Genomic DNA, 52,530 nt, shown 5'->3' with positions numbered 1-52,530 from the left:
GGCAACGACGTCACCGACATGCTCAGCGGCTACCGCGTCTTCTCCCGCCGCTTCATCAAGTCCTTCCCCGCCCTGTCCCGAGAATTCGAGACAGAAACCGAGATGACCATCCACGCCATGAACCTCCGGCTGCCCATGGCCGAGGTCGGCGTCGGCTTCAAGGACCGCCCCGAAGGCAGCGAGAGCAAGCTGCGCACCTACCGCGACGGCTGGCGCATCCTGCGCGTCATCATGAACCTCGCCCGCCGCGAACGCCCCTCCCTGGTACACACCGTCGTCGCCGCCCTGCTCGCACTCATCTCCGTGATCATCGCCATCCCGGTCTTCTCCGAGTACGCCAGCACCGGCACCGTTCCCCGCTTCCCGACCGCGATCCTCGCCTCCGCCATCATGATCGTGGCGATGCTCGTCCTCCTGGTCGGCTACATCCTGGAATCCCTCGCCCACATGCGCCAGGAACAGGCACGCCTCGCACACCTCTCCTACCCGGCACCCAGCCGCGACAAGGTCCCCTCGACGCCGGCGCACCTGGTCGACGAGGTCTTGAAGGAAGAGGCGCTGAAGGCGCCCAAGGCCTGACCCAAGTGACACAGAAGGGCGGTCCCCCGGCGGGGGCCGCCCTTTTCCGTCGCCGTAACGCATGCGAAAAGGCCGGGTGGGCCGGAAAGACTTCTTCCGGCCCACCCGGCCTTCGTCGTGTACTGCGGGGTCGGCCCGTCGGCTGTTACGGCCCAGCTCAGAAGCCCAGTTTGCGCAGCTGCTTGGGGTCGCGCTGCCAGTCCTTGGCGACCTTGACGTGCAGGTCGAGGAAGACCGGGGTGCCGAGCAGTGCCTCGATCTGCTTGCGGGACTTGGTCCCGACATCCTTCAGGCGCTGGCCCTTGGGGCCGATGATGATGCCCTTCTGGCTGGGGCGCTCGATGTAGACGTTGGCGTGGATGTCCAGCAGCGGGCGGTCCTTGGGCCGGTCCTCGCGCGGGATCATCTCCTCCACGACGACCGCGATGGAGTGCGGCAGCTCGTCGCGGACGCCTTCGAGGGCGGCCTCGCGGATCAGCTCCGCGACCATCACCATCTCGGGCTCGTCGGTGAGGTCGCCCTCCGGGTACAGCGGCGGGCTCTCGGGGAGCATCGGCGCGATCAGGTCCGCGAGCAGCGACACCTGCTGGTCGCCGACGGCCGAAACGGGCACGATCTGCGCCCATTCGATGCCCAGCTCACGCCCCATCTCGTCGATCGCCAGGAGCTGCTCGCGCAGTTGCTTGCCGTCGACCAGGTCGGTCTTGGTGACGATCGCGATCTTCGGGGTCCTCTTGATCCCGGCGAGTTCCTTGGCGATGAACTTGTCGCCGGGGCCGAGCTTCTGGTCGGCGGGCACGCAGAAGCCGATCACGTCGACCTCGGCCCAGGTGGTCCGCACGACGTCGTTGAGGCGCTCGCCGAGCAGCGTGCGCGGCTTGTGGAGCCCGGGGGTGTCGACCAGGATCAGCTGGGCGTCCTCACGGTGCACGATGCCGCGCACGGTGTGCCGGGTGGTCTGCGGGCGGCTGGAGGTGATGGCCACCTTCTTGCCGACCAGAGCGTTCGTGAGGGTGGACTTGCCCGCGTTGGGGCGGCCCACGAAGCAGGCGAAGCCGGCCCGGTGGGGGGCGGGGTCGGCTGCGGGGTTTTCGGGAGTACGAGCGCTCATGGGCCCCATTCTCCCCGATGTACGCCGAAGGGCCGACCAGAGGTCGGCCCTTCGGTGATCGCATCGACGACGGATGCGACCGAATGTGATGTGCGGGGGTATTCCGCCGGGCGGGTCAGGCCAGGCCGGCCTTGGCACCACAGCCGCCCCAGGCGCCGGCGCCCTGGGCGTCGAGGACCTTCTCGGCGACGGCGATCTGCTGCGCCTGGGTCGCCTGGTGGGCGCTCGGCGCGTACGCGGTACCACCGAAGGCGGCCCAGGTCTGCTGGGTGAACTGGAGACCGCCGTAGTAGCCGTTGCCGGTGTTGGTGGCCCAGTTGCCGCCCGACTCGCACGCGGCGACCGCCGACCAGTTCGCGCTGCCGGCGGCAGAGGCGCTGCCCGAGCCGGCCAGGACGAGGCCCGCTGCGGCACCGGCCGCGACGAGGGAACCGGTGAGGCGACGGGCGGCGGTGGTGCGGATCAGGGAGGAGAACACGCGGTGACCTAACTCTGGGGGACGTGGACCGCCGGGACGGGACTTCGCTGCTGTCCCGTTCGGCGTGCCTCCACACTCCCAGCGGGGCGGGGGCGGATCCACGGACCTTCGTGAGGTGTGCGGGGGCCCAAGGTCCTGGTCGGGGGGAGGGGGGGCGCAGGGGCGAAAGGCCCGGGCCGAAGGTCCCGGCGTGGGTGTCATGCGGGCGGGCGGGGACGGGGGCGGGCGGGCCGGTCGGGGGTCGCCCGGCCCCCGTCCGGGCGGGGTGTGCCCTGTGCCACATGGGGAGGGGGCTGCGCCCCGCCGTCTCCCTCGGGACACCGGGCGGTCTACGCCTCGGTGCGTGCCCTGAGTGCCGCGTCCGGGCCCGCGACCAGGACCGGGGTGCCCGGGCCACCCAGGTCGCGTACCGCTGCGAGGTCGTCCGGAGCGGCCGCGTCGGCGGAGGTGACGACCGCTGCCGCCTCCAGGGAGGTGGCGCCGCTGGCGACGGCCATGGCGACGGCGGTCCGCAGGGCGGTCAGGTTCAGGGAGGGGAGGGCGACGCTGCCCGCGACGTACGTACGCCCGGTCTCGTCGCGCACGGCCGCGCCCTCCGGCACCCCGTTGCGGGCGCGGGTGCTGCGGGCAAGGGTGATCAGCTTCTGGTCCTCGGGGCCGAGGGGGGCTTCCTGGGGTGTGGTCATGGACCTGAGCATAGGAAGCCCCGGCTCCGTGGTCTCCGGGAGGGCGGCTTTCCGCCCTGGGTCCGCTCCGGGGCCGCCCCTGGGTCCGCCCTGGGGCCGCTCTGGGGCCGCTCTGAGTCCGCCCTGGGTCCGCCCCTGGGAAGGAGGGTGGCTTTCCCTGCCCCTCAGCCCGCGACCGGATACATCCCCTCCCGGCGTCCCTCCGGCGAGGCGAGCCAGTGCAGCTTCTCGGCGGTGCCGGTGTCCGGGCGGGGTGTGTGCAGCACGATCGCCAGGTCGGGGCGGGCCGGGATGCGCAGCTGGGTGGTCTCGAAGGAGAGGTCGCCGACCAGCGCGTGGTGCAGCTCCTTGTGCAGCTGGCCGCCCGGGGCGATGTCCCGGCGCTCCCACAGCGCGGCGAACTCCTCGCTCGCCGCCTTCGCCTGCGCGACGACCTCCCTGAACCCCTCGTCCTCACCGCGCTCCGAGCAGGTCGCCCGGAACTGGGCGACCACCTGCGGCGCCACCTCTTCCCAGCGGGCCGCCCTGGCCCGGTAGACCGGGTCGGTGAAGAAGGAGATCAGACAGTTCTGCACGATGCCGGGGCGCAGACCGAGCACGGCCGCGGCGGCGTCGTTGTAGACGATGGTGTTCCAGTACGGGTCCATGATGTGCGCCGGGAACGGCATCCAGGCGTCGATCATCCGGCGCAGCCCCGCGCACATGTCCTCGTCCGCCGGGTCCACCTCGGGCGCGGGCGGGTTGAGGTCGGCCAGCACGTACAGATGACGGCGTTCGGTGCTGGTCAGCCGCAGCACCCGGGCGACGGAGTCCAGGACCTGCGGCGAGACGGTGATGTCCCGCCCCTGCTCCAGCCACTGGTACCAGCTGACCCCCACCCCGGCGAGCACCGCGACCTCCTCGCGGCGCAGCCCCGGGGTACGGCGCCGGGCGCCGCCGTCGGGCAGTCCGGCCTCGGTGGGGCTGATGCGGGCGCGGCGGCTGCGCAGGAACTCCCGCAGCTCGCCCAGGCGGTGGGCCTTGAGGCCGGTCACCTCGCGGGCGGTCACCCTGCGGTCCGTCGCCCCGCGATCGGCACTCCGGGCGCTCGCACGTTCTGCTGCCATCTGGTGACTCCCCCTGGGTGGTGTTGCGGCCACCAGGATAAGTACCCGCTCCCCACAGGTATTCCGGGAGATCCAGAGTGTGGGACATGGCACTCGACACCTCCCCCACCGCCGCTCCGGGGCAGCCCCGGACACGGCCCGGAGCTCCCTCCAAGTCCCCTCTCACGCCGGCCCGTTCGGCGCTGGTCCTGTTCGTGCTGTGCGCGGCGCAGTTCATGGTCGCCCTCGACTTCTCGGTACTGAACGTGGCGCTGCCCGCGCTCGGCGCCGACCTCGGGATGAGCCAGTCCGCACTGCAGTGGGCGGTGACCGCGTTCGCCCTGCCGTCCGGCGGGTTCCTGCTGCTGTTCGGCCGGGTCGGCGATCTCTTCGGGCGGCGCAAACTGTTCCTGACCGGGCTGGTGGTGTTCGGGGCCGCGTCCCTGCTGGCCACGTTCGCCTGGGACCCGGGCTCGTTCCTGGTGGGCCGGGCGTTGCAGGGCATGGGCGCCGCCGCGATCGTGCCGACCGGCATGTCGCTGCTGACCACCACGTTCCCCGAGGGCCCGCAGCGCGACAGGGCGCTGGGCATCAGCGGCACCCTGCTCTCGCTGGGCTTCACCGTCGGCATGGTGCTGGGCGGTGTGATGACCGACGCCCTCGGCTGGCGCTCGACGATGGGGCTGCTCGCCCTGTTCACCCTGATCGTGCTGCCGCTGGCCCCGAGGGTGCTGACGGAATCCCGGCATCCGGAGCGGCCGCGGCTGGACGTGCCCGGTGCGGTCAGTGTCACCGGCGCGCTGCTCGCCCTGATCTACGGGCTGTCCTCGGCCGCCGAGCGCGGCTTCGGTGAGCCGGACGTGCTGATCGCGCTGGTCGTCGGGGTGGCTCTGCTGGTGGCGTTCGTGCTGGTGGAGTCCCGTTCCCCGTCCCCGCTGGTGTCGCTGCCGATGCTGCGGCGGCCGACCGTCGCCTGGGGCAACCTGGGCGGACTGCTGACCTTCTCGATGATGAGCACGATCGTCTTCGTACTGACCCTGTACCTCCAGGAGGTGCTGCACCTGTCGGCGTCGATGACCGGTCTGGTCTTCGGTGTGCAGGGTGTCCTGTCGGTGGTGGCGGGTTCGTTCGCCCCCAAGCTGATCGGCCGGATCGGTGCGCGCCGCACGCTGACGGGTGCGCTGCTCGTCCAGGGGCTGCTGACGGCGGCGCTGCTGGGCATCGGTGCGGAGTCCGGCGCCCTGCTGGCCGCCGCGGCGGTGTCGCTGGCGAGCATGGCGCATCTGGCCGCGATCATCTCGTACGGGGTGACGGTCACCTCCGGGGTGCCGGACTCCGAGCAGGGGCTGGCCACCGGGCTGGTCACCACGACCCAGCAGGTCGGCATCACCATCGGCATCCCACTGCTGGGGGTGCTGGCGACCACTCGGGGCGATCTGCTCACCGGCGTACGGACAGTGATCGGGATCGACGCGGCACTGCTGGTCGTCGCGGCGGCGCTGACCGCCTTCGGCCTGCGGCGGCGGGCCCCGCGACCGTAACTCCGGCACAGCCGCAGGTCAGGGGCGGTCCAGCGTCAGCCGGACCGCCTTCGGCATGCCCGCGACCACCAGGTCGTACGAGTCCTCGATCAGCTCGCGCACCTGCTTGTCGGGCAGGGAGCCGTCGAGGGTGACGGTGTTCCAGTGGCGCTTGTTCATGTGCCAGCCGGGGACGATCGCCGGGTGCTCGGCGCGCAGCCGCAGTGCTTCGTCGGGGTCGCACTTGAGATTGACGCTCAGCGGTACGGAGTCCAGGGCGCTCAGCGCGAACACCTTGCCCAGCACCTTGAAGACGGACGTCTCGGGGGTGAAGGGGAACTCCTCGGCACAGGCGTTGAATTCGAGGCAGAAGGCACGGAGCTGATCGGGCGTCATGGGGACCAGTATCTCCGCCCCCATGACGCCCGGCTCGCTCAAGGGCCGGTGTCCGCAGTCCGCTGTCAGGGCCGCGCAGAACCGGGCCTCAGCCGTCGTACGACTGCTTCTCCGCCGCGTCCACCGGCTCCGCGAGCACGGTCACGATCTTGTTCCGGCGGCCTGCGGGCGACTCCGCGGTCAGCCGCAGCATCCGGCCGTCCGGCAGTTCCACGGTGGCCGAGGCGCCCGCGATCGGCACCCGGCCCAGCGCCTTGGCCAGCAGACCGCCGACCGTCTCCACGTCCTCGTCGTCGAACTCGTCCAGCCCGTAGAGCTCCCCGAGGTCGTCGATGTCCAGCCGTGCGGTGACCCGGAAGCGGCCGTCGCCCAACTCGTCGACCTGGGCGACCTCACGGTCGTACTCGTCGGTGATCTCGCCGACGATCTCCTCCAGGATGTCCTCGATGGTGACGATGCCGGCCGTGCCGCCGTACTCGTCGATGACGACGGCGACGTGGTTGCGCTCCTGCTGCATCTCGCGCAGCAGGTCCCCGGCGTTCTTGGTGTCGGGTACGAAGACGGCGGGGCGCATCGCGGTGGACACCAGGTCGGACTCGGAGTCGCGGTTGATGTGCGTCTTGCGGACCAGGTCCTTGAGGTAGACGACACCGACCACGTCGTCCTCGTTCTCGCCGGTCACCGGGATGCGGGAGAAGCCGGAGCGCAGTGCCAGGGTGAGCGCCTGGCGGATCGTCTTGAAGCGCTCGATGGAGATCAGGTCGGTGCGCGGCACCATCACCTCGCGCACCAGGGTGTCGCCGAGCTCGAAGACCGAGTGGACCATGCGCCGCTCGTCGTCCTCGATGAGCGATTCCTGCTCGGCGAGGTCGACCATGGCGCGCAGTTCGGCCTCACTGGCGAAGGGCCCCTTGCGGAAGCCCTTGCCGGGGGTGAGGGCGTTGCCGATGAGGATCAGCAGCTGCGGGATCGGGCCCATGATGCGGGCCAGCGGCAGCAGGACGTACGCCGAGGCCGTGGCCGTGTTCAGCGGGTGCTGGCGGCCGATGGTGCGCGGGGAGACGCCCACCGCGACGTAACTCACCAGGACCATCACCGCGATGGCGACGAGCAGTGCCTGCCAGGTCTTGTCGAAGAGTTCCAGGAAGCCGTAGGTGACCAGGACGCCCGCCGCCATCTCGCAGGCGACGCGCACCAGGAGCGCCACGTTGAGGTAGCGGGTGGGGTCGGCGGCGACCTGGGCGAGCTTGGCGCTGCCGCGCTTGCCCGCCCGCAGGGCCTCGGCGGCGCGGAAGGTGGAGACGCGGGCGATGCCGGCCTCCGCGCAGGCCGCCAGCCAGGCGACGACGACCAGGGCTACGGCGCCGAGGATCAGTTGGGCGCTCATGAAACGGTCGGTGCCGGGGAGGGGCCGGTGATGCCCTTCTCCGCCCGCCAGCCGTCGACGATGGCGGCCTGCAGACCGAACATCTCGGTCTTCTCCTCCGGCACCTCGTGGTCGTAACCGAGGAGGTGGAGCACTCCGTGCACGGTCAGGAGCTGGAGCTCCTCGTTCATCGAGTGCTCGGTCTCGGCGTCCTTGCCCTGCTGCTCGGCGACCTCGGGGCAGAGCACGATGTCACCGAGGAGCCCCTGCGGGGGCTCCTCGTCGTCCTTGTTCGGCGGACGCAGTTCGTCCATCGGGAAGGACATGACATCGGTCGGACCGGGGAGGTCCATCCACTGGATGTGCAGCTGCTCCATGGCGTCGGCGTCCACGACGATCACCGAGAGCTCGGAGAGCGGGTGGATGCGCATCCGCGTGAGGGCGTAGCGGGCGATGTCGAGGATCGCCTGCTCGTCGACCTCGGTTCCGGACTCGTTGTTGACGTCGATCGACATGGTGCGCTTCTGCTCTACTTCCCGGTCGCGCCGCCCCGGCCCTGCTGCTCGTTGCGGCTTTGCTCGATGCGGCTGTCGTACTGCTCGTACGCGTCGACGATACGGCCGACGAGCTTGTGCCGGACGACATCCTCGGACGTGAGCCGCGAGAAGTGAATGTCCGGGACGTCCCCGAGGATGTCCTGGACCTGGCGCAGACCGCTCTTGGTGCCGTTCGGCAGGTCGACCTGGGTGACGTCACCGGTGATGACGATCTTCGAGTCGAAGCCGAGCCGGGTGAGGAACATCTTCATCTGCTCGGTGCTGGTGTTCTGCGCCTCGTCGAGGACGACGAACGCGGAATTCAGGGTCCGGCCGCGCATGTACGCCAGCGGGGCCACCTCGATGGTCCCGGCCGCCATCAGCCGGGGGATGGTCTCGGGGTCCAGCATGTCGTGCAGCGCGTCGTAGAGCGGACGAAGATACGGGTCGATCTTGTCGAAGAGGGTTCCCGGGAGGAAGCCCAGACGCTCACCGGCCTCGACCGCGGGACGGGTCAGGATGATCCGGTCGACCTGCTTGGACTGGAGCGCCTGGACCGCCTTCGCCATGGCGAGGTAGGTCTTGCCCGTACCGGCGGGGCCGATGCCGAAGACGACGGTGTTCTTGTCGATGGCGTCGACGTACCGCTTCTGGTTGAGCGTCTTGGGGCGGATGGTGCGGCCGCGGTTGGAGAGGATGTTCTGGGTGAGGACATCGGCGGGGGTCTCGGTGACCGCTTCACCGTTGGCGCCCTTGCCGTTGCCGTTCGCCCTGAGCATGGCGATCGAGCGTTCCACTGCGTCCTCCGTCATCGGCTGTCCGGTGCGAAGCACCAGCATCATCTGGTCGAACAGCCGCTGGATCAGGGCGACTTCCGCCCGCTCCCCGGTAGCGCTGATCTGATTGCCCCGGACGTGGATGTCGGCCGCCGGGAAGGCCTCTTCGATCACGCGCAGCAGGGCGTCGCCGGATCCGAGCACCATCACCATGGGGTGAGAGGCCGGGATCTTGAACTCGGCGCGGGCCTGCGGCTGCTGTGTGGGTGTCTGAGTCATGGGCCGGCACTGTGGCCTGCACATACCTCCCGTTGCAGGGTTCTCGCTGCTCGACAACCTCTGGATTCCCAAGCGTACGACTCACCGCTGACAACACCGAGGGGTTTTACCTTCGAAGTGGTACGGGAGTTCGACGGTCGGCTCTACGCCCGAAAGCCGATGGTGGGTACGGCCCTGCGCAGCGGCCACGGCCTGACGTCCGCCGGAAGGAGGCCCTCCAGGAACGCGTACCTGCTCAGCGCTTCCTGGTCCTGGGCGTCGTACCCCTGCACCTGCTGCCACCAGGCGGCGATCTCCGACCAGCCGGGGGCGGACAGCGAGCCGCCGAACTCCTGTACGGAGAGGGCGGCGGTGAGCCCGGCGAAGGCGAGCCTGTCGGCGAGCGGCCAGCCGGCGAGGGTGCCGGTGACGAAGCCGGCCACGAAGACATCGCCCGCACCGGTCGGGTCGAGGGCCTCGACGGCGATGGCGGGGACCTCGGCGCTCTCGCCGGTCCGCCCGTCGACCGCGTACGCGCCCTCCGCGCCCAGGGTGACCACGGCGAGCGGGACCTTCTCGGCGAGGCGGTGGGCGGCCCGACGGGGGCAGTCGGTGCGGGTGTAGCGCATGGCCTCCTCGGCGTTGGGGAGGAAGGCCTCGCAGTGCTCCAGGTCGCCGAGGCCCGCCAGGTCCCAGCGTCCGGTGTCGTCCCAGCCGACGTCGGCGAAGATCAGGGCGTTGTTGCGGGCGGCGGTCTCCACCCAGTCCTGCCGGTGCCCGGGGACCAGGGACGCGATGGCGGCGCGGGCGCGCGGCGGGCAGGTGGGGAAGGGGGCGGAACCGCCGGGCGGCGGGGCCTCGTGGCCGTGCGAGACCATGGTGCGCTCGCCCTCGTAGGCCATCGAGACGGTCACCGGGGAGTGCCAGCCGGGGACGGTGCGCGACATGCCGAGGTCGATGCCTTCGCCGTCGGCGAGCGCGTCCCAGCAGTACTCGCCGTAGTGGTCGTCGCCGAACGCCGCGGCGAGGGCGGTGCGCAGGCCGAGACGGGCCAGCGCGGTGGCCATGTTCGCGACACCGCCGGGGCTGGAGCCCATGCCGCGGGCCCAGGTCTCGGTGCCGCGCACGGGGGTGCTGTCCAGGCCGGTGAAGATGATGTCCAGGAAGACCGTGCCGGTGAGGAACACGTCGCAGCAGGGGCCGCCGGGGGTGCGCAGGCCGTCGAGCGGGTCGAGTCTCTCGGTGGCGCGGGTGCCGTGCACGCGCTCGCCGGCGGGTGCCTGTTCGCCGTGGTGGTCGCCGTAGTGGTGGTACGTGCTCACTTGCGCTCCCCGAGGTGCGATGCGTGTGGTGCCCCGGCCGTGCTGCCCGGCGCTGCCCGGTCCTGCGGCCGGCGTCTTGACGACAGGTGCCCCGACGACAGGTGCCACAGCCTTGCGTACTGCTGTTTCGCGGCCAGTGTGCACGATCCGCCGGGCGCCGGGGGCGCTTGTGAACGGGACGTGACGGGCGCGTCACGCGAGCCCCCGAGCCAAGGAGAGCGATTCCACTACCCGCCTGACCCCACCCCAAACTGAATGTGTCGCAGGTCACTACCCGTTCTCTCTTTTCCTGCCCTCTGCGCGCTTGATAAGAATTGGGCCGCGTTCCTGTCCCTCGACGGTCGCTCAACCTCTCCCCTCCATGGCCGTCATGACGTCCTGTCATCACGCACGTCTTCTCCAGGAATGCCCGTGTTCTCGCGCTCCCGCGCCCTGCCCGTGCGCCCTCGCGCCCTGTGGCCGCTCGTCGCCGTCTTCACCTCCGGCTATCTCGCCTCGTATCTGCTGCCGACGCTGGTCGGACGGCTCGGTTCCGGCCTCCGTCTGTCCGCCGCAGGGGCGGGTCTGGTCGGCAGCGCACTGCTGCTCTGTTCGGCCGCGGCGGGCTTCACCCTCGCCTCCCGGGTCCAGCACATCGGTCCGCGCCGTGCCGCCAGGGCCGGTCTGCTGCTGATGCTGCTGGGGTACGGGTGCGCGGCGCTGACCTCCTCGGTGCCGGCCGTGGTGGCGGGCGCCGCCCTCGGCGGATTCGGTTCCGGTACGGCGACGGCGGTGGCCGCAGCGGGCATCGCCGCCGCCTCGGACCCCCACCGGGCCTCGGTGCTCGGGCTGCTGAGCGTGTCGGCGACGGCGGGTGCGCTCTATCTGACGGTGCCGCACCTGGACGGCGGCCACCGTCCGCCGTTCGTGGCGCTCACCCTGATCGCGGCCCTGGTATGGCCCGCCGCCGGGCGGCTCGACACCGCCGAATCCGCCCGTTCCGCCGACTCGGCCCCGGTACCGCGGGCTCCGCTTGAGGTCCTCGGGGCCGCGGCCGCGCACCCGTCGCAGCTGCCGCACCTGAGGTCCGGGCTGGTGCTGGCCGCCGCGCTGCTCTGCTGGTCGCTCGCCCAGAACGCCCTGTGGGGGGTCAGCAACCGCATCGGCACCGAGCAGGCGGGCCTCTCCGAGGTGACCGTCGGCGCCGTCTTCGCGGCCGGGCTCGGGGCCGGGCTGGTCGGGGTGAGTTCGGCGGGTGCGCTCGGGTCCCGGCTGGGCCGGGCGATCCCGGTCGGCGGCGGCACGGTCGCCATCGCACTGTGCATCGCGGCGAGTTCGTCGGCCACCTCCCTGGTCTCCTTCGCCGTGGGGGAGATCCTGTGGAACACCGTCTACCCGGTGGTCCTCTCCTACCTGATCGGTCTCGCCGCCTCGATGGACCCGCGCGGCCGCTGGGCGGTGTTCGCCGGGTCGGCGTCCTCGCTCGGGGTGGCGTGCGGTCCGGTGGTGGGCAGCGTGCTGTCCGCGTGGGCGGGCTTCCCCACGATGGGGGCGGTGCTGGGCGCCGTACTGCTGCTGACGGCTCTGCCGATGACGGCGGTCGCCCTGCACACGGGCGGACGTCCGCTGGTCGCTGGTGCGGTGCGTCGTCGGGGCGGCGCGGCGGCTGCGGTGCTCGCGGGAACCACGGGTGCACCGGCGGGCCAGGTACCGCAGGTGGGCGCGGCCGAACAGGAGGTCGCGGAGATTTCGCTGCGCCCGCTCACCCGCCGGGTCAGGTCACCGTTCGCACGCGGTGCGGCGGCTCCGCGGGTACGGATGGGGGCACGCGAGGACGATCACCTCGTGGGGTGAGGGGGTCGTGGACGGGGGAGATCGTGGACGGGGGGGAATCGTTCACGGCGAGGATCGTGGACGGGAGGAATCGTTCACGGCAAGGATCGTCACCTGAGGGAATCGTTCACGACGGGACACGTTGGACGCGCGGATCGTGGGACGCGCGGATCGTGGGACGCGGGGATCGTTGAGCGGGGGGATCGTTCAACGATCCCCCCACCCCACGCTTCACACCCGTTTCGGTACCGACACCCTCATCAGGTCGTCCGCGACCGACAGTTCACCCTCGAACCCGGCGGCGCGGGCCTGCCGCTCGAACTCCTCCGGTTCGCTGTAGCGCTGCGAGAAGTGCGTCAGCACCAGGTGTCGTACGCCCGCGTCGCGCGCCACCCGGGCCGCCTGGCCGGCGGTGAGGTGGCCGTGGTCGGTGGCGAGCCGGACGTCCTCGTCCAGGAAGGTCGACTCGATGACGAGCATGTCGCAGCCCTCGGCGAGTACGTGCACCCCGTCGCACAGCCGGGTGTCCATGACGAACGCGAAGCGCTGTCCGCGCCGTTCCTCACTGACGTCCGCGAGGGTGACCCCGCCCAGCACGCCCTCCCGCTGGAGCCGGCCCACGTCAGGGCCCCCGATGCCGTACGCGGCCAGCTTCTCCGGCAGTATCCGCCGCCCGTCCGGTTCGACCAGCCGGTAGCCGTAACTCTCCACCGGGTGCGAGAGCTTGTGGGCTTCGAGGGTGTAGGCCGCCGTCGTGGCGAGTACCCCGTCGGCGGCGACCGGTGCCTCGGTCACCCCCACCGTCTCCCGGTAGGCCGTCGAGTAGCGCAGCCGGTCGAAGAAGCGCTGGCCGCTCGCCGGGTAGTGGGCGGTGACCGGGTGCGGGACCTGGTCGAGATTGATGCGCTGGATCACTCCGGCGAGGCCCAGGGAGTGGTCGCCGTGGAAGTGGGTGACGCAGATCCGGTTGAGGTCGTGGGCGGCGACGCCCGCGCGCAGCATCTGGCGCTGGGTGCCCTCGCCGGGGTCGAAGAGGAGGCCCTCGGCGTCCCAGCGCAGGAGGTAGCCGTTGTGGTTGCGGCGGCGGGTGGGGACCTGGCTGGCGGTGCCGAGGACGACGAGTTCGCGAGCGGACACGAGGGCTGCCGGGACTATCCGGGCGGCCAGTTGAGGCCGCGGCCGCCCAGCACGTGGGCATGTGCGTGGAAAACGGTCTGGCCGGCGCCCGCGCCCGTGTTGAACACGACCCGGTAGCCGGTCTCCGCGATGCCCTCCTCGAAGGCGACCTCCCCGGCCTCGCGCAGCACATCGGCCGCGATCAGCGGCTCGGCGGCGGCCAGCGAGGCACCGTCCGGGTGGTGCACCCTGGGGATGACCAGGACGTGGGTGGGCGCCTGCGGGTTGATGTCGCGGAAGGCGAGCGTGGTCTCGCTCTCGCGAACGACCGTCGCCGGAATCTCCTTGGCGACGATCTTGCAGAACAGGCAGTCCGCCTGCGCTTCACCTGCCATGTCGGCCTCCTCGTGGCTGCGTTGAATCGGACTCGACCGGAGTTGATCGGATACCGCGCATGCTATCGGCCGAACGGCATCCAGGGCCGGGGGGCGGCCCTGAAGCACTCCGAGCCCCCGGCCCTCATCTCCCGGCACCGAGCCTCAAGCCCCACGCCTCAGCTCCCGGCCCCCGCCCCCTAAGCCTTCTTCGCACCCCTGAGCCGCTGCTCCCGCACCGCCGACCGCTCGAACCACACCGTCAGCAACGTCGGCACCAACGCCACCCAGAACAACGTCCGCGGCACCACGAGATCCCCCCACGGCACCGCCACCACCAGCACCGCGCACACCATGCACCACACGGCCTGCCCCAGTGCCACCCGCGCCCAGAAACTCGTCGACAGCAGCGCCCGCACCGACATCCGGGCCCCCGCCCGCATCCCCCGGTACCGCCGCCAGGCGCCGAACACCCAGATCGCGGCCATCATGGCCAGCGCGTACACCCGCGTCCCCGGATGCACCGCACCCACCGGATCGTTCTCGTCCGGGAAGATCCGCCCGGTCACCCCCGCGATGGCCAGACACACCAGCGCCAGCCACCGCGTCCCGCGCAGCATCCGGTAGACCGTGCTCTCCAGGGCCGACCGCAGCCCCTCGCTGGACGGCGACACCGCCAGCGCGTCCGCGTAGGCGTCCGCGACGGACGGCAGGCCGGCGCCCGGTGTCACGGAGGCCGTGTGGGCGCGCATGGTGTGCGCCCACGAGCACTGCGGGTCGATCCTCAGCGCCTCGGTGATCGCCTGCGCGGCCACGTCCTTCCGGCCGGAGAAGTACGCCGCCTTCCAGAGCGCCTCGTGCGCCCCGGTCTCCTCGGGTCCCAGCCGTACCGCCCGCACCGCGGCCTCGTACGCCTCCGGCATCTTCCCCGGCTGGGTCTGCAGCGTGGTGGCCAGCGAGACGTGGGCCACCCAGTGGTCCGGGTGGGTGTGCACGAGCAGCCGGGCCGTCTCCTGCGCCTCGGCCTGGCGCCCCGTGGTGGACAGCAGGCGCTGCCGCATCAGCAGCGCACCGAACATCCCCGGTTCCAGCGCGAGCGCCTGGCCGAGCGCGTACTCGCAGTCCTTGAGTGCCTGCGATGTCACCTCGCCGATGAGGTCGCAGCGGGCCAGGTGCAGCCAGGCGTTGGCGTCCGTCGGGTCCTCGGCCAGCCGTGCGGTGAGCAACGGCCTGGCCTCCTCCTGACGTTCGAGGTCGATCAGAGCACCGGCCCGCTCCGTCATGTCGTGGTACGCACTCACAGCTTTTTCTTCTTCTTCAGGTAGGCGAGCAGATCGTCGTAGGTTCCGCCGTCGTTGGCGAACATCGCCACATTGCGTGCGGACGCGAACCAGGGATCGGTGGACGGTCTGATCTGGCGTACGGCGCCCAGCAGATCCTTGGTATTGATCATCCGGATGTTCCCGGTGCGCGCGGAGTCCAGGAGCGCCGCCTCGGAGGCGCTCTCGCAGAGGTGCGCGAGGTCGGCGCCGGAGAACCCGTCGGTGGCCTTGACGAGTTTGCCCAGGTCGACGGATTCGATCGGCCGGTCCTTGAGGTGGTGGCGCAGGATCTCCGCACGGGCCGGCTCGTCGGGCGGCAGCACCAGGATCGTGCGGTCCAGGCGGCCGGGACGGCGCAGCGCGAGGTCCACGTCCCAGGGGGCGTTGGTGGCGGCCAGCACGAAGACGCCCTCGTTGTTGTTCTCGACGCCGTCGAGTTCGACGAGAAGTTGATTGACGGCGTTGCGCAGTCCGCTGTGGTGCGAGCGGCTGCGTTTGGCGCCGAGCGCGTCGAGTTCGTCGAGAAAGACCACACACGGTGCTTTGCGGCGGGCGGTGCTGAAAACTTCGTGAAGGTTCTTCTCGGACTGTCCGATGTACATGTCGAGTACGTCGCTCAGCGAGATCGACATGAAGGAGGCGCCCAGCTCACCGGCGACCGCCCGCGCGATGAACGTCTTGCCGCAGCCGGGCGGCCCGTACAGCAGCAGCCCTCCGCGCAGACTCTTCCCGAACAGTTTGCGCAGCTCCGGATTGCGCATCGGCGCCAGAAAAGCCGCCTCCAGCCGCTCTTTTACGTCGTTCATCCCGCCAACGTCCGCCAGCCGGATCCCCCCGGGCGCCTCCACGTCGAACGCGTCCGCGTCCCCGGCGTCCCCACTGCCGTCGGCCGTCAGCGGCACCGGGGCGTCCGCCGCGCCGCCCGAGGCCGCGAACCGCGGCGGCAGCACGTCCTCGACCTCGTGCGCGGCAGCCTGCCAGTCGAACTCCCCGGCAACAGGAGGCACTTGTCGCGCAACGGACGGAACAGCGGCCACCGGCGCACCACAAGAGTCCGGGACCGCGGAAGAAACCGGATCCGCAAGAGACTCCGGCTCCGGAAGAGAAACCGGATCCGCAGGAGGAGCCGGCACCACCGGCCCCACTGCCCCCATAGCCCGCACCATCAACTCCCGCGCCCGCACGTCCCCCGGCGCATGGGTCAACGCCACCGCCGCCTCCGCGACCGCCGCATCCCCCATCCCCGCCTCCAGCAGCAGCTGCGCCACATGCAGCCGCAGGGGTACGTCGTCGGGAGCGGCCGCCACGGCGGCGCGCAAGCTGCGCAGGAGAGGTGACTCGTCGGACATGCCAACACCCTACGAAGGAGCCACACCCGCCCCTGCGGCCACCCCTCCCCCGAGCCCCTCTACGGCCGCCCCAACCCCTCCAGCAACAACTGCCCGTACTCCCGGTGCGCCAGCGGCAGCCGGTACGTACCGTCGCCCTCCGCCAGCACCACCGACGCCTCGATCAGCGCGGCCAGTTCCCCGTCGCCCGCGAAGACCGTCCGCACCTGCTCGGCGGTGAAGTTCCCGGTGAACGCGGACAGCCGGGCCCACAGCAGCCGTTCCGCCCGTCCGCACAGGTCGTGGCTCCAGGCGATGGCCCGCAACAGCGTGCTGTGCCGGGCGGGCTGCTTGGGACCGTGTATCAACACCCCGAACCTCGCACCCGGTTCGCACAGACTGCCGTACAACTGCTGCGGGGTGGCGGACCTGCCGAGCGAACGGGCGGCGAGCAACACGCTCAGCGGGTCGCCGTCGAGCCGCTCGGCGAGCAGCCTGGTCCAGAAGACCGGCAGGTCGACGCCCTGCATCGCCGCCTTCTCGCGGAGCAGTTCGACGGTGCGCTCGCGGGAGAGGGGGCGCAGCGGGACCCGCTGCTCGCCGGGCACACCGATCGGGGTTCGACTGGTGACCAGGATCTGCAGGCCGGGGCAGGCGTCGTGCAGCCGGCCCACCAGATAGGCGCAGCCCGCCCGGACCCGCTCACAGGTGTCCAGCACGAGCAGTCCGCGCCGTCCCGCGAGGAGTTGCAGCACCGCTTCCATCGGGTCGGTGCCGCTGCCGGGGGCGGTGGCGGCGTGGAGGGCGGCGGCCACGGTCTGCGGCACCAGGGCCGCGTCCGCGCAGTCGGAGAGGTCGCAGCGGTGCACGGGAAGATCCGTGACGGCCTCGGCGAGATGGGCGGCAAGGTGCGACTTGCCGACTCCGGCGGGCCCGGTGAGGGTGACCAGGCGGGTCTCGGCGAGCAGTTCGAGGAGCTCACCGAGGGCCGGTTCGTGGGGGGTACGGGGGACGGAGTAGCCGTATGCGGGAGGCATACGACCACTCTGGCCGGGCACCGGCTCCCCGCGCGCCCTCGTGGGCCGGAGATCCGTACACCTAATTCCCCAGGTGAGGGCTACGTAGGTATGCGCGCCGCCGGGCCCCCGCACACCACCCGGCTCACTTCTCCGGGCGACAACTACACGTGGGTGCGGGCACGGTGGGGTCCGGCGAGGGCTGCGGCGGGGGCGGGTCGGCGGTCACCGTGACGGTGACGGTGGGCCGGGGTTCGGGGGCGCGGGTGGGGGGCGGGGGCTCCCAGGTGGAGCGGGTGGGGGGCGGGGACGGGACGTACGGTGGGGCGCCCCGTGGGCTGTGAAGTGGGCTGCGAAGTGGGCCGTGAAGTAGGTGCGGCTGTACGGGAGTTGCAGTCGCCCAGCACATTGGCCCGGAACACCGTGCGCCCGGCCACCTTGGCGGTCAGGTCGCCCCGTACGCACCGCCCGTCACGCTCGTCGGTGACCTTCCCTTCGATACGGATCTCCCGGCCTTCGTTGGTCTGGCCCTCGCAGGAGACGGTGGCGATATTGCGTACCGAAGGGGCGGAAGTGGCCACCGAGGGGCGGGTGTGGGGACGGGTGTTGATCCGTGGGCCGTCGCCGACCGTGGACGTACAGGTCATCCAGTTGACGTCGATGCCGACCCGTTCCAGGGCGCGGGTGCCGGTCCGGTCGGTGGTCAGTGCCACCGCGAACGAGCTCAGCCCGCCGGCGCCGCCGCTCGGTTCGCACGCCACGACTCCCACGACCGCCGCACCCACGGCACCGATCACCGCGAGGGTGCGCCGGCGCCGTATCCGCCTCGTAGCCCCCATGGCAGGCAGCCTCCCACCGCCCGCCCACGCCGAACAGTCGGGTTGCGGCCACTGAGCGCCCGGCCGTTCCACCGCCCCTCGCCCGGGCGCCCCTCCCGCAAGCCGCCCCTCGCTCAACCCCCGAGCAGCAGCCACTCCTGGAGCTCCACCAGATTCCCCTCGGGGTCCTTGAGGTGGGCGACCCGCATCCGCTCGGTCATCGGGGCGGGCCCGTGCACCAGGTGCGCACCCCGCCCGGTGATCTCCGCGCAGTACCCGTCCAGGTCATCGACCCTCAGCACCACGAACGACCGGTGCCCGGCGGGCTCCTCGGCCAGTTCCCCCAGCAGGCCGGCCATCACGGTCCGGTCCTGGAGGGCGATCCCGGCCGACCCGACGGAGGCCGAGAACTTCTCGTAAGGGCCGTCCGCGAAGCCCGACTGCGGCTTGAGCCCGAGCACTTCCCCGTAGAACCGGTAGCAGGCCGCGAAGTCGGTGACCAGCAGCCGCACCTGTGCGAGTTCCATGACGTACTCCCCTCTCTCGTCGATACCGCGGGTGGTTTCAGGACCAGCGTCCGGTGCGCCCCAGCAGCAGCGCGGTGGCCGCGGTGCCCGCCGTGGAGGTACGGAGCACACTGCGGCCCAGTCTGTACGGTTTCGCCCCGGCCGCCGCGAACACCGCCAGCTCCTCGGGCGAAACCCCGCCCTCGGGCCCGACCACCAGCACGATGCTTCCCTGCTCCGGCAGCTCGGCGAGGGCCAGCGCGCCGCTGTCCGCGTCCCGGTCCTCGTGGAGTACGGCGGCGAAGTCGGCGGTGGCCAGAAGTGCCCCCACCTGCTTGGTGCTCATCGCCTCGGCGACCTCGGGGAACCGGAGCCTCCGCGACTGCTTCCCGGCCTCCCGCGCGGTGGCCCGCCATTTCGCGAGGGACTTCGCCCCCCGCTCGCCCTTCCACTGGGTGATGCACCGCGCCGCCTGCCACGGCACCACCGCGTCCACACCCGTCTCGGTCATCGTCTCGACGGCCAGCTCGCCCCGGTCACCCTTGGGCAGCGCCTGTACGACGGTGATGCGCGGCCGGGGCTCGTCCTCGACGAGGGTCCCGGTCACCTTCACCACCAAGCGGTCCTTGCCCTCTGCGGCGATCACCACGCCCTGTGCGCCGTTGCCGAGGCCGTCCGCGAGCACCAGTTCCTCGCCCGCCCGCAGCCTCCGTACCGACACCGCGTGACGCCCCTCGGCGCCGTCCAGCAGATACTCGCCGCTCTGCGGCACGTTCTCCACCACGAACACCGGCGCCGTCATGACGTCGACCTCCTCAAAGCCATTTCCGTCCACGCCGAGTCCGCCTCGGAGTGCAGCACCTGCACCAGCCGCCCGGCGGGCAGGTCCCGGGCCAGCCGGTGGCCCTGCCCCGCCCACAGCGCCATGCCCTGTGCGTCGCCCACCCTCGCCGCCGCCTTGCGCAGGCCGACCGTCATGTAGTGCACCTCCGGGTAGGCGGAGGGGGCGTAGGGGCCGTGCTCGCGCATGAAGCGGTTGACGAGGCCGCGTGCGGGGCGGCCGGAGAACGCCCGGGTGAGTTCCGTCCGTACGAACAAGGGGTTCTTCAGCGCCTGCTTGTGCATCACGTGCGCCCCGGACTCCGGGCACGCCAGGAACGCCGTACCGAGCTGTGCGGCATCCGCCCCGGCCGCCCGTACGGCGGCGATCTGCGCCCCGCGCATCAGCCCGCCCGCCGCGATCACCGGCAACTGCACGGTCTCGCGGACCTGCGTCACCAGCGACAGCAGCCCGAGCCCGCTGCTGCCGTCGGTCTGCGGGTCGTCGCGGTGGGTGCCCTGGTGGCCGCCCGCCTCGATGCCCTGCACACACACCGCGTCCGCCCCGGCCCACTCGGCGGCCTGCGCCTCCTCGGGGGTGGTGACGGTGACGACGGTGAACGTACCGGCCAGCGCGAGGGCGTCGAGTTCGTCGCGGGAGGGGCAGCCGAAGGTGAAGGACACCACCGGGACCGGGTCGTCGACGAGCAGGGCCAGCTTGGCCTCGTAGCCGTCGTCGGTGGGGTGGCGCTCCTCGGAGCGTTCGTCGATCGGGGTCTCGTACCAGGCGCTCTCGCTGGTGAGCTGCTGCCGGTACAGATCCAGGGTGGCCTGGTCCGCGGACGGCTGCGGCATGAAGAGGTTGACCCCGAAAGGCTTGGCGGTCAGCGCCCGCAGCTGCTTGATCTCCTCGTACATCCCGTCGGCGGTCTTGTACCCCGCCGCGAGAAACCCGAGCCCACCGGCGTCGGACACGGCACCGGCCAGCTCGGGACGCGACACCCCGCCGGCCATCGGCGCGGCGACGATCCCACGCCGGCACAGCTCCCCCAGCGCGGGAATCCCCCGGGACTCAACAGACATGCCCGCATCGTTTCACGATGCGCCCGCCGGGCCGAATCCAAACAGGACGGGGCCGGACCTGGTGGTCCGGCCCCGTCCTTCGTGCTTGTGCGACGCCGGCCGTGGTTGCGCGGTGCCGGCGCAGGTCCCGCTACGGACTCAGCGCCCGTTGCACACGTACCGGCGCCACAGCGACTCGCCGCTATCGCCCGTTGAACGCGTCCTTCAGCCGCGAGAACAGCCCCTGCTGACCGGGCTGGAACTGCCCGGTGGGCCGCTCCTCCCCGCGCAGCTTCGCCAGCTGCCGCAGCAGATCCTCCTGCTGCTGGTCCAGCTTGGTCGGGGTGAGCACCTCGACATGCACGATCAGGTCGCCCCGGCCGCCACCGCGCAGGTGCGTGACGCCCCGCCCGTGCAGCGGAACCGACTGCCCGGACTGGGTACCCGGACGGATGTCGATCTCCTCGACCCCGTCCAGCGTCTCCAGCGGCACCTTGGTGCCGAGCGAGCCCGCCGTCATCGGGATGGTGACCGTGCAGTGCAGGTCGTCACCCCGCCGCTGGAAGGTGGAGTGCGGCTTCTCGTGGATCTCCACGTACAGGTCACCGGCGGGCCCGCCACCGGGGCCGACCTCGCCCTCGCCCGCGAGCTGGATCCGCGTCCCGTTGTCGACACCGGCCGGGATCTTCACCGTGAGCGTGCGACGGGACCGGACCCGGCCGTCCCCCGCGCACTCCGGGCACGGCGTCGGCACGACCGTACCGAAGCCCTGACACTGCGGACACGGCCGCGACGTCATGACCTGGCCCAGGAAGGACCGCGTCACCTGAGAGACCTCGCCCCGGCCGCGACACATGTCACAGGTCTGGGCGGACGTCCCGGGAGCAGCGCCCTCGCCACTACAGGTCGTACACACCACAGCGGTGTCGACCTGGATCTCCTTGGTCGTACCGAAGGCCGCCTCGTTGAGGTCGATCTCCAGCCGGATCATGGCGTCCTGGCCCCGGCGGGTCCGCGAGCGCGGGCCGCGCTGGGATGCCGTACCGAAGAAGGCGTCCATGATGTCGGAGAAGTTTCCGAAGCCGCCCTGGCCGAAGCCACCGGCCCCACCACCGCCCGAAGCGGACAGCGGGTCGCCGCCGAGGTCGTAGACCTGCTTCTTCTGCGGGTCCGACAACACCTCGTAGGCGGCGTTGATCTCCTTGAAGCGCTCCTGAGTCTTCGGATCCGGGTTCACATCCGGGTGAAGTTCACGAGCGAGGCGCCTGAACGCCTTCTTGATTTCGTCCTGGGAAGCGTCGCGGCGCACGCCGAGTACGGCGTAGTAGTCCGTGGCCACTTACGACTCCGCCAGGATCTGTCCGACGTAACGTGCCACTGCGCGTACCGCTCCCATCGTTCCGGGGTAGTCCATGCGGGTCGGTCCGACCACGCCTAGTTTGGCGACTGCCTCGTCGCCAGAACCGTAGCCGACTGCGACCACGGACGTAGAACTGAGTCCTTCATGGGCGTTCTCGTGCCCGATACGTACGGTCATGCCGGACTCGGTCGCCTCACCGAGCAGCTTCAGCAGAACGACCTGCTCCTCCAGCGCCTCCAGTACGGGGCGGATGGTGAGCGGGAAGTCGTGCCCGAAGCGCGTGAGATTGGCAGTTCCGCCAATCATCAGCCGCTCCTCGGTCTCCTCCACGAGCGTCTCCAGCAGAGTCGCCAGGACCGTCGAAACGGTTCCCCTGTCCTCCGGATCGAAGGACTCGGGAAGTTCCTGCACCAACTGCGGTACGTCGGCGAACCGGCGGCCCACCACTCGGCTGTTGAGCCGCGCCCGCAGATCCGCGAGCGAGGTCTCGCCGAACGGCGCCGGGCAGTCGATCATCCGCTGCTCGACCCGGCCGGTGTCGGTGATGAGCACCAGCATCAGCCGGGCGGGAGCCAGCGAGAGCAGTTCCACGTGCCGCACCGTCGACCGCGTCAGGGACGGGTACTGGACGACGGCGACCTGCCGGGTCAGCTGCGCCAGCAGCCGCACCGTACGGGCGACGACGTCGTCCAGGTCCAGCGAGGCGTCCAGGAAGTTCTGAATGGCCCGCCGCTCCGGCGTCGACAGGGGCTTGACCCCCGCCAGCCGGTCGACGAAAAGCCGGTAGCCCTTGTCGGTGGGGATGCGCCCGGCGCTGGTGTGCGGCTGGGCGATGAATCCCTCGTCCTCCAGGGCGGCCATGTCGTTACGGACCGTGGCCGGCGAGACACCGAGCTGGTGCCGCTCGGTGAGCGCCTTGGAGCCGACCGGCTCCTCGGTCCCGACATAGTCCTGGACGATGGCGCGCAGCACTTCAAGTCTGCGTTCACTGAGCATCGCGCACACCTCCAAGCCGTGATGTTCCCTGCTGCCCTGCCTGGCACTCCCCCTGCGCGAGTGCCAGCGATTATCCGGGCCAGTGTACGGCTGTGGGGTGCCACCCGGACAAGGGTGGCAGCTCACGCTAGCGTCACGGTATGGACTTGCGAGGGGAAGAGACAGCTGCGGAATTCGGCTGGGAACGTCTCGCACCGGGCATCGCCAGACGTCGGCTGCCCGGCTGGGATGCCACTGTGGGCCTGGTCGCAGGCGCCCACGGGGCACTCCTGTTCGACACCGGATCCACCCTTCGCGAGGGCGTCGAGATCCGCCGCCAGGCCGAGGCACTGCTGGGCCGCAGAGTGACGCACATCGCGCTCAGCCATCCCCACTTCGACCACGTCCTGGGCACCGGGGTCTTCGCAAACGTCGAGGTGTACGCCGCGACCGGCATGGACACCGCCCTCCTCCAGCACGAGGTGCTCGCGGCGGATGCGGTACGTCACGGAGTGGCGCCCTCCGCCGCCGTGGAAGCAGCCGAACTCCTCACCGCCCCCCACCACCTCGTGCCCGCCGGCCGTCCCCGCACCGTCGACCTGGGCGGCGGCCGCACTGTTCTCCTCGCCACCCTGGGCCCCGCCCACAGCCCCCACGACCTGGTGGCCCTGGTCCCGGACGCCGGCCTCGTCCTCTGCGGCGACCTGGTCGAAGAGTCCGGCGCCCCCCAGGCGGGTCCCGACGCCACCCCCACCCGCTGGCCCGAATCCCTCGACCACCTCCTCACCCTGGCCGGCGACTCCGCCCACTACGTCCCCGGCCACGGAGCAGTGGTGAACGCCGCCTTCGTCCGCGCCCAACGCGACGCCCTGACCCAGCGCTTCCCCGCCTGACCACCACCGGCCGGCGCCCTGAAGCGCCCGCCCCCCACCCCGCCCGCACCTTCCCGCCCACCTCTGGAGGACCCGCCACCTGGGGGTTCTGAGGGCCCGCCCCCAGTTTCGGGAAGGGGCGGGGCGGGGAGAAATCCCCGCCCCCACCTAGTAACTTTGACCAAATGCGCAGCTACAGCCCGGACTTCACACCCCCGTGGAAAACCCCCACCCCCACCCCCGAACTCCCCGCCGAGCTCGACCTGGTGGTCGAAGAGGCCTCCACCGGCTTCTGCGGCGCAGTGATCCGCACCGAGAAAACCGCCGAAGGCCCCACCGTCACCCTCGAAGACCGCTTCGGCAAACACCGCGTCTTCCCCATGACCCCGGCCGGCTTCCTCCTCGAAGGAAAGCCCGTCACCCTCGTCCGGCCCTCCACCGGCACCGCCCAGCAACGCCCCGCCCGCACCGCCTCCGGCTCCCTCGCCGTCCGCGACACCCGCGCCCGCGTGGCCCGCGCCGGCCGCATCTACGTGGAGGGCCGCCACGACGCCGAACTCGTCGAACGCGTCTGGGGCGACGACCTCCGCATCGAAGGCGTGGTCGTCGAATACCTGCAAGGAATCGACGACCTCCCCGCCATCGTCGCCGACTTCTCCCCCGCCCCCGACGCCAAACTCGGTGTCCTGGTCGACCACCTGGTCCCCGGCTCCAAGGAATCCCGCATCGCCGCCTCGGTGTCCCACGCCGACGTCCTGGTCGTCGGCCACCCCTACATCGACGTATGGGAAGCCGTGAAGCCGTCCGCCGTGGGCATCCCCGCCTGGCCCACCGTCCCCCGCGGCCAGGACTGGAAGACCGGCGTCTGCCGCTCCCTCGGCTGGCCGGAGAACACCGGCGCCGCCTGGCAGCACATCCTCGGCAAGGTCCACTCCTACCGGGACCTCCAGCCCGAACTTCTCGGCCGAGTGGAAGAGTTGATCGACTTCGTCACGGCCCCACAGGACTGAATGCCCCAGGGCCCTGGATGCCCCACCCCACGGCCCTTGATGCCCCACAGGACCGAATTCCCCACGGGACTGAAACCCTGACGGTCGCGGACCCCGGACCCCGGACCCCGCGCCCGTACCCCGGCCCCAGCCCCAGCCCCCCTCAGTCCACCAGATCCCGCACCACCGCATCCGCCAGCAACCGCCCCCGCAACGTCAGCACCGCCCGCCCCTCCCCGAAGGGCCCCTCCTCCAGCAGGCCGTCCCGCACCGCCTTCTCCGCCGCCGCCAGCCCCGCCGGCTTCAGCAACGACAGCTCACATCCCTCCACCAGCCGCAGCTCAAGCAGCACCCGCTCGACCCGCCGGTCCTCCTCGGACAGCACCTCACGCCCGGCCCCGGGGGAGCGCCCGTCGCCCAGTGCCTGCGCATAGGCGCCCGGATGCTTCACGTTCCACCACCGCACGCCCCCCACGTGACTGTGCGCGCCGGGTCCCGCCCCCCACCAGTCGGCGCCCCGCCAGTACAGCTCGTTGTGCAGACACCGCCCGGCGTCCGAGGTGGCCCAGTTCGACACCTCGTACCAGGAGAAACCGGCCCCCGACAGCGCCTGCTCCGTCATCAGATAGCGGTCCGCGTGCACATCGTCGTCGGTCATCGGGACCTCGCCGCGCCTGATCCGCCGTGCCAGCTGCGTCCCCTCCTCCACGATCAGCGCATACGCGCTCACATGGTCGGGACCGGCCCCGATCGCCGCGTCCAGCGACGCCTGCCAGTCCGCGTCGGACTCCCCCGGGGTCCCGTAGATCAGATCCAGGTTTACGTGGTCGAAGCCGGCGGCCCGCGCCTCCGCGACACACTCCTGCGGCCGTCCGGGCGTGTGCGTACGGTCCAGGATCTTCAGTACGTGCGGCCTGGCGCTCTGCATACCGAACGACACCCGGTTGAAGCCGCCCGCCCGCAGCTCCTGAAGATAGGCCGGGTTCACCGACTCCGGATTGGCCTCCGTGGTGATCTCGCAGTCGTCCGCGAGGCCGAACTCGTCCCGGATCGACGCCAGCATCCGTACCAGATCGCCTGCGGGAAGCAGCGTCGGCGTACCCCCGCCGACGAAGACCGTGCGGACCGGCCGGGGGTCGTCGCCCAGCACCTTGCGGGCCAGGCGCACCTCCTCCACCAGCGTCGCCGCGTAGTTGTCGCGGGAGGCCAGGGCGCCGCCGGAGCCGCGCAGCTCGGTCGCCGTGTAGGTGTTGAAGTCGCAGTAGCCGCAGCGCGTCGCGCAGTAGGGAACGTGCAGGTAGAACCCGAGGGGCCGCTCCGCCGCCCCCCGCAAGGCATCGGGAGGCAGCGCCCCGTCCTCGGGCATGGGCTCACCATCAGGCAGTACAGAAGGCATGCCCCCATTGTCCGCCCTCGGGCCGAGGACTCCGCCCACCCGCCGCCTGCTCGCTACTCCGCCCGCAGCACCAGCAGCGCCAGATCGTCGTCCGGCGGCTCCATCGCGAAGGCGTGCACGGCGCGGGTGATCCGCTCCGCCACTCCCTGCGCGGACATCCCCGCGCACCCGGTCAGGACCTTCGCCAGCCCGTCCCCGTCGTCGAACATGACCCGCCCGTTGCGCCGCTCGGTCACCCCGTCGGTGACGCTGAGCAGCGCCTCCCCCGGCGCCAGCACGAAGGTCTCGCTCTCGTACGCCGCGTCGTCCAGCACCCCGAGCAGCACCCCCGGTCGGCCTGCCGCCCGTACCTCGCCATCGGGACGCAGCACCAGCGGCAGCGGGTGTCCGGCGCTGGAGACGGTGCAGCGCACACCGCCGCCCTCCTCGTCCGGCAGCGGTTCCAGCTCCCCGTACAGCATCGACAGGAAACGCGCCTGCGGGCCGTCGGGAAGTTCCTGGCCGCCGGCCGCGGCGACCAGCCGGGCCGCAGCGTCCGCGGACTCGGTGGCGTCGTCGAGGAGCAGGCGGTTGAGGCGGTCGAGCACCTCGGAGACCTGGTAGCCCTCGCGGGCGAGCAGCCGCAGCCAGGGCCTCACCAGCCCGGTGAACACCGCCGCCTCGGGACCGTTTCCCTGGACGTCGCCGAGTGCGAAGCACCAGCGGCCGTCGGAGGCGTGGAAGATGTCGTAGAAGTCGCCGCCGGCCAGTCCCTCGCCCCGGGGCTGGTAGACGAGGGCGCTGGTCATCCCGGGGATCTCGGCGACCCGGCTGGGCAGCAGGGCCCGCTGCAGGACGGACGAGATGGTCGCCTGCTGGGTGTAGCGGCGGGCGGCCCCGACGGCGAGGGCGACGCGGCGTACGAAGTCCTCGATCAGTCCGGTGACCTCGTCGGGGATGCGGACCATCCCGGCCCGCCCCATCATCAGTACGCCGACCCGGCGCCCGCCCACCACCATCCGGCAGGCGAGCACCGCGCCGGCCCCGCCGAAGCTCTCCCCGGCGGCCGGCCAGGGCAGCGGAACGGGGCCGCCGCGGGCGGATTCCGGCAGCCGGGGCGGTTCCTTCTCCAGCAGGGCGCGCAGTTCCTCCATGCACGCCTCGCGGGCGTGCCAGACCCGGGCGAGCCGCGGTTCCGCTGCCGGACCGGCGCCCTCCGGATCGAGCCATACGGCACACCAGTCGGCGAGCCTGGGCACCAGGAGCTGGGCCGCGAGCGCGACCACCATGTCCTGGTCGAACTGCCCGGCCAGCAGGTCGGAGGCCTCGGCGAGGAACGACAGCGCGCCCCGGTTGATCCAGTCCGGGTCCTCGTCGCGGACCGGCCGCCGGGGCAGCGGGGCGAGGATCTCGGCGGCCCGCAGCCCGCGCCGCAGGGCGTGCTCGCAGGCGAGGGCGGCGCCGGTGGGCGGTTCGGCGGGGCCCTCGGTGGCCTGCTGCCAGTTCTCCAGGGTGAGCGCGGCCCAGACGGTCTTGAGACCCGTGCGGTAGGTCACGCCCCAGCTCTCGGCGAGCCCGGCGACCAGGTGCAGTCCCCGCCCGTACTCGGGGGCACCGCTTCTCTCGCGGCGCTGCGGCTGGCTGTGCACGACCCGGGAGGGGTGGTGGTCGGACACCTCGACGATCAGGGCGATGGATTCCCGGGCGGCGGCGCCCGGTTCGATACGGCACAGGACCTCGACGGTGGTGCCGGCGTGCACGACCGCGTTGGTGACGAGCTCGTTGACCACCAGGGCGGCGTCGTCGGCGAGCCGCCCGGCGATCCCCTCGTCGCCTGGCAGCAGGGGCGTCCCTGACCAGTCCGCGATGGCGGCGCGGACGAACTTCCGCGCGGCGGAGGGGGCAAGCGGGTTGCCGGGCAGGCTGGTGCGGGCCTCGGGCTGGATTTCGTACCTCCCGGCGGGCGGGACACTCGCGCGGGCTCCGTTGTCCCGCTGCGTCGGAATCGATGTCACGGTGCGGCTCCTGATCGGTTGTCGCAATGCGCCGCTTACGACAACCACAGGGTGACAGACTGAGCCTGCCCATAAGCACCGAGTCACCGAAGTGGGCCTCAATGAACGAAGATCGAGCCATTCCTCGCCCTGCGGCCCGCGACCGGACCCGCACCGGGAGCCGCACTGCGGGCGGCCCCGAGGGCCCGCCCCACGAGGGCGAACACCCGGGCGACGGCTGGGTGCACGTGTCCGAGTTGCGCCCGCTGCTCGCCGCGATGACCTCGCTGCGGGACGGGGACTTCCGGGTGCGCCTGCCGGAGACCCACGCCGGGGCGCCCGGCGAACTCACCGCCGTTTTCAACCAGATCGCCGACCGCAAGGAGCACTTCGGGGCCGAACTGGCGCGCGTGCGCCGAGAGGTCGTCCGGCACGGCAGGCTCGACGAGCGGCTGACGGTGAGTCCCGGCCAGGGCGGCTGGGCCTCCAACATCAACAGTACGAACGCACTTCTGGACGCCCTGGTGGTGCCCGCCGCGAATGCCACCCGGGTGCTGGACGCGGTCGCGGGCGGCGACCTCACCCAGCGGGTCGACCTGCACGACGGCAACCGTCAGCTCCACGGTGACCTGCGCCGACTGGGCCGGGCGGTCAACAAGATGGTCGACCAGCTGTCGCTGTTCACGGGTGAGGTGACCCGGGTGGCCCGCGAGGTCGGCACCGAGGGGCGACTCGGTGGGCGTGCCAAGGTGCAGGGGCTGTCCGGCAGTTGGCGCGATGTGACGGAGGCCGTCAACACGATGGCGTCCCGGCTGACCGCCCAGGTGCGCGACATCGCGGCGGTGACCACGGCGGTGGCGCGCGGCGACCTGACCCGTACGGTCACCGTGGAGGCGACCGGCGAGCTCCTCGAACTGAAACTGACCGTCAACACGATGGTCGACCAGCTCTCCGCCTTCGCCGACGAGGTCACCCGCGTCGCCCGCGAGGTCGGCACGGTGGGCCAGCTCGGCGGTCGCGCCCAGGTCAGGGGCGTCTCCGGGGTCTGGAAGGACCTCACCGACAACGTCAACTTCATGGCGTCCAACCTGACGTCCCAGGTCCGCAACATCGCGCAAGTCACCACCGCCGTCGCCAACGGCGACCTGTCGCAGAAGATCACCGTCGACGCCCAGGGCGAGATCCTGGAACTCAAATCGACCATCAACACCATGGTCGACCAGCTCTCCGCCTTCGCCGACGAGGTCACCCGCGTCGCCCGCGAGGTCGGCACCGAAGGAAACCTCGGCGGTCGCGCCCAGGTGCGCGGCGTCAGCGGCGTCTGGAAGGACCTCACCGAAAACGTCAACTTCATGGCGGACAACCTGACGTCCCAGGTCCGCAACATCGCGCAGGTCACCACCGCCGTCGCCAACGGCGACCTCTCCAAGAAGATCACCGTGGATGCCCGCGGCGAGATCCTGGAACTCAAATCGACCATCAACACCATGGTCGACCAGCTCTCCGCCTTCGCCGACGAGGTCACCCGCGTCGCCCGCGAGGTCGGCACCGAAGGAAACCTCGGCGGCCAGGCCCAGGTGCGCGGCGTCTCCGGGGTCTGGAAGGACCTCACCGACAACGTCAACTTCATGGCGTCCAACCTGACGTCCCAGGTCCGCAATATCGCGCAGGTCACCACCGCCGTCGCCAACGGCGACCTCTCCAAGAAGATCACCGTGGATGCCCGCGGCGAGATCCTGGAGCTGAAGGACACCGTCAACACCATGGTGGAGCAGTTGCGCGCCTTCGCCGACGAGGTCACCCGGGTCGCCCGCGAGGTCGGCACCGACGGCAGGCTCGGCGGCCGCGCACAGGTCCTCGGCGTCTCCGGCGTCTGGAAGGACCTCACCGACAACGTCAACTACATGGCCGACAACCTGACCTCCCAGGTCCGCAACATCGCCCAGGTCGCCACCGCCGTCGCGCAGGGCGACCTCTCCAAGAAGATCGACGTGGATGCCCGCGGCGAGATCCTGGAGCTCAAGACCACCATCAACACCATGGTCGACACCCTGTCCTCGTTCTCGTCCGAGGTCACCCGGGTGGCCCGCGAGGTCGGCTCCGAGGGCCAACTGGGCGGTCAGGCGAGGGTCGAGGGGGTGTACGGCACCTGGAAGCGCCTCACCACCAACGTCAATGAACTCGCCCTGAACCTCACCACTCAGGTCCGCGCCATCGCCGAGGTCGCCTCCGCCGTCGCCCAGGGCGACATGTCCCGCTCGATCACCGTGGAGACCCGGGGCGAGGTCTCCGAACTCAAGGACAACATCAACCTGATGGTGTCCAACCTCCGTGAGACCACCCGCGCCAAGGACTGGCTGGAGTCCAACCTGGCCCGCCTCGCCGGGCTGATGCAGGGCCACCGCGACCTGATGGAGGTCGCCGACCTGATCCTGCGCGAGCTGACCCCGCTGGTGAACGCCCAGTTCGGGGCGTTCTTCCTGGCCGACCCGGAGACCGACGGCACTCCGTCGCACACCACCAACGCCACCCTTCCGCAGCGCGGTCTCGCCTTCATCGCCGGTTACGGCTCCGCCCAGGGCGCCACCGTCGACACCCACGGCATGCCGGGACACGGTCTGGTCCGCCAGGCGGCCCTGGAGAAGAAGCGCATCCTCGTCGAGGAGGCCCCGCCGGACTACATCAAAATCAATTCCGGGCTCGGCGAAGCGGCCCCGGCGAGCGTCGTCATCATCCCGATCCTCTTCGAGGACAAACTCCTGGGCGTCATCGAACTCGCCTCCTTCTCCCGCTTCTCCGACGTGCACCTGGCCTTCTTCGACCAGTTCGTGAACACCATCGGCGTCGCGATCAACACCATCATCGCCAACTCCCGTACGGAATCCCTGCTGAGCGAGTCCCAGCGGCTCGCCATCCAGCTCCAGGACCGCTCCAACGAACTCCAGCGGCAACAGGCCGAACTTCAGCGTTCCAACGCCGAACTGGAGGAAAAAGCGGCCCTGCTCGCCACTTCCTCCCAGTACAAGTCCGAGTTCCTGGCGAACATGTCGCACGAGCTGCGCACGCCGCTGAACTCACTCCTCATCCTGGCCCGCCTCCTCTCCGACAACCCGGACGGCCATCTCTCCGACCAGGAGGTCCAGTTCGCGACGACCATCCACCGCTCCGGCTCCGACCTGCTCCAGCTGATCAACGACATCCTCGACCTGTCCAAGATCGAGGCCGGCCGGATGGACGTACGCCCCAAGAAGCTCCCGCTGATCAAACTCCTCGACTACGTGCACGCCACGTTCCGCCCGGTCACCCTCGACAGGGGCCTGGCCTTCGACGTGGTGGTCGGCGAGGACGTACCGCGCGAAGTGTTCTCCGACGAGCAGCGGCTCCAGCAGATCCTGCGCAATCTGCTGTCCAACGCCATCAAGTTCACCTCGACCGGCCGGGTCGAACTGCACGTCAGTCGCATCGCCGACCCCGACAACGCGATCCTCAAGGGCACTCAGGAAGTCATCGCGTTCTCCGTCGCGGACACCGGCATCGGCATCGCCGCCGAGAAACTCCCGGTCATCTTCGAGGCGTTCCAGCAGGCGGACGGCACCACCAACCGCAAGTACGGCGGTACCGGCCTCGGGCTGTCCATCAGCCGCGAGATCGCCGGGCTGCTCGGCGGGCGGATCGTCGCCGAGAGCGAGCCGGGCCAGGGATCGACCTTCACCCTGTACGTCCCGGTGCGCTACCCGGGACACATCGAATCCGAGCAGGTCACCCACCAGCCGCCGCGCGCCCTGTCCATCGCCCCGCCGCCCGAGCGGCTGTCCGCCAACCACATCACCCTGCCCGATCAGGACAACGGCTGGCCCACCACCACCAAGCTGGAGGAGTGGAGTTCCGGCAGGGCCGGGATCGTGCTCCCCGGCCGCCGGGTTCTGATCGTCGACGACGACATCCGCAACGTCTTCGCCCTCACCCATGTGCTCGGTCGGGTCGGCATGCCCGTGCTCTACGCGGAGAACGGACGGGAGGGCATCGAGATGCTGGAACGCAATCCCGATGTCGAACTGGTGCTGATGGACATCATGATGCCGGAAATGGATGGTTACGAAACCATCGAGGCCATCCGCAACACCCCTCGCTGGACCGACCTGCCGATCGTCGCCCTCACCGCCAAGGCGATGCCCGGCGACCGGGAGAAGTCCATCGCCCAGGGAGCCAACGAGTACGTACCGAAGCCGGTGGACGTCGACCAGCTCCTCTCCGTGGTGTGCTCCGTGCTCGACCCGGGAGGAGAACCGGCGTATCCAGGGAACCCGGCGTGTACCGGGGAACCGGAACAGGAGAAACACGCGTCAGCAGATTGTGTAGCCCCGGCAGTTCCAGGAGTTGTGGACGATGACCACTGAGGCCCCGCGAACCACTCACCACGACCACGCCAGCATCCTGCTCGTGGACGACATGGAGGACAACCTCATCGCCCTTGAGGCCGTACTCGGCGCCCTCAACGAGCCCTTGGTCCGGGCCCGTTCGGGTGAGGAGGCGATGAAGGCACTGTTGCGGCAGAAGTTCGCGGTGATTCTGCTGGACGTCCGGATGCCGGGCATGGACGGTTTCGAGACCGCCTCCAACATCAAGCGTCTCGACCAGACCAAGGACGTCCCGATCATTTTCCTGACCGGCGCCGAGGGCGATTCCGGCTACGCCTTCAGGGGTTACGCGACGGGCGCGGCCGATTTCCTGACGAAACCTTTCGACCCCTGGGTGCTGCGCGCCAAGGTCAACGTATTTCTCGAACTGCACCGTAAGAACAGGCAACTTGAGCGCATGCTCAATCAGGAGCGGCAACAGTTCGGACTGCTCGCAGCCCAGCTCGCCGAGATCGAGGAGCAGGTCCTCAGGGAAGGTACCGCCGAGGGCTCACCGCTGCCCAGCCAGGTCGCCCGGCTACGCGAAATCCTCGCCGAAATGCGCCGCGGCCACTCCACCTGAGGGCCGCGGCGCACCGACGCGCGTACTCAGGCCTCCCTGGACCCCGCGTACATCTCCTCGATCAGGTGCTTGTACTCACGCTCAACGACCGGCCTCTTCAACTTGAGGCTGGGCGTCAGCTCGCCGTTCTCCACATCGAGGTCCCGGGGCAGCAGCCGGAACTTCTTGATGGTCTGCCAGCGCTGCAGCCCCTCGTTGAGCTCCTTCACATACCCCTCGACCAGCGCCTGCGTCTGCGGCGCCGCCACCACGTCGGCGTACGACTTCGCGGTGAGCCCCTGCTCCTGCGCCCAGGCGAGAATCGTCGGCTCGTCGAGCGAGATCAACGCCGTGCAGAAGTTCCGGTCCGCTCCGTGCACCAGGATGTTCGAGACGTAAGGGCAGACCGCCTTGAACTGGCCCTCCACCTCGGCGGGCGAGATGTACTTGCCGCCCGACGTCTTGATCAGGTCCTTCTTGCGGTCGGTGATCCTCAGATAGCCGTCCGCGGACAGCTCGCCGATGTCCCCGGTGTGGAACCAGCCGTCGGACTCCAGGACTTCGGCGGTCTTCTCCGGCAGCCCGTGGTAGCCCTCCATGATGCCCGGGCCGCGCAGCAGGATCTCGCCGTCCTCCGCGATCCTGACCTCGGTGCCGGGGAGCGGCTTGCCGACGGTCCCGGTGCGGTACGCCTCGCCGGGGTTGACGAAGCTGGCGGCGCTGGACTCGGTCAGCCCGTACCCCTCCAGAATGTGGATCCCGGCGCCCGCGAAGAAGTAGCCGATGTCCGGCGCCAGCGCGGCCGACCCCGACACGCAGGCCCGCAGCCGGCCGCCGAACGCCTCACGGATCTTCGAGAAGACCAGCGCGTCCGCCACCTTGTGCTTGGCGTTCAGCGCGAACGGCGCGGTCGCCTGCCCGGTGCGCCGGAAGTTGTCCTGGGTGACCTTCGCGTACTCGCGGCCGACCCCCGCGGCCCACTGGAAGATCTTGTACTTGGCGCCGCCGCCGGCCCGTGCCTTGGCGGCGACCCCGTTGTAGACCTTCTCGAAGATGCGCGGCACGGCGGCCATGTACGTCGGCTGCACCACCGGCAGGTTCTCGATGATCTTGTCGATGCGTCCGTCGACCGCCGTGACGTGCCCGACCTCGATCTGCCCGGAGGTGAGCACCTTGCCGAAGACGTGCGCCAGCGGCAACCACAGGTACTGCACGTCGTCCTTGGTGATCAGCCCGGTCGCCACGGTCGCCTTGGCCATGTACGACCAGCAGTCGTGCGGCAGCCGTACGCCCTTGGGGCGGCCGGTGGTGCCGGAGGTGTAGATCAGGGTGGCGAGCTGGTCGGCGGTGATCGCCGCGACCCGCTCCTTGACCGCCTCCGGGTTCTTCTCCAGGTACGCCGCTCCGCGCGCCTCCAGTTCGGCGAGCGAGAGCACCCAGCCCTCCGGGTCGCCGTCGGCCGCCTGGGCGTCCTCGGCGTTCACCACGACGACGTGGGCGAGGTGCGGCAGCTCGGCGCGCTTCTCGCGAGCCTTGGCGAGTTGGGCCGCGTCCTCGGCGATGAGCACCCGGCTCTCGGAGTCGGAGAGGATGTACGCCGACTCCTCGGCGTTCGTCGAGGGGTAGATGGTGGTGGTGGCGGCCCCCGCGCACATCACACCGAGGTCCGCGAGGATCCACTCCACCCGGGTCGCCGAGGCGAGCGCGATCCGCTCCTCGGGCCGCACCCCCAGCTCGACGAGGCCCGCCGCGATGGCGTACACCCGCTTCGCGGCCTGCCCCCAGCTCAGCGAGCGCCACTCATCGGCGCCACTGCCGCCGGCCGGCGGCACCGGGTAGCGGTAGGCCTCTCCGTCCGGCGTGGCAGCCACGCGCTCAATGAAGAGGGCAGCTACGGACGGCGGCCGGTTCTCGATCAAGGTCTGTGTGTCGCTCACGACGTCCTCCGGGCCTGCGGCATTGCTGCGCGACTGGCTGGTATTTAACTGGCGAGTAACAAACGATCAGTGATCAGACTAGAGCGCGCGGCCCTGGTACGTAAGAGCCCGAGGCCCTTCCATTTCGCCCCGTCCGCGATGCGACCTTTACCGCGCCCCCACCGCCACACGGCCGAGGCGTCCGCCGGTCCGGGCGTGGCTGCTGTCCGGACACCAGAAGAGCGGACCCGACGCATGGAACGCAGGGGGCCCGCTGGGGTGATTCCGCAGACAGTTTCCCCGTCCTCACATCAACGCAAAAGCGCCCGTCCGTGGTGCGGACGGGCGCCTGTGCGACAGCTGCACGGCAACAGAGCCTGCTGTGCTGCAACAGATTCGGCGGCTTACGCAGATTTACTTCTTTGTTTTGCCCGCAGACTCGTCGCTGGAAAGTACGGCGATGAAGGCTTCCTGCGGCACCTCGACACTGCCGACCATCTTCATGCGCTTCTTTCCTTCCTTCTGCTTCTCCAGAAGCTTCCGCTTACGCGAGATGTCGCCGCCGTAGCACTTGGCGAGGACGTCCTTGCGGATGGCTCGGATCGTCTCGCGGGAGATGACCCGGGAGCCGATGGCGGCCTGAATGGGGATCTCGAAGGCCTGGCGCGGAATGAGCTCGCGCAGCTTGGCGACGAGCCGCACGCCGTACGCGTAGGCCGCGTCCTTGTGGGTGACGGCGGAGAAGGCGTCGACCCGGTCGCCGTGCAGCAGGATGTCGACCTTGACCAGGGCCGCGGACTGCTCGCCGGTGGGCTCGTAGTCCAGGGAGGCGTAACCGCGGGTCTTGGACTTCAGCTGGTCGAAGAAGTCGAAGACGATTTCCGCCAGCGGAAGCGTGTAGCGGATCTCGACGCGGTCCTCGGAGAGGTAGTCCATGCCGAGCAGGGTGCCGCGGCGGGTCTGGCAGAGCTCCATGATCGCGCCGATGAACTCGCTGGGGGCGAGGATCGTGGCGCGTACGACGGGCTCGTAGACGTCCGAGATCTTGCCCTCGGGGAATTCGCTCGGGTTGGTGACGATGTGCTCGCTGGTGTCCTCCATGACCACGCGGTAGACCACGTTGGGCGCCGTCGCGATGAGGTCGAGGCCGAACTCGCGCTCCAGGCGCTCACGGATCACATCGAGGTGCAGCAGGCCGAGGAAGCCGACACGGAAGCCGAAGCCGAGGGCCGCGGAGGTCTCCGGCTCGTACACCAGGGCGGCGTCGTTGAGCTGGAGCTTGTCCAGGGCTTCGCGCAGGTCCGGGTACTCGGAGCCGTCGACCGGGTAGAGGCCGGAGAAAACCATCGGCTTCGGGTCCTTGTAGCCGCCGAGCGCCTCTGTCGCCCCCTTGTTGAGGGAGGTGATGGTGTCGCCGACCTTGGACTGCCGGACGTCCTTCACACCGGTGATGATGTAGCCGACCTCGCCGACACCGAGACCGTCGGAGGCGGTCATCTCGGGCGAGGAGACACCGATCTCCAGCAGTTCGTGGGTGGCGCCGGTCGACATCATCCTGATGCGCTCGCGCTTGTTGAGCTGGCCGTCGACGACTCGAACGTACGTCACGACGCCGCGGTAGGAGTCGTAGACCGAGTCGAAGATCATCGCGCGGGCGGGGGCGTCCTTGACACCGACCGGGGCCGGTACGTCACGCACCACACGGTCGAGCAGCGCGTCCACGCCGACGCCGGTCTTCGCGGAGACCTTCAGGACGTCCTCGGGCTGGCAGCCGATGAGGTTGGCCAGTTCCTCGGAGAACTTCTCCGGCTGGGCGGCCGGCAGGTCGATCTTGTTGAGGACCGGAACAATCGCCAGGTCGTTCTCCATCGCGAGATAGAGGTTGGCGAGGGTCTGCGCCTCGATGCCCTGCGCGGCGTCCACCAGCAGGACGGTGCCCTCGCAGGCGGCCAGCGAGCGGGAGACCTCGTAGGTGAAGTCCACGTGGCCCGGGGTGTCGATCATGTTGAGGACGTGGGTGGTGCCCTTGTTCTCGCCCTCGGTGGGCGCCCAAGGGAGTCGTACCGCCTGGGACTTGATGGTGATGCCGCGCTCGCGCTCGATGTCCATCCGGTCGAGGTACTGGGCACGCATCTGCCGCTGGTCGACCACTCCGGTCAGCTGGAGCATCCGGTCGGCCAGCGTCGACTTGCCGTGGTCGATGTGCGCGATGATGCAGAAGTTGCGGAGTAGTGCCGGGTCGGTACGGCTCGGCTCGGGCACGTGGAGAGGAGTCGCGGGCACGCAGGGTCCTGATTCTTGAGAAGACGGCACCACGTGCTGTGGGACGGCGTGCGTCGGGCGCGCGCGTGCCTCGTTCTCGTCTCGGTCCGGAAGTGTGAAGTCTTCCCATGGTCCCACGAACGGGGACCAGCGGCCGGTTTGGGCCGGTCGGGGGACGGCTGGTAGCCTGGGCAGCTGTGTCTGGTGACCTTCACGGTCACCGGGCGCACATCGAGATCCAAATCGAACCTGTAAAGGCTCTTTCAGTGGCGAACATCAAGTCCCAGGTCAAGCGGAACAAGACGAACGAGAAGGCGCGCCTGCGTAACAAGGCCGTCAAGTCCTCGGTCAAGACCGCGGTGCGCAAGGCCCGCGAGGCCGTCGTCGCCGGCGACGTCGAGAAGGCCACTGTGGCCGTTCGCGACGCCTCCCGCGCGCTCGACAAGGCCGCGAGCAAGGGTGTCATCCACAAGAACGCCGCCGCCAACAAGAAGTCGGCGCTGGCTGCCAAGGTCGCCACCCTTCAGGGCTGAGCATCACCTCTGAAGCACTTGTAGTGAATCGTCGGAGTCAGGATTCAGCGGACCCTCTCTACCGCTCCTGACCCGACACCCCCGCCGCGCACCGAACGCGTTCGCCACGCGGGCGCGGTGGAAAACAGTTTGAACCGGAACCCCGGTCGTCGTCCTTCCCCAGGACGGGACCGGGGTTCTGGCGTTCGTGAACGTCGACGTTCACGAGTTTTGGCGTTCACAAGTTTTGACGTCCAGGGGTTCTGGCGTTCAGGGGTTCTGGCGTTCAAGGGCTACGTTTCCGGGTGGCCGCAGGGGCCGGATCCGCCCGCTACCGCGCGTTGCGCGCCCTGGCTGCCCGGGCCACCGCGACCACGGCCTTCTCCAGGGCGTACTCCGGGTCGTCGCCGCCGCCCTTCACTCCGGCGTCCGCCTCGGCGACCGCCCGCAGCGCGACCGCGACCCCGTCCGCCGACCAGCCGCGCATCTGCTGACGGACCCGGTCGATCTTCCACGGGGGCATGCCGAGGTCGCGCGCCAGGTCGCCGGGCCGCGCTCCGCGCGGGGCGGACGCGAGCTTGCCGATGGCGCGTACGGCCTGGGCGAGGGCGCTGGTGATCAGCACGGGGGCCACTCCCGTCGAAAGCGACCACCGCAGCGCTTCGAGTGCTTCGGCGGCCCGCCCTTCGACAGCCCGGTCGGCGACGGTGAAGCTGGAGGCTTCGGCGCGGCCTGTGTAGTACCGGCCGACGATCTCCTCGTCGATGGTGCCTTCGACGTCCGCGACCAGCTGGGAGACGGCACTGGCCAGCTCGCGCAGGTCACTGCCGATGGAGTCGACCAGTGCCTGGCCCGCCTCGGGCGTGGCCGAGCGGCCGAGCGCCCGGAACTCCGACCGGACGAACGACAGACGCTCGGCAGGCTTGGTGGTCTTGGGGCAGGCGACCTCGCGGGCTCCCGCTTTGCGGGCCGCGTCGAGCAGGCCCTTGCCCTTGGCTCCGCCGGCGTGCAGCAGGACAAGGGTGATCTCCTCGGCGGGGGCGCCGAGGTATTCCTTGACGTCTTTGATCGTGTCGGCGGTGAGGTCCTGTGCGTTGCGCACGACGACGACCTTGCGCTCGGAGAAGAGCGAGGGGCTGGTCAGCTCGGCGAGGGTGCCGGGCTCCAGCTTGTCGGGCGTGAGGTCGCGTACGTCGGTGTCGGCGTCGGCGGCGCGGGCAGCCGCCACGACCTGCTGCACCGCGCGGTCGAGGAGGAGGTCCTCCTGCCCCACGGCGAGGGTGACGGGGGCGAGCGGATCGTCGGTCGAATTCTTCCTGGTGGCCATCGCGGTCAAGCATCCCACGGGGCACTGACAGCGCCGTTACGGTGCCTCCAGCCACCCCTCGTACTCGGCGGCCAGCGCGTCCAGCGCCGAGGGGTCGAAGCGGCCGTCGGGGTCCTCGACCACCACCAGCCACTGCGCGTCCTCGGCGTCGTCCTCGCCCGCCAGCGCGTCCCTGACGAGCTGGGGTTCTTCCGCCGCCCCGAACCGGTCCGGCAACTCGCGCGCCACTTCCTCGGCGGCGTCCCGGTCCGGCAGCACCAACACATGTCGTACGTCGTTCACAGGACCATTGTCCGGTACGCGCATCAGGACGCCGGGGCGCCCATCACCTTGGGGATGATCTGGATGTCCAGCTCGACGGCGATGGAGGAACCGACGGCGGCGATGCCGTGGCCGAGCATGGTCTGCCAGGTGAGGGTGAAGTCCTCACGGTGCAGTTCGGCGGTGGAGTGGACGGCGGCGCGGGTTTCGCCCTGGAGGCCGTTGCCCATGCCGAGGTACTGGCTGTCCAGCGTGACGGTGCGGCTGACGCCGTGCAGGGTGAGCGCGCCACTGATCGCCCAGCGGCTGCCGCCGCGGTGCACGAAGCGGTCGCTGTAGAACTCCATCGTCGGGTAGTTCGCGACGTCGAAGAAGTCCTTGGAGCGCAGGTGGTCGTCGCGCATCTTGACGTTGGTGTCGATGGAGGCGGCGTCGATGATGACGTGCATGGCCGACTGGTCCATGCGCTCACCGATCCGCACGGCGCCCGCGAAGCTGTTGAACCGACCGCGGATGCGGGCCAGTCCGATGTGCCGGGCGGAGAAGCTGATCTGGGAGTGCATCAGGTCGATCTCCCACTCGCCGGGCTCGGGGAGCTGCGGCGGGGCGGCGATCTGGAGGGAGATGTCGCCGAGCCCCGCGTGGCCGCTCTCGGTGACGGTGGCGCTGCCGCGGTACGGGGTGAAGCCCTCGGCGGTGACGGCGAGCCGGTAGTCACCCGCGGGGACCGCTGCGACGAGGGTGCCGTACGGGTCGGTCTCACCGCCGACGATCTTGCGGCCCGCACCATCGGTGACGACGAACTCGGCCTGCCGCACGGGCTCGTTGACCGGGTCCAGGACCCGGCAACTGAGGACCCCGGCGGAGGGCGGTACGGAGAATCCGGCGAGTGGGTTGCTGTGGCCTGCGGTGGTCGGACGTCGGCCAAGCCAGCGGGAGATCATGAGGTGGGCACCCCCGTGCGAATGGTTGCTGCAGGGGCGCGCCGTGGCACGTCGAACCGCCCGGGGGCAGCGACCCTTTGACGAAAAAGCATTCGATCACTCATGGGGTGTTCGAGGCAAACGCGTGGCTCGGTGGCGAGATGCCACCCCCTGTCCGCAGAGGTCTGAATTGAGCATTCCGCTTAATCGTCTTCGCTGGTCACTGGCCCATTACCCGCAGTAGCACGAAGTTCGTGAAGTGAGATGCGGAGACCTCGTGGAGACTGCTTGAGAAGCCAGTTCACGGGCACACGAAAGGGTTGACCCGCGATCCGTGCCGTTCCGGGCACGGCTTGAATCAGCCCCCGCAAGTTCCCGTCCCCCTCCCCCGCCATCGCGTCATCTCCCGAGCGGCACCGCCTCCAGCCCGGCCCCGGAGCCGGTCACCGCGATCGCCCCGTCCCGGTCCGTGCGCAGCACTCTCGCGCCGAGGGAGGTGAGCGCGGCCAGGGCGGCGGGTGCGGGGTGGCCGTACGGGTTGTCGCGCCCCACAGGGACGAGAGCGAGACGGGGCGCCGTACGGCGGAGCAGGCCGGGGTCCTGGTGGGCCGAGCCGTGGTGGGCGACCTTGAGGACGTCGACCTGCGGGAGGCCGGGGAAGTTCCGTAACAGGGCCTGCTGGGCCGGTGGTTCGAGGTCGCCGGGCAGCAGGAGAGTCAGACCCGCCCCGCTGTCCCCCTGACCCGGAACCGGCTCCCCCGACGCACCGGCGGCGGACCCCTGGCCGGGTTCGGCGATCCGTACGAGCAGAGTCGTGCTCGCGTCGTTGGCCTCCTCGGGCGTGGGAACCGGGGGCGGGGGCGGCCAGATCACCTGCCAGTCGAGTGGTCCGATCCGGCGGCGCTCGCCCGGCCGGGAGACGGTCACCGCCACCCCTGCCGCTGCCGCGGTCCGGCGGACGAACGCAGCCTGTTCCCGGGGCTCCTGGAGCGAAGTGGTCCCGATGGCGCCGACCGCACGACCACGCAGCACCCCGGGCAGGCCGGACACGTGGTCAGCGTGAAAGTGGGTGAGGACCACCAGCGGAATGCGGGTGATGCCCAGTCGGCGCAGGCACCGGTCGGCCAGGGCGGGGTCAGGGCCCGCGTCCACGACGACCGCGGTGCCCGCCTCCCCGGTCGCGAGGACCGTCGTATCGCCCTGTCCGACGTCGCACAGCACCACTTTCCAGTCCGGCGGCGGCCAGCCGGTCAGGAACCCTGTGAGGGGCGGCGGGCGCAGGACGGCGAGCAGCAGGAGCAGTACGCCGCCGAGCACCGCCCAGGGGTGGCGGCGCGCCCGGTACAGGGCGAGCACCACCATCAGGGTCACGGCGGCCAGCAACAGCCCTCCCCGCCAGCCGCCGGGCCAGCCGATCTCCGCGCCGGGCAGTGCCGCCCCCGTCCTGGCGACCTCGGCGATCCAGTTGGTGGGCCACCCCGCCACCCGGGCGAGCAGTTCGGCGACGGGCATCGCCATCTGTGCCGTGGCCAGTGCGGCGAAGCCGAGGACGGTGGCCGGGGCGACGGCCAGTTCGGCGAGGAGGTTGCAGGGGATCGCCACCAGGCTGACCCGGGCCGCCATCACCGCGACCACCGGTGCGCACACCGCCTGTGCCGCGCATGCCGCGGCCAGCACCTCGGCGAGCCGGGGCGGCATCCCGCGCCGCTGCAGTGCGGCGCTCCAGACGGGGCCGAGAGTGAGCAGGGCGCCGGTGGCCAGTACGGACAGCAGAAATCCGTAACTCCGGGCCAGCCACGGGTCGTACAGCACCAGCAGCAGTACGGCGGCGGCCAGCGCCGGGATCAGCGACCTGCGCCGTCCGGTGCCGATGGCGAGCAGGGTGATCAGACCGCAGGCGGCGGCCCGCAGCACGCTGGGTTCCGGCCGGCACACGATCACGAAGGCGAGGGTGAGAGCCCCGCCGATCAGTGCGGTCATGCGGAGCGAGATCCCGAGCCGTGGTGCGAGGCCGCGCCGCTCCGCCCGCAGGGCCAGGCCTGGCGGCCCGATCAGGAGTGCCAGGACAATGGTGAGGTTGCTGCCGGAGACGGCGGTCAGATGCACCAGGTCAGTGGCGGCAAAGGCGTCGAGGAGGTCGGGTTCCATCCGGGAGGTGTCGCCGACGACCAGCCCCGGCAGCAGTGCGCGCGCATCGGACGGCAGTTCCTCGGTGGCCACCCGCAGGCCTGCCCTGAGCTCACCGGCCTTGCTCTGTACGGCAGTTGGCGGCCCGATGACGTCCGGGCCCCGGCTGCCGGGAACTCGCAGTACGGCGGCGATCCGGTCACCGTCCGGCCGCGGTGGCGCCAGCCTGGCTCCGGTCACCCGGAGCCGGGTGGAGGGCAGCAACGTCAGCCAGCGGGCGGTGGGTCCGCGCACCGGCGCGAGGACGAGGACCGGTGTCCGGGCGGCGGTGACCGCTCCGTCGGCGGTGGTGATCCTGGTGAGTTCGGCGTTCAGAACCACGGACCGGGGCGCCGTCCGGTCGCCACGCACGCGCGGCCGGGTCAGCCTGGGGTCGCCGGTGACCGTGAGCTCCACCGTCACCTGGGCGCGTTTACGGGCCAGTTCGGGCACCGGCCCACGGTGAAGATCGGCCGAGTGCAGCGCTGCCGACGCGGTGGCCGCGGCGGCGCAGAGCAGCACGGTGAGGAGAGCGGTGGCGTGCCGGGGGCGTCCACGAGGGCCGTCGGGGCGGGTGGTGGGGTCTCCGCCGGAAGGAGTGGTGGAGCGCACGCCGGATGCGGTGGTGGCCTGAGCATCGGTGACCCCGAGGGGAGGGGGGACACCTTGGCCGGCGGAGTGAGCCGCGGCTCGACTGCCGGGGCGGTCCACGGGGCGGTCCACCGGCCGGGCCGCAGGTCGGACCACCGGCCGGGCCGTGGGGCGGCGGGCCGGCACCAGCCCCACGACCAGTGCTCCTGCCAGGAGCACCGCGAGCAGTGCCACCGCCCCGTCCGCCGCCTCGCCCACGGTCAGTGCGGCCGCAGCCCAGGCCGCCAGCGCCGGAGGCACCAGACGAAGGTCGGGCGGACCCTCCTGCCGCGGATCCGAGGCCCCGAGCCGGTGCCCCGAGGCTGCGTGAACCGCCGCCCTGGCGGGGCGCGTTGCCCGCCCCAAGGGCACCGAACCGGTATCAGGGGCCGTCCGGCCCACACCCGCCGCACCGCGCCAGGACCCCTCCCCGCCCGCACCGTCCGCGCCCTTCACGGCCGTACCAACTGCTGAAGATCCGTGAAGCGACGGTCACCGATTCCGTTGACCTCGCGCAGCTCTTCCACCGAGCGGAAACCGCCGTGCTGGGTGCGGTAGTCGACGATGTGGCGGGCCAGGACCGGGCCGACGCCCGGCAGGGTGTCGAGCTGTTCCACGGTCGCGGAGTTGAGACTGACGGGTGCGGTGGGTGAGGCGCCACCTGGGCCCGCCCCGCCCCCTACGGCAGGTGCGGCGGGCGCGGGGCCGCCCACCACGACCTGTTCCCCGTCGGTGAGCACCCGGGCCCGGTTGAGCCCGCCGACGTCCTTGCCGCGTTTGACCCCGCCCGCCATGCGTAGCGCGTCGGCGACCCGGGATCCGGCGGGCAGCCGGTGCACCCCGGGCCGCCGTACCTCACCACTCACATCGACGACCACCACCGCGCCCCCCGGAGCCTGCACCGGCACCTGGGGCCCGGACGGCAGCGTCCCCGCCGCCGACGGACCGAAGGGCGGGGCCGGTACGCGCGGCACGCTCGACCGGGGTGCCACGGGTCCGGCCACTCCCACCGTCTCCGGCGGCCGTACGGACTCCGGACGTCCGGTCCAGAAGTGGTGGAGAGCGAAGCCCGCAGACACCACCAGGACGGCGGCAAGCGCCCCCACGGTCCTGGGCTCCATCCCGCACCTGACCTGCACCCACACCGGCACCCGCTCCCGCGTGGCGGTCCACGCCCGGCGCAGCCCGCCGATTCCGCGCAGCCCGCCGACGGGGATGGTGGGGATGGCGGGAGGAGCCGCAGGAGTACGTACAGGAGCCGGTGACACGGGAGTTGACGGCCTGGAGGTTGGTGACACCGGAACCGGGGCCGGTGCGGGCGCCCGGGGCACCCCGATCCGTGGCGGCGCGACCGTCGGCGCGACCACCGGTGGAACGGCAACCGGTGGCGCGGCAGCCTGAGCCGCCGGCATCGACGCTCCCGCCGCCCGCGCCAGGACGCCCGGAGTCGCCAGAACACGCGTCATCACCGCAGGCAGTACGAAGAGCGCGTCCGCCCGCCGCCGGGACACAGCCGCAGCGGCGGCCCGGGCAGCCGCCCCGCGTCTGCCGCGCCCCGTCCCCGACGAGGCGCGGGGCCCCGAACGGGAAGCGAACCCCGCCCGGGAAACCAACCCGGCCCGGGAGGCGGAAGAGAAGGTACGACCGGGCGTGCGGCCCGGTCCTGTCGTTTCGTTGCGTGATCGCAGAGTCATGCGCCTGACGGTAGGCACATCGGCCCAAGCTTGTGGATCTTGGTCAATTCCTGTGGATAAACTGCGAGTTGTGGATAACTCGGTCACTCGCGAGGGTCACTCATAAGGGGCCTTCTCCGGATGCAAAGGAGTGGCTCACCGGCAGGAACCACTCAGCGCGGCGAGACCACAGCCCCCAGCAGCCCGGGCCCGGTGTGCGCCCCGATCACCGCACCCACCTCGCTGACATGCAGATCCGCCAGCCCGGGCACTCTCTCCCGCAGCCGGTGCGCCAGCGCCTCGGCCCGCTCGGGTGCCGCCAGGTGATGGACGGCGATGTCCACCCGCCGCTCACCCGCCCGCTCGACCACGAGCTCCTCCAGCCGGGCGATCGCCTTGGAGGCCGTACGCACTTTCTCCAGCAGCTCGATCCGCCCGTCGTTGAGGGCGAGCAGCGGCTTCACCGCGAGGGCCGAGCCCAGCAGCGCCTGCGCGGCCCCGATCCGGCCGCCGCGCCGCAGATAGTCCAGGGTGTCGACGTAGAAGTACGCGGCCGTCTCCTCGGCGCGCTTCTCCGCCGCCGCCACCGCCTCGTCGACCGTTCCGCCCGCCTCGGCCACCTCCGCAGCCGACAGGGCGCAGAAGCCGAGCGCCATCGCGACCATCCCGGTGTCCACCACCCGCACCGGTACGGAAGCCTCGCGCGCGGCGAGGACGGCGGCGTCGTAGGTGCCGGAGAGTTCGGCCGGCAGGTGCAGCGAGACGATCCCGGTGGCCCCGGCCTCGGCAGCCGCCCGGTATGTCGCGGCGAACATCTCGGGGCTCGGCCGGGAAGTGGTCACCGAACGCCGCTTCTGGAGCGCCTGGGCGAGCGAACGGGCAGAGATCTCGGTGCCCTCTTCGAGCGCCTGGTCGCCGAGGACGACGGTCAGCGGCACCGCGGTGATGCCGTGCCGCTCCATCGTCGGGTGCGGCAGGTAAGCCGTTGAATCGGTGACGATCGCGACATGGCGTGACATGTAGCGGGAGGTTACCCGCAGGCGAAGCACGGCGGCAGTCCGCCCCTCCCAACCGGCCACCGCCCGGCCGGATCCGGGTCTCAGCCGGCAAACCTGCGGTCAGGCGGTACGCCCGTGATCAGGTGGTACGCCCGTGATCAGGTGGTGCTCTCGGGGCGCGGTGCCTTCTGCCACGGGTAGGGGGCCTGCCGCTGCGGGTCGCGGGCGGTGATCGCCTGCGGCCCGGAATCGGCAGCCTTCCGCTCTTCGGTACCGGAAACACCGGAGGTGCCGTTCGCGCCCGTCACCCCGTCACCCGGCTCCGCCCAGGTGCGCGACGGCCCCTGCGCAGCTGCCCCCGGGGCGTCGTCCGGATCCACCGCCGCCCAGTGCCGCAGCGCCCCGGACTCCATCCGGATCTGCTCGCTCAGCGAGGCCAGGTCGTCGTCGGCGAACTTCCGCGCCCGGTCCCGTACCGCCCAGCGCAGCGAGTCCGCGGAGTGCACGACCTGTTCCGTACGCTCCCTCAGCTCCGGGATCCGCTCGGCGGCGCGCGCCTTGTCCGGGTCCCGCTCCAGGCGCCGCAGCTCGTCGTCCAGCTGATGGCCGTACTCGCTCAGCCGCTCGAACAGGGCGACCGACTCCGACAGCGAGGCATCCACCGTCACGCCCGTCGCCAACGCCTCCTGGGTGGCTCGCATCGACGTACGCAGCGAGAGGCGCAGCTGGGCGAGCTCGCTGCCCATGCCCACCTGGCCGTAACTCTTCGCACGCAGTGTGGTGTCCTCGACGGTGCGCCTGGCCTGGGTGATCGTGCGGTCCACCCCGCGACGGGCGGCGCCGACCGCCTTCACCGTGCCGTACACCCCCAACGCAACGACCACGAAGAACAACAGCGCCATGATGATGACGACAGCTTCCATGACGCCCCTCCGTGAGAGAACCGAACAACCACCGGACGTGTGGACCGGTTCTTCCACCGTAAACGGAGAGGACAGGTTGAAGGTTCCATCGGAACCCCCAACCTGCCCGTAGGGGAAAGCCCTCAGCCACCGTCACCGCCGTCGCCTCCGGGGTGCGAATACTCCCCGATCATGCGATTCAGCCCGTTACGCCGGCCCGGCAAACACCCGTCACGTCACGCCGGAACAATGTTCACCAGCTTGGGCGCCCTGACGATCACCTTGCGGATCTCCGCACCGCTCAGCGCCGCGACGACGGCCGGGTCGGCCAGCGCCAGCTTCTCCAGCTCCTCGTCGCCGATCGACGGCGAAATCTCCAGACGCGCCTTGACCTTGCCCTTGACCTGGACCACGCAGGTCACGGTCTCGTCCACGACGTACGCCGGGTCCGCCACCGGGAAGTCCCGGTGCACCACGGTGTCGCTGTGCCCCAGCTTGCGCCACAGCTCCTCACCGATGTGCGGGGCCAGCGGCGCGACCAGCAGCACCAGCGACTCGGCGACGGAACGGGAAACCGGGGCGCCCGTCTTCGTCAGGTGGTTGTTCAGCTCGGTGATCTTCGCGATCGCCGTGTTGAAGCGCATGCCGGCCATGTCCTGGCCGACGCCGTCGATCGCCTTGTGCAGGGCACGCAGGGTTTCCTCGTCCGGCTCGGTGTCGACGACGGTGGTCTCGCCCGTCGTCTCGTCGACGACGTTGCGCCACAGCCGCTGCAGCAGCCGGTACTGGCCGACGACCGCGCGGGTGTCCCACGGGCGTGACACATCCAGCGGGCCCATCGCCATCTCGTACAGGCGCAGGGTGTCCGCGCCGTACTCGGCGGAGATCTCGTCCGGAGTGACGGCGTTCTTCAGGGACTTGCCCATCTTGCCCAGGACGCGGCTGACCTTCTCGCCCTGGTGGTAGAAGGCGCCGTCGCGCTCCTCGATCTCGGCCGCGGGCACCGCGATACCGCGGGAGTCGCGGTAGACGAAGGCCTGGATCATGCCCTGGTTGTACAGCTTGTGGAACGGCTCGGAGGAGGAGACGTGCCCCAGGTCGAACAGCACCTTCGACCAGAAACGGGCGTACAGCAGGTGCAGCACCGCGTGCTCCGCACCGCCGACGTACAGGTCGACGCCGCCGTGCGGCATACCCTCACGCGGGCCCATCCAGTACTGCTCAATGGCCGGGTCGACCAGCTTCTCGCTGTTGTGCGGGTCCAGGTAGCGCAGCTCGTACCAGCAGGAACCGGCCCAGTTGGGCATGGTGTTGGTCTCGCGGCGGTACTTCTTGGGGCCGTCACCCAGGTCCAGGGTGACGTTCACCCAGTCCTGGTTGCGCGACAGCGGCGTCTCGGGCTGTGCGGTGGCGTCCTCGGGGTCGAAGGTGCGCGGCGAGTAGTCCTCGACCTCGGGCAGCTCCAGCGGCAGCATCGACTCGGGCAGCGAGTGGGCGATGCCGTCCTCGTCGTAGACGATCGGGAAGGGCTCGCCCCAGTAGCGCTGACGGCTGAACAGCCAGTCGCGCAGTCGGAAGTTGACCGTGCCCTCGCCGATGCCCTCGGCGGCCAGCCACTCGGTGACCTTCACCTTGGCGTCGTCCACGCCCAGGCCGTCCAGCGAGATCGCGTCGTTGGCGGAGTTGACCAGCTTCGCGTCGTACGAGACGAACGCGTCGTCCCACTCCGCCGCGTCCAGCGAGCGTCCGTCGGACGGTTCGACAACACAGCGCATCGGCAGCTCGAAAGCGCGCGCAAAGGCGAAGTCGCGGCCGTCGTGCGCCGGAACGGCCATGATGGCGCCGGTTCCGTAGCCCATCAGCACATAGTCAGCGATGAAGACAGGGGCCTTCTCGCCGCTGACCGGGTTGATTGCGTAAACACCGGTGAAGACGCCTGTCTTCTCCTTGGCGTCGGCCTGCCGCTCCACATCGGACTTGGCGGCGGCCTGCTTGCGGTACGCGGCCACGGCCTCGGCCGGAGTGGCGTGTCCACCGGTCCAGACGTCGTGGGTGCCCTCGGGCCAGGCGGCCGGAACGATGTCCGGAACCAGGTCGTGCTCGGGCGCCAGCACCATGTACGTCGCGCCGAACAGAGTGTCCTGCCGGGTCGTGAAAACAGTGATGTTCCGCGCAGAACCGTCCGCGAAATCGGCGTCAACAGCGAAATCAACGCGTGCGCCTTCGCTGCGGCCGATCCAGTTGCGCTGCTGCAGCTTGATCGCCTCGGGCCAGTCCAGTCCGTCCAGATCGTCGATCAGCCGGTCCGAGTAGGCCGTGATGCGCATGTTCCACTGACGCAGCTTGGCCTTGAAGACGGGGAAGTTACCGCGCTCGGAACGGCCGTCGGACGTCACTTCCTCATTGGCCAGTACGGTGCCCAGGCCCGGCGCCCAGTTCACCGGCGCGTCCGAGGCGTACGCCAGCCGGTACTCACTCAGTACGTCGGCGCGCTCGGCAGCGTCCAGCGCGGCCCAGGAACGGCCGTCGGACAGCGCACGCGCGCCGTTCTCGAACTGTGCGACCAGTTCCGTGATCGGGCGGGCCTTCTGCGCGTCCGCGTCGTACCAGGAGTTGAAGATCTGGACGAAGATCCACTGTGTCCACTTGTAGTAGTCGGCGTCGATCGTCGCGAACGAGCGGCGCTTGTCGTGGCCCAGGCCCAGTCGGCGCAGCTGGCGCTTCATGTTGTCCATGGCGGCCTCGGTGGAGACGCGCGGGTGCGTGCCGGTGGCGACGGCGTGCTGCTCGGCGGGCAGGCCGAAGGCGTCAAAGCCCAGCGTGTGCAGCACGTTGTGGCCGGTCATCCGCTGGTGGCGGGCGTGCACATCGGTGGCGATGTAGCCCAGCGGGTGGCCGACGTGCAGACCCGAACCGGAGGGGTACGGGAACATGTCCATGATGAACTTCTTGGGCTTGGCGGCCAGCTCCGCGTCGCCCGACAGGTCTCCGTCGCCCGGGTTGGGCGCCTCGTAGGTGCCTTCGGCGTCCCAGAAGTCCTGCCAGCGTGCCTCGATGTCGGCGGCCATGGCTGCCGTGTAGCGGTGCGCTGCGGCCACCTCGGCGGCGGCAGCGGAATTCGTCTCGCTCATGATTTTTGAAGCTCCATCGATTCGTCTCTGCCCACGGAAATGAAAAAGCCCCTCGCACAGGAGGGGACGCCGCGCCGATGCCGACCAGGTGTTTTCACCGGTCGGTACTGATCAGCGCGGCTCACTAAGCAGAAGGCGTACGGCACGCATGGCGTCAGGGTACCGCACGGGCTGCGCGGGCCGCATCGAGCAGATGCCGCGACGGCGTACCCCAGACATGCCATGCCGGCGTACGGCAGACCGTTCGGCGGCCTCGCACACCTCTCCCGCCCGCGCAGCGCGGACCGTACCCGCCCCCGCCGCCCCCGTGGCGCCGAACCGCCAAACCTCCCACCACCCCGCACCACCCCGCCTAGCCTCCCGCCACGGGACCACATTCCCGCGACCCCCGGAGTCCTCCCCCATGAACTCGGCACCTCGGCACCCCGCACCCCCCGCGAAGTCCAGCAGTTCGCGCCCACTCCCCCGCATCCTGCTGACCGCGGCCTTACCCGCGCTCCCCCTCCTCGCGATACTCGGCGGAGAGGAATTGCGCACCGCTCTCGACTTCACCAGCGGTGTCCTGGCGCTGATCTCCCTCACCGCGGCCGTCGCCTGGGGCCTGCTCGCCACCGACCGGCTGCTGCTGCGCCCCCGCCACCGGCTGATCGCCCAGGCGGTGCACCGGACGACCTCGGTCGCCTCGCTCAGCTTCCTGCTGCTGCACCTCACGGTGAAGGTCGCCCTCGGCCACGTGTCGCTACTGGCGGCCCTGCTGCCGTTCGCGGGCGGTCTCTCGGGGACGGCCACACTCATCGGACTCGGCTCGCTGGCCGGGCTGCTGATGGTGGTCGCCGCCACCACGGGCGCGCTGCGCAGCGCCTTCGCCTCCCCCGGTGGCGTTCCCGGCCGCTGGCGGACACTGCACATGCTGGCCTACCCGGCCTGGTGCGCGGGCCTGCTGCACGGCCTGTTCACCGGGCGTCCCGCCGACGGCTGGGTCGTCGCGATGTACGCCCTGTGCCTGGCCGCGGTGACCGGGGCGCTCTGCCTGCGGCTGCTTCCGGCCCGCCTCAAGCGCCACATTGTCGCCGGCAGCCTGCCGCCGGCCCCGTCCGCTCGCCCCACCGGGCGTCCGTCTGCCGGCGTACCCCCGTTCCTGCCCGTTCCGCAGCAGCGCCTTCCGCTCGACGCGCGGCCGTACGCCGCCCCGTCCCCGTCCGCGCCCCGGCACGCGCACACCCGCACTGGAGACCGCCGTTGACTCCCCACAGCTCCGCCCACCAGAGCGACAGCCCCCGCAACACCCCCCTTCCCGACGTCCCCCACGTCCTCACCCTCGGCCTGCCCCACCTCACCGCGGGTTTCGACGTCGCCGCCCGCCTGGACCTTTCCGCCCATCTCAAGGTGCACGGCCCGCTCGCCCCCGTCACCGGCGACCATTTGGCCGCACTCGCCGAGGACATTCAGCTGCTGGGCAAGGGCGGTGCGGGCTTCCCTTTCGCCCGGAAGTTACGGGCGGTGTCCAAGGCCGCCGTCCGCCGGGGGGTGCTGCCGGTGGTCGTCGTCAACGCCAGTGAGGGCGAACCGGCCTGCCGCAAGGACACCGTGCTGCTCAACCGCGCCCCGCACCTCGTCCTGGACGGCGCTTTGCTCGCCGCCGAAGCACTCGGCGCCCGCACCCTGATCGTGGCCGTCACCCGCGACTCCACGGAGGCGTCGCTGCGGGACGCCTTCACCGAGCGAGGCCTGACCGATCGCCGTATCCGCAACAGGGGAATCCGCGCCCGCGTCCTGCGCACCCCCGAGCGCATGGTCTCCGGCGAAGCCTCCGCCGTGGTCCGCGCCGCCAACGGTGGCCCCGCCCTGCCCCCCGGCCGCCGCGAACGCGCCGCCGAATCCGGAGTCGCCGGCGCCCCCACCCTCCTCTCCAACGCCGAGACGTACGCCCAGCTCGCCGTCGCCGCCCGTCTCGGCCCGCACCGCTACTCCCGCACCGGGGTCCCCGACGAACCCGGCACCGTCCTGCTGACTCTGTCCGGCGCCCTCCCCCAGCCACTGGTCGTCGAGGTCCCCTCGGGTGTCCCCCTCGGCCACGTCCTCCAGGTCGCGGGCGCCCCGCCCGTCCCTCAGGGCGTGCTGACCGGCGGCTATCACGGCAGTTGGATCGACGCGAACGCCGCACACGACGCGGCCGTCTCCCGCGCCTCGCTGGCCTCCTTCGGCGGCTCGCTGGGCGCGGGTGCGCTGCTACCGATCAGCGACGACACCTGTGCGCTCGGTGAATCCCTGCGCGTCGCCAACTGGCTGGCCGCCGAGACCGCGGGCCAGTGCGGCCCTTGCAAACTGGGCCTGCCGGCCGCCGCCGGCAGCCTCTCCGACGTACTCGACGGAGGCGGCCAGGCGGCCCTGGAATCCCTGCGAGAGGTGGCGCAGGCGGCGAACGGGCGGGGCGCCTGCAAACACCCCGACGGCTCGGTCCGTTTTCTGCTCTCCACCCTGAACGCCTTTACGGACGACCTGGCCGCCCACGTCCTGGGCGGCGGCTGCGGCCGCCCCACCCTCGGCGTCCTGCCACTGCCGGGCGTCCCCCCGCGCGGCAAGGTCTCGATCGGCAACGAGAAGCTGGCCGTCGACTGGACCCTGTGCCAGGGCCACGGCCTGTGCGCGGACGTCGTCCCGGAGTTGATCCGGCTCGGCCACGACGGATATCCGGCGTTGGCGGACGCCTCCGTACCCCTGCACCTGCGTGATCGCGCCCAGCGTGCGGTACGCCGCTGCCCCGCGCTGGCACTGCGCGTCGAGCAGATTCCCGCCGGGCGCCCTGCTCCGTCCCCCCGCAAGGCCCTTGACCGGCGCCGCGGTTGAGAGACGTCAACAGTTGAGGAACGTCAGTTGTTGAGGAACGTCGGCGGTTGAGGAACGTCAACACATACAAAGAAGCGGGGGGGGGGGGGGGGGGGGGGGGGGGGGGGGGGGGGGGGGGTTGTTGGGGTTGGTTGTGAGTTGGTGTCGGGAAGCGGAGGGGGGGGGGGAACAC

The 52,530-nt window shown here is 70.7% G+C and carries 41 protein-coding genes and 1 pseudogene; 10 read left to right on the top strand and 32 right to left on the bottom strand.

From position 1 onward, the window contains the following. Positions 1–579, top strand: a pseudogene (locus ACIA73_RS17685) (glycosyl transferase); the annotation flags it as partial. Between the two features lie 157 nt (positions 580–736). On the opposite strand, the gene era reads toward ACIA73_RS17685, so the two are convergent. The 4 genes from era to ACIA73_RS17665 form a co-directional block, all read right to left on the bottom strand. Beyond that, positions 737–1,699 (bottom strand): GTPase Era, encoded by a 963-nt coding sequence (gene era, locus ACIA73_RS17680; RefSeq protein WP_399439427.1) that lies wholly within the window; start codon positions 1,697–1,699, stop codon positions 737–739. Between the two features lie 106 nt (positions 1,700–1,805). Next, positions 1,806–2,168 carry a transglycosylase family protein gene (locus ACIA73_RS17675; RefSeq protein WP_399439426.1) on the bottom strand — a complete coding sequence of 121 codons (363 nt, stop codon included), beginning with the start codon at positions 2,166–2,168 and terminating at the stop codon, positions 1,806–1,808. 329 nt (positions 2,169–2,497) lie between these two features. Then, positions 2,498–2,866 (bottom strand): cytidine deaminase, encoded by a 369-nt coding sequence (locus ACIA73_RS17670; protein WP_399439425.1) that lies wholly within the window; start codon positions 2,864–2,866, stop codon positions 2,498–2,500. 152 nt (positions 2,867–3,018) lie between these two features. Further along, a complete protein-coding gene (locus ACIA73_RS17665; RefSeq protein ID WP_399439424.1) occupies positions 3,019–3,960 on the bottom strand; it encodes a helix-turn-helix transcriptional regulator in 942 nt (313 codons plus the stop codon). A gap of 86 nt (positions 3,961–4,046) precedes the next feature. Between ACIA73_RS17665 and ACIA73_RS17660 the strand changes: the two genes are divergently transcribed. After that, a complete protein-coding gene (locus tag ACIA73_RS17660) occupies positions 4,047–5,480 on the top strand; it encodes an MFS transporter (RefSeq protein WP_399439423.1) in 1,434 nt (477 codons plus the stop codon). Positions 5,481–5,498: 18 nt separating this feature from the next. On the opposite strand, the gene ACIA73_RS17655 is transcribed toward ACIA73_RS17660, so the two are convergent. From ACIA73_RS17655 to ACIA73_RS17635, 5 genes are all read right to left on the bottom strand, one after another. After that, positions 5,499–5,855: an MmcQ/YjbR family DNA-binding protein gene (locus ACIA73_RS17655; RefSeq protein ID WP_399439422.1), complete on the bottom strand. Its 357-nt coding sequence runs from the start codon at positions 5,853–5,855 to the stop codon at positions 5,499–5,501. Positions 5,856–5,943: 88 nt separating this feature from the next. Then, positions 5,944–7,242 (bottom strand): hemolysin family protein, encoded by a 1,299-nt coding sequence (locus ACIA73_RS17650; protein ID WP_399439421.1) that lies wholly within the window; start codon positions 7,240–7,242, stop codon positions 5,944–5,946. Beyond that, positions 7,239–7,736, bottom strand: coding sequence for an rRNA maturation RNase YbeY (gene ybeY / locus ACIA73_RS17645; RefSeq protein ID WP_399439420.1), 498 nt, complete (start codon positions 7,734–7,736; stop codon positions 7,239–7,241). The genes ACIA73_RS17650 and ybeY overlap by 4 nt, the downstream gene beginning before the upstream one ends. 14 nt (positions 7,737–7,750) lie before the next feature. Then, positions 7,751–8,812, bottom strand: a complete 1,062-nt coding sequence (locus ACIA73_RS17640; RefSeq protein ID WP_399439419.1) for a PhoH family protein — start codon at positions 8,810–8,812, stop codon at positions 7,751–7,753. Positions 8,813–8,955: 143 nt separating this feature from the next. Further along, complete coding sequence (locus ACIA73_RS17635; RefSeq protein WP_399439444.1) at positions 8,956–10,053, bottom strand: carbohydrate kinase family protein; 1,098 nt, start codon at positions 10,051–10,053, stop codon at positions 8,956–8,958. 492 nt (positions 10,054–10,545) lie between these two features. Here ACIA73_RS17635 and ACIA73_RS17630 point away from each other — a divergent pair, with 492 nt between their 5' ends. After that, entirely contained in the window at positions 10,546–11,946 is a 1,401-nt protein-coding gene (locus tag ACIA73_RS17630; protein WP_399439443.1) for an MFS transporter, read from the top strand. A gap of 210 nt (positions 11,947–12,156) precedes the next feature. Here ACIA73_RS17630 and ACIA73_RS17625 read toward each other — a convergent pair whose 3' ends face one another. From ACIA73_RS17625 to hrcA, 11 genes are all read right to left on the bottom strand, one after another. Next, positions 12,157–13,062 (bottom strand): ribonuclease Z, encoded by a 906-nt coding sequence (locus ACIA73_RS17625; RefSeq protein ID WP_399439418.1) that lies wholly within the window; start codon positions 13,060–13,062, stop codon positions 12,157–12,159. A gap of 14 nt (positions 13,063–13,076) precedes the next feature. Next, positions 13,077–13,436, bottom strand: a complete 360-nt coding sequence (locus ACIA73_RS17620) for a histidine triad nucleotide-binding protein (RefSeq protein ID WP_399439417.1) — start codon at positions 13,434–13,436, stop codon at positions 13,077–13,079. Positions 13,437–13,615: 179 nt separating this feature from the next. Further along, positions 13,616–14,716 carry a translation initiation factor IF-2 gene (locus ACIA73_RS17615; protein WP_399439416.1) on the bottom strand — a complete coding sequence of 367 codons (1,101 nt, stop codon included), beginning with the start codon at positions 14,714–14,716 and terminating at the stop codon, positions 13,616–13,618. Further along, positions 14,713–16,086: an ATP-binding protein gene (locus ACIA73_RS17610; RefSeq protein WP_399439415.1), complete on the bottom strand. Its 1,374-nt coding sequence runs from the start codon at positions 16,084–16,086 to the stop codon at positions 14,713–14,715. Before ACIA73_RS17610 ends, ACIA73_RS17615 begins: the two co-directional genes overlap by 4 nt. Before the next feature lie 59 nt (positions 16,087–16,145). Further along, positions 16,146–17,102 (bottom strand): ATP-binding protein, encoded by a 957-nt coding sequence (locus tag ACIA73_RS17605; protein ID WP_399439414.1) that lies wholly within the window; start codon positions 17,100–17,102, stop codon positions 16,146–16,148. Between the two features lie 143 nt (positions 17,103–17,245). Next, positions 17,246–17,920, bottom strand: a complete 675-nt coding sequence (locus ACIA73_RS17600; RefSeq protein WP_399439413.1) for a hypothetical protein — start codon at positions 17,918–17,920, stop codon at positions 17,246–17,248. Positions 17,921–18,033: 113 nt separating this feature from the next. Continuing rightward, positions 18,034–18,426: a VOC family protein gene (locus tag ACIA73_RS17595; protein ID WP_399439412.1), complete on the bottom strand. Its 393-nt coding sequence runs from the start codon at positions 18,424–18,426 to the stop codon at positions 18,034–18,036. A 37-nt stretch (positions 18,427–18,463) separates the two neighbouring features. Next, a complete protein-coding gene (locus tag ACIA73_RS17590; protein ID WP_399439411.1) occupies positions 18,464–19,207 on the bottom strand; it encodes a 16S rRNA (uracil(1498)-N(3))-methyltransferase in 744 nt (247 codons plus the stop codon). Beyond that, the gene (locus ACIA73_RS17585) at positions 19,204–20,307 is read right to left on the bottom strand and encodes a nitronate monooxygenase (protein WP_399439410.1); all 1,104 of its coding nucleotides are present in this window, start codon (positions 20,305–20,307) and stop codon (positions 19,204–19,206) included. Before ACIA73_RS17585 ends, ACIA73_RS17590 begins: the two co-directional genes overlap by 4 nt. Positions 20,308–20,488: 181 nt before the next feature. Beyond that, positions 20,489–21,625 carry a molecular chaperone DnaJ gene (gene dnaJ, locus ACIA73_RS17580; protein WP_399439409.1) on the bottom strand — a complete coding sequence of 379 codons (1,137 nt, stop codon included), beginning with the start codon at positions 21,623–21,625 and terminating at the stop codon, positions 20,489–20,491. After that, complete coding sequence (gene hrcA / locus ACIA73_RS17575; RefSeq protein ID WP_399439408.1) at positions 21,626–22,642, bottom strand: heat-inducible transcriptional repressor HrcA; 1,017 nt, start codon at positions 22,640–22,642, stop codon at positions 21,626–21,628. A 140-nt stretch (positions 22,643–22,782) separates the two neighbouring features. On the opposite strand from hrcA, the gene ACIA73_RS17570 reads away from it, so the two are divergent. Together ACIA73_RS17570 and ACIA73_RS17565 are read left to right on the top strand one after the other, a co-directional pair. Continuing rightward, positions 22,783–23,514 carry an MBL fold metallo-hydrolase gene (locus ACIA73_RS17570; protein WP_399439407.1) on the top strand — a complete coding sequence of 244 codons (732 nt, stop codon included), beginning with the start codon at positions 22,783–22,785 and terminating at the stop codon, positions 23,512–23,514. 164 nt (positions 23,515–23,678) lie between these two features. Further along, a complete protein-coding gene (locus ACIA73_RS17565; protein WP_399439405.1) occupies positions 23,679–24,503 on the top strand; it encodes a DUF3097 domain-containing protein in 825 nt (274 codons plus the stop codon). Between the two features lie 142 nt (positions 24,504–24,645). Here the strand turns inward: ACIA73_RS17565 and hemW are convergent, their stop codons facing one another. Then, positions 24,646–25,878 carry a radical SAM family heme chaperone HemW gene (gene hemW, locus ACIA73_RS17560; protein WP_399439404.1) on the bottom strand — a complete coding sequence of 411 codons (1,233 nt, stop codon included), beginning with the start codon at positions 25,876–25,878 and terminating at the stop codon, positions 24,646–24,648. 53 nt (positions 25,879–25,931) lie between these two features. After that, positions 25,932–27,872 carry a SpoIIE family protein phosphatase gene (locus tag ACIA73_RS17555; RefSeq protein WP_399439403.1) on the bottom strand — a complete coding sequence of 647 codons (1,941 nt, stop codon included), beginning with the start codon at positions 27,870–27,872 and terminating at the stop codon, positions 25,932–25,934. Between the two features lie 257 nt (positions 27,873–28,129). Between ACIA73_RS17555 and ACIA73_RS17550 the strand changes: the two genes are divergently transcribed. Beyond that, a complete protein-coding gene (locus ACIA73_RS17550) occupies positions 28,130–32,248 on the top strand; it encodes a HAMP domain-containing protein (RefSeq protein ID WP_399439442.1) in 4,119 nt (1,372 codons plus the stop codon). Then, the gene (locus tag ACIA73_RS17545; protein ID WP_399439402.1) at positions 32,238–32,831 is read left to right on the top strand and encodes a two-component system response regulator; all 594 of its coding nucleotides are present in this window, start codon (positions 32,238–32,240) and stop codon (positions 32,829–32,831) included. Before ACIA73_RS17550 ends, ACIA73_RS17545 begins: the two co-directional genes overlap by 11 nt. A gap of 26 nt (positions 32,832–32,857) precedes the next feature. Here the strand turns inward: ACIA73_RS17545 and ACIA73_RS17540 are convergent, their stop codons facing one another. Further along, on the bottom strand, positions 32,858–34,747 hold the full coding sequence (locus tag ACIA73_RS17540) for an AMP-dependent synthetase/ligase (RefSeq protein WP_399439401.1): 1,890 nt from the start codon (positions 34,745–34,747) through the stop codon (positions 32,858–32,860). Between the two features lie 393 nt (positions 34,748–35,140). Further along, positions 35,141–37,009: a translation elongation factor 4 gene (lepA, locus tag ACIA73_RS17535; RefSeq protein WP_399439400.1), complete on the bottom strand. Its 1,869-nt coding sequence runs from the start codon at positions 37,007–37,009 to the stop codon at positions 35,141–35,143. Between the two features lie 245 nt (positions 37,010–37,254). Here lepA and rpsT point away from each other — a divergent pair, with 245 nt between their 5' ends. Then, complete coding sequence (rpsT, locus tag ACIA73_RS17530; RefSeq protein ID WP_399439399.1) at positions 37,255–37,521, top strand: 30S ribosomal protein S20; 267 nt, start codon at positions 37,255–37,257, stop codon at positions 37,519–37,521. 310 nt (positions 37,522–37,831) lie between these two features. On the opposite strand, the gene holA is transcribed toward rpsT, so the two are convergent. From holA to leuS, 8 genes are all read right to left on the bottom strand, one after another. After that, entirely contained in the window at positions 37,832–38,827 is a 996-nt protein-coding gene (holA, locus tag ACIA73_RS17525) for a DNA polymerase III subunit delta (protein ID WP_399439398.1), read from the bottom strand. Between the two features lie 36 nt (positions 38,828–38,863). After that, the gene (locus tag ACIA73_RS17520; RefSeq protein ID WP_399439397.1) at positions 38,864–39,109 is read right to left on the bottom strand and encodes a hypothetical protein; all 246 of its coding nucleotides are present in this window, start codon (positions 39,107–39,109) and stop codon (positions 38,864–38,866) included. A gap of 23 nt (positions 39,110–39,132) precedes the next feature. After that, a complete protein-coding gene (locus ACIA73_RS17515; protein WP_399439396.1) occupies positions 39,133–40,032 on the bottom strand; it encodes a YceI family protein in 900 nt (299 codons plus the stop codon). A 378-nt stretch (positions 40,033–40,410) separates the two neighbouring features. Then, entirely contained in the window at positions 40,411–43,173 is a 2,763-nt protein-coding gene (locus ACIA73_RS17510) for a ComEC/Rec2 family competence protein (protein ID WP_399439395.1), read from the bottom strand. 86 nt (positions 43,174–43,259) lie between these two features. Then, positions 43,260–44,075 (bottom strand): helix-hairpin-helix domain-containing protein, encoded by an 816-nt coding sequence (locus ACIA73_RS17505; protein ID WP_399439394.1) that lies wholly within the window; start codon positions 44,073–44,075, stop codon positions 43,260–43,262. Between the two features lie 578 nt (positions 44,076–44,653). Next, the gene (locus ACIA73_RS17500) at positions 44,654–45,499 is read right to left on the bottom strand and encodes a DegV family protein (RefSeq protein ID WP_399439393.1); all 846 of its coding nucleotides are present in this window, start codon (positions 45,497–45,499) and stop codon (positions 44,654–44,656) included. A gap of 137 nt (positions 45,500–45,636) precedes the next feature. After that, a complete protein-coding gene (locus ACIA73_RS17495) occupies positions 45,637–46,401 on the bottom strand; it encodes a hypothetical protein (RefSeq protein ID WP_399439392.1) in 765 nt (254 codons plus the stop codon). A 215-nt stretch (positions 46,402–46,616) separates the two neighbouring features. After that, the gene (gene leuS, locus ACIA73_RS17490; protein WP_399439391.1) at positions 46,617–49,511 is read right to left on the bottom strand and encodes a leucine--tRNA ligase; all 2,895 of its coding nucleotides are present in this window, start codon (positions 49,509–49,511) and stop codon (positions 46,617–46,619) included. Positions 49,512–49,914: 403 nt separating this feature from the next. Here leuS and ACIA73_RS17485 point away from each other — a divergent pair, with 403 nt between their 5' ends. Next, positions 49,915–50,754, top strand: a complete 840-nt coding sequence (locus ACIA73_RS17485; protein WP_399439390.1) for a hypothetical protein — start codon at positions 49,915–49,917, stop codon at positions 50,752–50,754. Continuing rightward, entirely contained in the window at positions 50,751–52,358 is a 1,608-nt protein-coding gene (locus ACIA73_RS17480; RefSeq protein WP_399439389.1) for an NADH-ubiquinone oxidoreductase-F iron-sulfur binding region domain-containing protein, read from the top strand. The genes ACIA73_RS17485 and ACIA73_RS17480 overlap by 4 nt, the downstream gene beginning before the upstream one ends. The last annotated feature ends 172 nt before the right edge of the window (positions 52,359–52,530 follow it).

Origin of the sequence: Streptomyces sp. NPDC051561 (genome assembly GCF_044454195.1) — a bacterium.
Taxonomy (GTDB): Bacteria; Actinomycetota; Actinomycetes; order Streptomycetales; family Streptomycetaceae; genus Streptomyces.
The sequence above is the reverse complement of the archived record's forward strand: the minus strand, read 5'-3'. Positions and strand labels throughout refer to the sequence as shown.

Coding starts and splice junctions, on each gene's coding strand:
- era (WP_399439427.1), bottom strand. CDS start 1,699: ATGGGGCCCATGAGCGCTCGTACTCCCGAAAACCCCGCAGCCGACCCC.
- ACIA73_RS17670 (WP_399439425.1), bottom strand. CDS start 2,866: ATGCTCAGGTCCATGACCACACCCCAGGAAGCCCCCCTCGGCCCCGAG.
- ACIA73_RS17665 (WP_399439424.1), bottom strand. CDS start 3,960: ATGGCAGCAGAACGTGCGAGCGCCCGGAGTGCCGATCGCGGGGCGACG.
- ACIA73_RS17660 (WP_399439423.1), top strand. CDS start 4,047: ATGGCACTCGACACCTCCCCCACCGCCGCTCCGGGGCAGCCCCGGACA.
- ACIA73_RS17655 (WP_399439422.1), bottom strand. CDS start 5,855: ATGACGCCCGATCAGCTCCGTGCCTTCTGCCTCGAATTCAACGCCTGT.
- ACIA73_RS17650 (WP_399439421.1), bottom strand. CDS start 7,242: ATGAGCGCCCAACTGATCCTCGGCGCCGTAGCCCTGGTCGTCGTCGCC.
- ybeY (WP_399439420.1), bottom strand. CDS start 7,736: ATGTCGATCGACGTCAACAACGAGTCCGGAACCGAGGTCGACGAGCAG.
- ACIA73_RS17640 (WP_399439419.1), bottom strand. CDS start 8,812: ATGACTCAGACACCCACACAGCAGCCGCAGGCCCGCGCCGAGTTCAAG.
- ACIA73_RS17620 (WP_399439417.1), bottom strand. CDS start 13,436: ATGGCAGGTGAAGCGCAGGCGGACTGCCTGTTCTGCAAGATCGTCGCC.
- ACIA73_RS17610 (WP_399439415.1), bottom strand. CDS start 16,086: ATGTCCGACGAGTCACCTCTCCTGCGCAGCTTGCGCGCCGCCGTGGCG.
- ACIA73_RS17605 (WP_399439414.1), bottom strand. CDS start 17,102: ATGCCTCCCGCATACGGCTACTCCGTCCCCCGTACCCCCCACGAACCG.
- ACIA73_RS17600 (WP_399439413.1), bottom strand. CDS start 17,920: ATGGGGGCTACGAGGCGGATACGGCGCCGGCGCACCCTCGCGGTGATC.
- ACIA73_RS17595 (WP_399439412.1), bottom strand. CDS start 18,426: ATGGAACTCGCACAGGTGCGGCTGCTGGTCACCGACTTCGCGGCCTGC.
- ACIA73_RS17590 (WP_399439411.1), bottom strand. CDS start 19,207: ATGACGGCGCCGGTGTTCGTGGTGGAGAACGTGCCGCAGAGCGGCGAG.
- ACIA73_RS17585 (WP_399439410.1), bottom strand. CDS start 20,307: ATGTCTGTTGAGTCCCGGGGGATTCCCGCGCTGGGGGAGCTGTGCCGG.
- hrcA (WP_399439408.1), bottom strand. CDS start 22,642: ATGCTCAGTGAACGCAGACTTGAAGTGCTGCGCGCCATCGTCCAGGAC.
- ACIA73_RS17570 (WP_399439407.1), top strand. CDS start 22,783: ATGGACTTGCGAGGGGAAGAGACAGCTGCGGAATTCGGCTGGGAACGT.
- ACIA73_RS17565 (WP_399439405.1), top strand. CDS start 23,679: ATGCGCAGCTACAGCCCGGACTTCACACCCCCGTGGAAAACCCCCACC.
- hemW (WP_399439404.1), bottom strand. CDS start 25,878: ATGCCTTCTGTACTGCCTGATGGTGAGCCCATGCCCGAGGACGGGGCG.
- ACIA73_RS17550 (WP_399439442.1), top strand. CDS start 28,130: ATGACCTCGCTGCGGGACGGGGACTTCCGGGTGCGCCTGCCGGAGACC.
- ACIA73_RS17545 (WP_399439402.1), top strand. CDS start 32,238: ATGACCACTGAGGCCCCGCGAACCACTCACCACGACCACGCCAGCATC.
- holA (WP_399439398.1), bottom strand. CDS start 38,827: ATGGCCACCAGGAAGAATTCGACCGACGATCCGCTCGCCCCCGTCACC.
- ACIA73_RS17515 (WP_399439396.1), bottom strand. CDS start 40,032: ATGATCTCCCGCTGGCTTGGCCGACGTCCGACCACCGCAGGCCACAGC.
- ACIA73_RS17500 (WP_399439393.1), bottom strand. CDS start 45,499: ATGTCACGCCATGTCGCGATCGTCACCGATTCAACGGCTTACCTGCCG.
- ACIA73_RS17495 (WP_399439392.1), bottom strand. CDS start 46,401: ATGGAAGCTGTCGTCATCATCATGGCGCTGTTGTTCTTCGTGGTCGTT.
- leuS (WP_399439391.1), bottom strand. CDS start 49,511: ATGAGCGAGACGAATTCCGCTGCCGCCGCCGAGGTGGCCGCAGCGCAC.
- ACIA73_RS17485 (WP_399439390.1), top strand. CDS start 49,915: ATGAACTCGGCACCTCGGCACCCCGCACCCCCCGCGAAGTCCAGCAGT.